Genomic DNA, 56,607 nt, shown 5'->3' with positions numbered 1-56,607 from the left:
GTGCCCCGCGCGGGCGAGCTCCGCCGCGATGGAGCCGCCCTCGACGGGCAGGTCGAACGAGGCCCGCCCCGGCACCCGCGCGCCGTGCAGGAGGATGAGCGGCGGCAGGTTGGCCACCTGCATGCCCGTGTCCTTCACCTCGCGCACGGACACCTCGATGCCCTCCTCCGACGGCACCAGGAACTCCGCGCGCGTCACCTCCGCCCGCGCGCCGGCCCCGAACAGCGCGCCCAGCACCACCAGCGTCCGGACCACGGCCGCGCCTTCGCGATGCATGACCAACGTGCCCTCCCCGCTCCGTAGACTGATGGCGCGATCCTGCCAGGAGCCCCGCGCGGACACACCTCCCGGCCGCCCCGGTCGTGCAACTCTTGCCGTCCGTGCAAGCCTTGCCGGCCCGCACGCGTCGTGGACACGCAAGGATTGCCGTTCCCCACGCCCTCCCTCGACACGCTCCCCAGGGACGCGGCGCTGGCATCCCCGTTGCTCATGTCCCGCCACGTTCCCCGCTGGCGACCCGGCCGGGACGAACCCCGGCCAGCGGACGCATCGCTGGCATTTCCAAACGACGAACGGAGAAGCGACATGCACACGAATCACTTCGCGCGGAAGCTGTTCCTGGCGGCCCCCCTTTGCCTCTTCGCGGTGGGCTGTGGCGGCGACCCCATGATGGACGAGACCCTGGCGGGTGAGGCCCCCACGGGCGAGGCCGTCACCGAGACCGCCGCCCCGGCCGCGCCCGACGACGCGGCCCTCGCGACGGCCGAGCAGGGTGTCAACCTGGGCGGAACCTACTGGTGGGGCACCTCCAACAACGGCCTGACCTCCACCGCCATCGGAACCTCCACGGGCCGGACCTGCTTCCTGACCGGCGTCCAGGGCAACCTGAAGGGCACCAGCTGGGCCGGCGCGGGTGTGTTCCAGTACGCCGGCAACTGGCAGATCTTCGTCAACCACACCAACAGCAAGGCGCTGGGCACGGGCGTCCAGTGCCTCGACACCGCCACCAACCGCACCCCTGAGATGGCCTGGTACGACGGCCAGGCGGCGAAGCTCCTGGGCGCGGTCACCGCGTCGCGCCGCTGCTTCCTCACGCAGGTGGAGGCCGCGGGCGGCTTCACGGCCAACTCCGACTACGCCCGCGTCTGGAACGACGGCTACAACTGGTACCTGGGCGGCAGCCTGGGCGGCTCCGGCGGCGCCCGCGCCATCTGCGTGGACGTCCCCACGGCCCAGGGCGGCTGGCTGTGGATCGCGGGCAACCCGGGCACCTTCACGCACAACCTGGACTACAACCCGGGCGGCGTGGCCTGCCTGCTGTCCGGCATCGGCGGCAACTTCAACACCAGCGACTTCAACGACGGCGTCTCCATCGACTACAACAGCGGCACCCGCTACTGGGAGATGACGGTCAGCAACAGCAAGCGCGGCTGGAGCAACTGCGTCAAGTAGCGCAAGCAAGTGTCCGTTTCGCGCGGGGAGGAGGGGGCCCGTCGCGAAACGGATGGCGCATCGCTCGCGCGTGTGGTGTCACCCTCCTGCCGGGCGCATGCACCGCCCGCGCGGGAGGTCACCCACGCCATGCAGGACGTCGACATCAAGACCGCGGATGGAGTGATGGACGCGAAGCTGTTCCAGCCGGAGGGCTCGGGACCGTGGCCGGCGGTCATCATGATTCCGGATGCCTTTGGCATCCGGCCCGTCTTCGAGGACATGGCCCGGCGTCTGTCGAAGTCCGGCTACGTCGTGCTGATGCCCAACGTGTTCTACCGGGACGGACACACCTCGAAGCTGGACCTCCAGGGCTCCTTCGCGGACGAGGCGTTCCGCAAGCGCCTCTACGGCCTCATCGGCGCGCTGACGCCGGAGCGCCTGAAGCTGGACGCGGGTGCTGAGCTGGACTTCCTCTCCCGGCAGCCCTTCGTGAAGGGCCCGAAGGCGGGCGTGGCCGGCTACTGCTTCAGCGGCGGCATCGCCGTGCGCATGGGCGCGGACTTCCCGGACCGCATCGGCGCGGTGGCGTCCTCCCATGGCGGCCGCCTGGCCACGGACTCGCCCGACAGCCCCCACCGCCTGGTGAACCAGGTGAAGGGCGAGCTGTACTTCGGCCACGCGGACCAGGACAACTCCATGCCCGCGGACGCCATCCACACGCTGGAGGCGGCGCTGAAGGACGCGGGCGTGAAGTACCGCTCGGAGCTCTACCCTGGCGCGCAGCACGGCTATTCGGTTGCGGGCTCGGCCGCGTTCAACGCGGAGGTCGCGGAGACGCACTGGAAGAGGCTCGAGGACCTGTTCGGCCGCACGCTGAAGGCCTGAGCCCTGAGCCCGATGTCCCCTGTGCGGCAGCGGCTGCTCTCCATCTTCGGCGGCTCGGTGGGCAACCTCATCGAGTGGTACGACTTCTACGTCTACTCCGCGTTCTCGCTGTACTTCGCGCAGGCGTTCTTCCCGGACGCGGATCCACTGGTGCAGCAGCTCAACACCGCCGGGGTGTTCGCGCTGGGCTTCCTCATCCGGCCGGTGGGCGGCTGGTGGATGGGGCTCTACGCGGACCTCCGGGGCCGCAGGTCCGCGCTGACGTTGTCCGTCACGCTGATGTGCCTGGGCTCGCTGGTCATCGCCGTGTGTCCCACCTACGCGCGCATCGGCGTGGCGGCGCCCGTGGTGCTGATACTCGCGAGGCTGCTCCAGGGCCTCTCCCTGGGCGGCGAGTACGGCACCAGCGCCACCTACCTGAGCGAGGTGGCCACCTCCCGCCACCGCGGCTTCTACAGCTCCTTCCAGTACGTCACGCTCATCATGGGACAGCTCTTGGCCACGCTGACGCTGCTGGTGTTGCAGCGGTTGGTGTTGACGGGCCCGCAGCTGGAGGCGTGGGGCTGGCGCATCCCGTTTGGCATTGGCGCGGCGCTGGCCGTCTTCGGCTTCTACATGCGCCGCAACATGGTGGAGACGGAGGCCTTCACCCGAGAGGCCGCGAAGAAGTCCGAGCACCACCCCATGCGGGAGCTCTTGCGCCACCCGAAGGAGATCGCCGTCGTGGTGGGGCTCACCATGGGCGGGACGCTGGCCTTCTACACATACACCGTCTACATGCAGAAGTTCCTGGTGAACTCCGTGGGGCTGACCCGGGATGAGGCCACGCTCATCTCCGCGGGCTCGCTGTTCCTCTACATGTTCCTCCAGCCGGTGCTGGGGTTCGTCTCCGACCACGTGGGACGCAGGCCGGTGCTGATGGGGTTCGGAGTGCTGGGCACGCTGTGCACGGTGCCGCTGCTCACGGCGCTGACGCGGACGCGGGACGCCTTCACCGCGTTCCTGCTGGTGCTCGCCGCGCTGGTCATCCTCTCCGGCTACACGTCCATCAACGCCGTGGTGAAGGCAGAGTTGTTCCCCGCGCGCATCCGCGCCCTGGGCGTGGGGCTGCCCTACGCGCTGACGGTGTCCCTCTTCGGAGGCACCGCGGAGTACGTGGGCACGCGCCTGAAGCTGGCCGGGCGCGAGGAGTGGTTCTTCTGGTACGTCACGGCCTGCATCTTCTGCTCGCTGCTCGTCTACACGGTGATGCCGGACACGCGGCGCCACAGCCGCATCGACGCGTCGTCCTGAAGCGCTTGGTGGGAATGCCTGTCCCGGGCGGGACGTGCTAGACGCGCGCGCCCATGACGTCTCCACTCCTGACGCTTCCCCTGCTGCTCCTGCTGGGGCAGTCCTCCGCGCCCACGTCCACCGAGCCGTCCTTCCAGGCGCGGCTGTCCTTCTACGCCACCGACGAGGACATCGACACCCTGGGCGCCCCCACCGCCACCTCCTTCCACGCGGCGCTGGAAGGACATACACCGGAGCTCGCGTCGGGCCTGCGCGCGGAGGCCGCGCTGTCGTTCTTCCTCACCACGGGTGGCTCGCAGGGCATGGGCTTCGCGGACAACGGCAGCACCGTCCGGCTGCGCTACCGGCCCTCCGGATGGGAAGCCGGAGAGGGGCTCTCCGCCGTGGTCCACCCCATGTCCACGTCCCGGCTCTACATGGGCTTCGCCTACCCGGTGACGTGGGAGCGGCAGGCCTTCCCGCGCCGCTCGGCCGCCGAGTCCGCGCTGGAGCTGCGCCTGTCCCGGCAGCGGTGGGACGCCTTCGTGGCGCTCAAGTCCGCCCCCGTACTCGACGACCTGGAGCTGGAGTTCGGGCGCCGCTACGCCCTGCTGGCGGGCGGCTTCCTGGACGTCACGCCCGAAGTGCGGCTGGCCGTGAAGGGCACCGTGCTCGACCGGGGACAGATTCCCGGCGCCGCGATCCAGGGCATCGAGATGCACGTCCCCATGCGCGGCGCCTCGCTGGGCGCGGTCTGGCACCGGGGCGCCCCCATCGGGAACAACGTCGACCTGAAGCTCTACCAGGGCGACCCGACCTTCTTCGAGCGCTTCTTCCAGCCCGAGACCTACCCCGGAGGCTTCGCGGCGTCGGTGTCGCTGGAGGGCAGCATCGTGTCCCAGGGGCTGCTGGATCCGGACGCCTTCCTCCAACGGACCACGCAGACGGGAGGCGCGGGGGCCCTGGAGGCGCGGGTGAAACAGGGCTTCTGGCGCGCGCACGCGTTGGCCTACGTCCGCACGCTGTCCTTCATCCAGCTCGACGCGCCCGGGATCCCTCCGTACATCGCCTTCATGAACGACGCGGAGACCCGCGCGGAGGTCTCCGGGACGCTGAGCAGTGACTACCACCTCCAGGACTGGGGGCTGACGCCCGGGCTGCTCGTGCGCGTCACCCGCCCCGCCTCGCTCCGGAACGCGCCGGTGGGCATCCCGGGCCGCAACTACACCGCCGTGTTCCAGGGCCCCAACCTCCTCAGCCTGCTGCCCGAAGGCGAGGCCCCGGGGCTGGTGGTGACGGCGAAGGCCACGGTGCGCTGGGACCTGGGAAAGGTGGCTGGCGTACTGGCGGAGATCTCCTACACGCACGACCCGAACCGGACCCGCTTCGAGGATGACGTCACGGGCGTCGGAACGCCGGTCTTCCAACCCGCGAATGCCGTGGGCTTCAGCGTGCTGCTCCAGGCGCGCTTCTGACGCTGGGAGTCAGGAGGCGGTGATTGGCGTCCCTGCGCGGCCGGGTGCGAGGATGCCGTTCCGCCCACCATGCGCAACGCATCCGCCCGTCCCCTCTCCGAGGCCGCAGTCCCCGAGTCCCCCGTCGTCCCGCTCGTCCAGCCCGCGGCCCGGCTGATGGCCCACGCCGCGGCGTGGCTGATGCTGGTGGGCCTGCTCACCGGCGGCTACGTCTCCGCGGCGATGACGGGCAAGGTGCCAGCGGATCCGCAGATGGCGCTCGCCGCGCACCTGAACGCGCTGATGGGCACGTTCTTCCTCCTGGGCGTCGCGTGGACGCTGCCCATGCTGCGCTACGGCCCCGTGGGACAGCGGCGGCTGGCCTGGGCGGTCATCGTCGCCAACTGGGCCAACTGGGGCATCACCTGCGTGAAGGCGTGGCTGCGCGTATCCGGCGTGGACTTCATCGGGCAGCCCGCCAACGACGCCGTGTTCGGCGCGCTCACGGTGTCGGTGGTGCTGCCCGCGCTTATCGCCGCGGGCGCGTGGGTGTACGGCTTCCGGCGCTCAGAAGCCCGCTGACGTCAGAAGGCCGTGCGGGTGAGCGCGAAGTCGGAGCCCGCCCAGGCCGTCTTGAAGCGTTGATTCACGGCGTTGGCTTCCGCCGTGCGCCCCTGCCCCTTCAGCGACCAGGCGAGTCCGAAGAGGGCCCAGCCATTGCCGGGGTTGCGGCGCAGGTCCTCCCGGTAGACAGCCTCCGCGGCCTTGTATTGCTTCGCGTCCAGCAGCGCCGCGCCCTGGAAGTGACGCACGGGGTAATACCAGTCACTGGGCTCTGAATAGGCCAGCTGATCCGCGGCGCGCACCGCGTCCTCCCAGCGCGTCAGCGCGTCGGCGCAGCCCTGGCGCTCGGAGATGGATGCGTCGAGCACGCGGGCCGCCACGTCCAGCACGTCCTTCGCCGAATTGTTTCCAGCGGTCATCGTGTCGGGAACGTTCGCGGCCAGCTTCACCAGCTCCGCGTGCTCCGAGCGGGCCTCCTTGAACTCCCCATTCGCCGCGAGCGCCAGCCCGTGCGCGTGCAACCACAGCCCCGTCAGCACCGGGTACTTCGGGTCCGGCCGGGGCTCCGTGAGCAGCGCGTCGTAGCGCCCGAAGCGCACCATCGCGAGCAGGGGTTCCGAGGCGAAGAAGTCCATGCCCGGCATCTCCTTCAGCATCTCAGGCGGCAGGACATTCGCGGACTCGCGCGCGGCGCGGATGGACTCCCCCGCGCGTCCCTCCATGGAGGAGGAGAACGACAGGAAGCCCCAGTTGTGGGCCAGGTACATCGGGTAGTAGCCAATGGGCTCCACCTGGCGCAGATAGTCATTGTCCGCCTGGACAGCGCGGCGGTTGCTCTCCGAGGCATCCGCGTACCGGCCCACCCGCTGGTAGATGTGCGCCGGCATGTGCACCAGGTGGCCCGCGCCGGGCATCAGCCCTGGCAGCCGCTCCGCGGAGGGCAATGCGCGCTCGGGGTACTCCGAGGCCTCGATGGTGTGGATGTAATAGTGATTGGCGCCCGGGTGGTTCGGCGCGCGCGCGAGCACCGTCTCCAGCCGCGAGACAATCTCTCCGGTCCCCGGCTCCGGCTTGCCCTCCAGCGTCCACAGCTTCCACGGGTTGAGGTTCATCAGGGACTCGGCGAAGAGCACCTGCACGTCGTTGTCATCCGGGAAGCGCTTCGCCACGTCGCGCATGGCGTTGGCGTAGGACTGGGAGAAGGGCTTCATCTCTTCGGGCGTGCGGGGCTCCGGCCCGCCGTAGCGCCGGGACAGCGCGCCAATGAGCGCCTGCTCCGTGGGAGTCGCCGTGGGGGCGAGCGCCTGGGCCTTTTGCAGGGCCGTCCACGCGGTCGCTGCCCGGTCCGGCAGCATGGGCACGTTGTAGTTGGGACCGAGCACCAGGGCGACACCCCAGAAGCAGCTGGCGCAGGAGGGATCCAACTGCGCGGCGCGGGCGAACGAGCGCGCGGCCTCGTCGTGGTTGAAGGCATACGTGAGCCGCATGCCCTGGTCGAAGAAAGCCTGCGCCTCGGGCGACCGGGTCGTCACCTTCCGCTGGAAGGTCCCCAGGTCATCGAAGAGCACCGCGCCCTGGGCGAGCGAGGTCAGGCTCGACAGCGCGGAAGGCTTGCCATGCGCCCCGTGCGCGGCCGCGCCAGCATCCGGCGGGCTGGCGTCCTGCGCTCCGGCATACGTCCCCGGAACAATCAAAGACGGGACGAGGATGAACAGGAGTTGCGCGCGCATGAGGTCCCCCCGGGCCTGCGATCTCCCAGGAACGGTGGGGGGACCTGGCGCATGCGGCAATCGGCTCCAGGCGGGGTGTCAATCCAACCGATGAACCCCTTGCCCGGGATGCGTCCGGCGGCACCGGCGCCAGTCAGGACAGCCATGCTAATTTGGTGCTCCCAGGAATCCCCCATGCAGTGCCGCATGGCTTCCTTGGGAGGAAAGAGCCCGCCGCCATGTCGTCCCGTCGAAGCCTGTCCTGGAGCGTCGCCGTCCTGCTGTCCTTCGCGGCCACCGCGGCCTTCGCGGAGCCGTCCGCGCCGGCCCTGGAGATGGCCACGCAGGCGGTGTGCGCCGCCGCCGAGGTCATGTCATCCGAGCCCACGCCCGAGGAGGCCGCGAGCCTGGTCTGTGTCTCCGTCCGGTGCTCCTCCGAGGATGACTGCTGGAACGCGTGTCCCAACGCGCGGTCCGTGACGTGCGCGCGCAACGCCTGCTCCTACCAACTCCCCGGCGGTGGCGGCGGTGGCGGCCCGACGTGCCCGTCCAGCCGCTGCATCGACGACTCGGATTGCGTCTGCGGCACGCGTCAGGGGTATTGCAACAACCGCGCTTGCACCTACTGACCCGGTCAGAAGTTCACGGCGATGAGGGGGACGGAGGGGCGGGGCTGCCACTGCCGCGAGCGCAGGCCATCGCGGCGGGCCCGCAGGTCCCGCAACTCCGCCTCCACCTGGGTCTTCTCTTCGACGAGCGCTTCGCGGCGGGCCTTGTTCTCCCGCGCGATGCGCCCTCCCCGGCTGAAGCCTACGACGACCAGGACCACGCCCACGACGCCCACGGCCGTGATGGGCAGACCCACGAGCAGCTTCGTCGTCTGATCCAAGCCTGAGTCCATCAAGCCGTCGATCATCACCGGCACGCCAATGAGCAGCGCCGCCGCGAGGATGAAGCCGATAAGTCGTCATGACCTTCGAGCTGCGAGGGCGCCCCAGACGGATGCCCTCAATCCGGGGACGGATGGGCGCGCGACACCAGCACCGCCCCCCCAAGCGAGCCGTGGCACCCGGGCCACGCTCGCTATAGTCGGACGCCCGATGAAGAAAGCACGCACCGCGAGCCTCACCCTCGATGAGTTCCTCCCCTATCGCCTGTCGGTCGCGGACAACGTCGTGAGCCAGCGCATCGCCCGCGTGTACGCGGCCGAGGACGGCCTCTCCACGCAGGAGTGGCGGCTCATCGCCGTCCTGGGCGAGGACGGGGAGCGCTCACAGCTGGAGCTCGTCCGGCGCACGCGCATGGAGAAGGTCCCGGTGAGCCGCGCCGCGCGCTCGCTGGAGGAGCGCGGATTGGTGCGGCGCGCCACGAGCCAGAGCGACGCCCGCTCACGGCGCCTGACGCTGACCGCCTCGGGACGCAGGCTCTACCAGCGGGTGGCCCCCGCCGCGCTCGAAGCGGAGGCGGAGGTGCTCGCGGAGCTGTCGCCCTCTGAACGCGAGGTGCTTCGCTCCCTGCTGGAGCGCGTGGAGCGCGCCGCCATCCGCGCCCTCAAGCCCGGCCCCTGAGCCTTGCCGGATTGGTTACATCTGTTACTATTTCGGGCGCCATGGAAAACGTCCGCCATCTGACAGGCTTTGGAAACGAGCACGCATCGGAGGCTGTCGCCGGTGCGCTTCCCGTAGGCCAGAACACGCCCCAGCGCGTCGCGTTCGGCCTCTACGCCGAGCAGCTCTCCGGCACCGCGTTCACAGCGCCTCGCGGCGTGAACCGGCGCACGTGGATGTACCGGCTGCGGCCCAGCGCGGGCCACCCGGCGTACCGGCCCGTGGAGGCCCGCACGCTCAAGAGCGGCCCCTTCCGGGAGGTGCCTCCCTCGCCCAACCGGCTGCGCTGGAGCCCGGCGCCCATGCCCACCACGCCCACCACCTTCCTGGAGGGCCTCTTCACGCTGGGCGGCAATGGTTCCCCGGCCGAGAACGCGGGCGCGGCGGTGCACCTCTACGCGGCGACGGCGTCCATGACGGACACGGCGTTCTTCAACGCCGACGGTGAGATGCTCATCGTCCCCCAGTCCGGGACACTGCGCATCGTCACGGAGCTGGGCGTGCTGGAGGTCCCTCCCGGCCACGTCGCGCTCATCCCGCGCGGCATGCGCATGCGGGTGGAGCTGCCCGGCGGTTCCGCGCGCGGCTACATCTGTGAGAACTACGGCGCGCAGTTCCGGCTCCCGGAGCTGGGGCCCATCGGCTCCAACGGACTGGCGAACCCTCGCGACTTCGTGGCGCCTCATGCGGCGTATGAAGACGTGGAGCGCCCCACGCGCGTGGTGCAGAAGTTCCAGGGGAACCTCTGGGAGACAACGCTGGACCACTCGCCGTTCGACGTCGTGGCGTGGCACGGCAACAACGTGCCGTACACGTACGACCTGGCGCGCTTCAACACCATCAACACGGTGAGCTACGACCACCCGGATCCGTCCATCTTCACGGTGCTCACGTCGCCCAGTGACACGCCGGGAACCGCGAACTGCGACTTCGTCATCTTCCCGCCCCGGTGGATGGTGGCGGAGAACACCTTCCGGCCGCCCTGGTTCCACCGCAACGTGATGAGCGAGCTGATGGGCCTGGTCCACGGCGTCTACGACGCCAAGGCGGACGCGTTCCTGCCCGGCGGCGCGTCGCTCCACAACTGCATGAGCGCCCACGGCCCGGACCGCAAGACGTACGAAGCCGCCGTCGCCGCGGAGCTGACGCCGAAGAAGATCGACAACACGCTCGCCTTCATGTTCGAGACCCGCTGGGTCATCGCGCCCACGCGCCAGGCCATGGAGAGCCCCGTCCTCCAGAAGGACTACGACGCCTGCTGGGCGGACCTGCCCAAGGCGAAGCTGCAGTCCTCGGGAGGCGGCCAGTCGTGAAGCTCGCCTCGGTCGACGCAGGACGGGACGGACGGCTCGTCGTCGTGACGAAGGACCTGTCCCGGCAGGCGGATGCGTCCGCCATCGCGCCCACGCTCCAGGCCGCCCTGGATGACTGGGACCGCCACGCGCCAGCCCTGCGCGCGCTGTCGGAGCGGATGGAGCGAGGAGAGGTTCCGGGAGCACCCTTCGACCCCGCCCGGTGCGCGGCGCCCCTGCCCCGCGCCTACCAGTGGGCGGACGGCTCCGCGTACGTGAACCACGTGGAGCTGGTGCGCAAGGCGCGCGGCGCGGAGCTTCCGCCCTCCTTCTGGACCGACCCCTTGATGTACCAGGGCGGCTCCGACGGCTTCCTCGGGCCGCGCCAGCCCATCCCGCTCGCCGACGAGGCGTGGGGCTGCGACATGGAGGGTGAGGTCGTGGTGGTGACGCGCGACGTGCCGCTGGGCGCCACGCGCGAGCAGGCCCTGGGCGCCGTCGTGCTGGTGGGCCTGGTCAACGACGTGTCGCTGCGCAACCTGATTCCGAACGAGCTGGCGAAGGGCTTCGGCTTCTTCCAGTCCAAGCCCGCGTCGGCGTTTTCTCCGGTGTTCGTCACGCCAGACGAGCTGGGCACCGCGTGGCGGGAAGGCAAGCTGCACCGCCGCCTGGAGGTCTTCCTCGACGGCGAGCCCTTCGGCCGAGCGGACGCGGGCGTGGACATGACGTTCGACTTCGGCACGCTGGTGGCCCACGCGGCGAAGACGCGCTCGCTGTGCGCGGGCAGCATCGTGGGCTCCGGCACGGTGTCCAACCGGGGCCCGGACGGCGGTCCTGGTAAGCCGGTGAGTGCGGGTGGGGCGGGCTACTCGTGCATCGCGGAGGTGCGCGTGGTGGAGACGCTCCGGGACGGCGCGCCGAAGACGCCGTTCCTGAAGCGCGGCAACCAGGTGCGCATCGAGATGCGGGACGACTCGGGCGCCAGCATCTTCGGCGCCATCGACCAGTCAGTCGGCGGGTAGGCGGAGAAGAAGGGGCCGCTTTCGTCAGGGCCCCTTGTTCCACCCGTCCGGCGCGCAGCAGGATTCACGCGCGCCCCCATGCTCCTGACCCTATCGACGACCCATTCGCCCGCGACGGACCTGGGCTACCTGCTGCACAAGAACCCGGAACGGCCCCAGTCCTTCGAGCTTCCCTTCGGACTGGCGCACGTCTTCTACCCGGAGGCCTCCGCCGGCCGCACCACGGCGGCACTCCTCCTGGAGGTGGACCCCGTCGCCCTGGTGCGCGGCCGTCCGTCGTCCGGAGGCCAGGGCGGCACGTTGGACCAGTACGTCAACGACCGGCCCTACGTGGCGTCGTCCTTCATGAGCGTGGCGCTGTCCCGCGTCTTCGGCACCGCGCTGTCGGGGCGCAGCAAGGACCGGCCAGAGCTGGCCGCACAACCCCTGCCCTTCTCCGCCCGCCTGTCGGTGCTGCCCTGCCGGGGCGGTGAAACCTTCCTGCGCCGCCTCTTCGAGCCGCTCGGCTACACCGTCACCGCGACCCGCCACGCGCTGGACGAGACGGTGCCCGCGTGGGGGGACAGCCGCTACTTCACCGTGACGCTGGAGGGACACGTGCGCCTGGGCGACCTGCTCTCGCATCTGTACGTCCTCATCCCGGTGCTCGACGACGACAAGCACTACTGGGTCGGCGACGAGGAGGTGGAGAAGCTGGTGCGCCACGGTGAGGGCTGGCTCGCCACGCACCCGGAGCGCGAACAGATTGCCCGCCGCTACCTGCGCCACCGCCACAGCCTGGCGCGCGAAGCCCTGGAGCGGCTCGCGGGCGACGAGGCCCCCGAGCCCGAGGAACGCCAGGAGGCGCGCAACGCCGAGGAGGCCGTGCTCGAGTCGCGCCTGAGTCTCAACGAGCAGCGGCTCCAGACGGTGATGACCGTCCTCCAGGAGCACGGCGCCGCGCGCGTGGTGGACCTGGGCTGCGGCGAGGGCCGGCTGCTCAAGGCCCTGCTGAAGGACCGCCGCTTCACCGAGCTCGTCGGCATGGACGTGTCCTACCGCACGCTGGAGATTGCCCACGACCGGCTCGGCATCGAACGGATGCCGGACCTGCAACGGCAGCGCGTGAAGCTGCTGCACGGCTCGCTCCTGTACCGCGACCAGCGGCTCGCGGGCTTCGACGCCGCCACCGTCATCGAGGTCATCGAACACCTGGACATGCCGCGCCTCGCGGCCTTCGAGCGCGTGCTCTTCGAGTACACGCGGCCGGGCCTCATCCTCCTCACCACCCCCAACGCCGAGTACAACGTGCGCTTCACCTCGCTCCCCACCGGTACCTTCCGCCACCGCGACCACCGCTTCGAGTGGACCCGCGCCGAGTTCGAGGCGTGGGCGGCGAGCATGTGCGAGCGCTACGGCTACACCGTGAGCTTCCGGCCGGTGGGCGAGAACGACGCGGAGGTCGGCGCGCCGACGCAGATGGCGGTATTCACGCGATGAACATCCACATTCCAGAGCTGTCACTCGTCGTGCTGATTGGCCCGTCCGGCTCGGGGAAGTCGACCTTCGCGCGTCGGCACTTCAAGCCCACGGAGGTGCTCTCCTCGGACACCTACCGGGGCGTCGTGTCCGACGACGAGAACAACCAGGAGGCGACGAAGGACGCCTTCGAGACGCTGCGCTTCGTCGCGGCGAAGCGGCTGGCGCGGGGCCTGCTCACAGTGGTGGACGCCACCAACGTGCAGCCGGAGTCCCGCAAGGCCTTCGTCGAACTGGCGCGCGAGTACCACGTGCTGCCCGTGGCACTGGTGCTGGACGTGCCGGAGCGCACCTGCATCGAGCGCAACCAGCAGCGGCCGGACCGCGCCGCCAGCTTCCGCTTCGTGCGCAACCAGGTCTCGCAGATGCACCGCTCCATGCGCGGCCTGGAGCGCGAGGGCTTCCGCCACCTCCACGTCCTCAAGCCGGACGCCATCGAACGCGTGGTGCTGGAGCGCCAGCCGCTCTGGTGCAACCTCAAGCGCGAGCGCGGGCCCTTCGACATCATCGGAGACATCCACGGCTGCCGTGAGGAGCTGGAGGCGCTGCTCGCGAAGCTGGGCTACCAGGTGCGTCCGCGCGCGGACGGCACGCCGGGTGTCGAAGTGCGCCCGCCGGAGGGCCGCAAGGCCGTCTTCCTGGGCGACCTGGTGGACCGCGGCCCGGACATCCCGGGCGTGCTGCGGCTGGTGATGGACATGGTGGAGGCCGGCACCGCGCTGTGCGTGCCGGGCAACCACGAGATGAAGCTGCTGCGCAAGCTGCGCGGCAGCAAGGTCAACGTGTCCCACGGCATGGCCCAGACGCTGGAGCAGCTGGAGAAGGAACCGCCGGAGTTCCACCAGCGCGTGGCGAAGTTCATCGACGACCGGGTGTCCCACTACGTGCTGGACGACGGGCGCCTGGTGGTGGCGCACGCGGGCATGAAGGAGAGCATGCAGGGCCGGGGCTCTGGCCGCGTGCGCACCTTCGCGCTCTACGGCGAGACGACGGGCGAGACGGACGAGTACGGCTTTCCGGTGCGCTTCAACTGGGCGGCGGAGTACCGGGGCCGCGCGTCGGTGGTGTACGGCCACCAGGCCGTGCTGGAGGCCGAGTGGGTCAACAACACGCTGTGCGTGGACACCGGCTGCGTCTACGGCGGCCAGCTCACCGCCCTGCGCTACCCGGAGCGTGAGCTGGTCTCCGTCCCCGCGCAGCGCGTGTACTGCGAGCCGGTGAAGCCCCTGGCCGCTCCGGCTCCGTCCGGCCTGAGCGCGCAGCAACAGGCGGATGACGTGCTGGACCTGGAGGACGTGCGGGGCAAGCGCGTCATCTCCACGCGGCTGGCCGCGCACGTCACCCTGCGCGAGGAGAACACCACCGCGGCGCTGGAGGCGATGAGCCGCTTCGCCATCGATCCGCGCTGGCTCATCTACCTGCCGCCCACCATGTCGCCGTCGGAGACGAGCACCGAGCCCGGCTTCCTGGAGCATCCCCAGCAGGCGTTCGACTACTACCGCAAGGAGGGCGTGGCGCAGGTCGTCTGCGAGGAGAAGCACATGGGCTCGCGCGCCGTCGTCGTCATCGCGCGCGACGCGGACGCCGCCCGCCGCCGCTTCGGCGTCACCTCCGGCGAGACGGGCGTCTGCTACACGCGCACCGGCCGGCGCTTCTTCACCGACGAAGCCATGGAGGCCGCGTTCCTCGCGCGCGTCCGTACAGCGCTGGACGCGTCCGGCTTCTGGGAGGAATTGAAGACGGACTGGGCCTGCCTGGACTGCGAGCTGATGCCCTGGTCGCTCAAGGCCCAGGAGCTGTTGCGTGACCCGTACGCCGCCGTGGGGGCTGCCTCCCGCGCGGCGCTGACGGACGTGGTGTCCGTGCTGGGGCAGGCCACCGCCCGGGGGCTGCCGCTGGGCGAGCTGTCCGCGCGCTTCACGGACAAGGCCACCGACGTCCAGCGTTACGTGGAGGCGTACCGGCGCTACTGCTGGCCGGTGACGTCGCTGGACGACGTGCGGCTGGCGCCGTTCCACCTGCTGGCCACGGAGGGCTCGACCCACGTGGACAAGGACCACGTCTGGCACATGGAGACGCTGGCCCGCGTGTGCCGCGCGGACCCGTCGTTCCTGGTGGCCACGCCCTACCGCGTCGTGGCGCTGGAGGACGCGGACGCGGTGGCCGGCGGCGTGCGGTGGTGGGAGGAGCTCACCGCGCGCGGCGGCGAGGGCATGGTGGTGAAGCCCTTCGGCTTCGCGGTGCGCGGACGCAAGGGCGTGGTGCAGCCCGCCATCAAGTCCCGGGGCACGGAGTACCTGCGCATCATCTACGGCCCGGAGTACACCACGCCCGCGAACCTGGACCGGCTGCGCCAGCGCGGCCTGGGCACCAAGCGTTCACTCGCGCTGCGCGAGTTCTCGCTGGGCGTGGAGGGACTGGAGCGCTTCACGAAGAAGGAGTCCCTGCGCCGCGTGCACGAGTGCGTCTTCGGCGTGCTCGCCCTGGAGAGCGAGCCCGTCGACCCGCGACTCTGACTCAGTAATTGAACTGGAGCTGGAGGCGCGTCACGTGCCCCTGCTCCTGTTCATACGGGTAGCGCGACGAGGTGCGGTCCGCGATGACGTAGGCGGCCGTCAGCTCCAGCGCCTTCCAGATCTGCCACTCCGCGCCCAGCTCCAGCTCGCGCACGTCGTAGAGGGGGGCGTTGGTCTCGAACTTCTTGCCGCCCTTGTAGAGCGTGCCGCGCACGTAGGGGATGAGTGACACGCCCACCACGCCGTCCAGCTTGTACATGAGCTGCGCGTAGCCGCCATGCAGGTTGCGGCTGTCGATGAGCAGCGCCTCGTCCGGGAACGAGCCCAGCGACGGCCCACGCCCGATGTTGTATTCGGCCTGGAAGCCCAGGGGCTGCGGGTAGATCATCAGGCTGACGATGGCGCGGGCATCCACCATGTTGGGGCCACGCGCCAGCGCATAGGCCGCGTCATCGCGCGGGGCCGCGCTGAGGTTGAAGCGGCCGTAGTAGGCGCCGGTGCCGACCTCCACGTACTGGGAACCGAAGAGGAAGGGATAGCTGACGCGCGCGACGGCGTGGGGGCTGTTGTTGCGCTCGGCGCGGTTGGCCGTCTGGCCGTTGTAGACGCCCAGGCCCACCACGCCGTAGTCGCCGGAGCCCTTGAGGCCGCTGTCGACGAGGTACTTGAAGCGCTCGCGGATGTGCGAGGGCGCCCAGTAGAAGAACACGCCCACGTCGCGCTCGTCCTTCAGCGCGCTGTTGATGGCGTCGTTGCGGTCCAGCGCGAGGCGGTTCTGGCTGGACTGGAGGTTCTCGAAGCCGAACGGCACCTTCGACTGGCCCACGCGGAAGCGGAACTCCTTCTTCGCGTCCACGAAGATGTCCGCGTACCAGTCCCGCATGACGGCGACGTTGTACTGGTCACCGATGACGGAGGCGAAGTCCGGCTGCAGGTAGATGGACACGTGAGGGTGCACGTCCCCGAAGATGACGAGCCGCGCGCGGCGGATGCCAAAGCCGGTGTCCTTGCCCAGGAAGCGGTCGCCCTGGTCGTTGATGAGCGAGTCGTTCACCCGGAAGCTGGGCAGCCGGTTGTAGCGGACCTGCGTGTAGCCCCGGAGGCGGATGCTCTCGTACCAGGGCTTGCTCTTCTCCTTCTCCTTTTCCTTCTCCTCCGCGGGGGGCGGCAGGGCCGCGGGAGGCACGACCTCGCCCTGGGGAGCGGGCTCGGGCGGAGTCTCCTGGGCCTGGGCCAGGGTGGAGGAGGAGAAGAAGAGCGCGGTACCAGCCAGCAGGGCCTGAAGGACGGAGCGGTGGGACGAGGCGAGGGTCATGGGTTCGTAGGAGACGGGCGGGGAGCAGGGAGGGACCCGCCCGGTCCCGTTGTGGCGCTCCCGTTACCGAAGAGAGCGGCCCTCCGCCATGCACCGACCCCTGTTGTTGCCACACCGTTACCGGCGACGCGGTCCTGTCACACGAACGAGCGGCTCGTGTCACACGCCCGTGACATGGCCCTGCCCCCGCCCCTGAACGAGTCATTCCCAGGGGTTGGCCTGGAAACAGCGGTCCGAGGCAACCGGCGTCACGCTTTCGCGACAATCCCCTTCGGGCGGCATTCATCCGCTCCCCGGCAGCCGTCCGCCGGACCCGCACCGGGTGTCTCCGTCACCCGCGAGAAGCGACATGACCTCGATTGGCAAGCCCGGTTCGCGCCCCACCTCGTCCCCCGTGAGCACGCAGCCGGTGAAGGCTCCCGTCACGGCGAAGCCCAACGCGGTGAAGGCCGCTGTCGCGCAGCGGATGAAGGACGGCTTCGACTCGGCCCCGCGCTCGGGCGCCGCCTCCCGGCCGGTGCTGTCCGCGGAGATCCGCTCCGGTGAGGGCGCTGGGGGCATCGGGGGCGCCCTGGGCAAGGCCGCGGGCAAGGCGGCCGGCGGCATCGGCGAGGCGCTGGGCAAGATCGCGGGCCGCGTGGGCAGCGCCCTTGCCGGGCCCCAGGTGAGCACGAACGCGGATGGGCGCACGGTGGTGGACCTGGGCGCGGGCAACAACACCGCGACGGTGTCGCAGAACAAGGACGGCGGGCTGACCATCAAGTCCGGCAGCGACACGGTCACGCTGACCGCGGAGCAGGCCAAGGGCGCCATCATCAACGGCGGTGACGGCAACGACTCCATCACCGTGGACGCGAGCGTCACGCAGGACATCACCCTGGACGGCGGCGCGGGCGACGACAAGCTCACCGGTGGCAAGGGCAACGACACGCTCATCGGCGGCGCGGGCAACGACACCCTCATCGGTGGCGAGGGCAAGGACACGCTGAAGGGCCAGGACGGCGACGACTACCTGGAGGGCGGCGCGGGCGATGACCGCATCATGGGTGGCGAGGGCCGCGACGTGATGTACGGCCTGGACGGCAACGACTACCTGTCCGGCGGCAAGGGCCGGGACTACATCGACGCGGGCGCGGGCAACGACCGGGCCTACGGCGGCGAGGGCGACGACCAGGTCATCGGCGGGCGCGGCGACGACACGCTGAGCGGCGGCGCCGGCAACGACGCGGTGGCGGGTGGCGCGGGCAAGGACACGGTCCGTGGCGGCACGGGCACGGACAAGCTCTACGTCGAAGAGAACGAGAAGACCGCCGACGCGGCCGAGGGCGAGCGCGAAATCGTCGACATGACGAACGCCGACCAGCGCGGCCGCTCGGTGACGGTGTCGGGCAGCGCGGACTTCCAGGCGCGCGTGCAGTCGGACCTGGACGCGATGCGCTCGCTGCCTTCGGGCCAGGACCTGCTGCGCACGCTGGATGACAGCGGCCACACCACGACCATCAAGGAGACGTCCAGCGGCAACTCCGCGTCCGCGCAGAACAAGGACGACGCCTGGTTCAACGCGGACGGCACGCCGGGCAAGGGCACCAACGGCACGGTGAACTACAACACCACGCGCATCTCGCTGGGCAGCGAGGACTGGATGAACCGCCCGCCCGTCGTCGCGCTGTTCCACGAGATGGTGCACGCCTCGGACTACGCCAATGGCACGCTGGCGGTCGGTGAGAAGGACGGCGTGAACAACCGCGAGACGTCCGCGGTGGGCCTGCCCATCGACCTGGACCAGGACCCGTCCACGCCGGACGTGGTGCAGGGCGGCCGCCCCGGAGAGAACGTCCTCCGCGACGACCTGAACCTGCCCACCCGTCCGCGCTACTAGCGCGTGTCCCGAGCCGCCTTCTGGATGAGCTCCAGCAGGGAGCGCAGGTGCGGCTCCGTCACGGGCTCCAGCATCTGGACCGAATGCCTCCGCCCGCCATCGTCCTCGATGGTGACGGTGTAGCGCGTCCGGTCCGCCCCCCGCTGGGGCGAAGCCCCCACGGTGGCCGGCTGTTCGAAGAAGCGGGCCTCCCGCACCTCCTTCTGGAGCGCCTCCGCCGTGGCGGGAGGCAGGGCCGCCAGGTCCACGGTGCGGGGCCTGGCGAGGCCCGGGAAGAAGGCGACGCCTCCCTCCCGTTTGAGCTCGATTCGCATTCCGTCGACCCCAGGGCCTAGTGCTTGCGCTGCACCGGCTGCGCGGCCTGCTTCGGCACCTGCGGCGTCCAGGCCGGCGCGCCCGCCCGCTCCTTGGAGACCTTGATGCCCACCTGGTTCCAGGCGTCGCGCACGATCTGCTCCTCGTCACCGCTGCCGTAGAGGCGGACGGCCGCCGTCACGGTGAGCCGGGCGAAGGAGAGGAACGAGGCGTTGGGCTTCAGCCGGGGGTCGCGCAGCGTCTCCAGCCAGATGAGGCCGGCCTTCTCCCACGCGTAGCCCTTCAGGTTGGTGGCCGCGACGCAGAAGGCCTTGTTGGGGATGCCAGAGTTGATGTGCACGCCGCCGTTGTCCTCCCACGTGTTCACGAAGTCCTTCATGAGGGCCGGCTGCGGATCCTTGCCGAGCACCGGATCATCGAACGCGGTGCCGGGGTCCTTCATGGAGCGCAGCGACTTGCCCTGGACCTTGTCCGTGAGGAGCCCCGCGCCGATGAGCCAGTCGGCCTGCTCCGCCGTCTGGTTCAACAGGCGCTGCTTCACGAGCGAGCCGAAGCAGTCCGACATGTGCTCGTTGAGCGCGCCCGCCTGGGAGAAGTAGGCAAGAGGGCCCTCGTGTTCCGTCACGCCGTGGGCCAGTTCGTGCCCGATGACGTCCACCGAGATGGTGAAGCGGTTGAACAGCTCCCCGTCGCCGTCGCCGAACACCATGCGCTCGCCGTCCCAGAAGGCGTTGTCGTAGCCACTGCCATAGTGGACGTGACCGTTCAGCGGCATGCCGTTGCCATCAATGGAGTTGCGCCCGTAGACGTCCCAGTAGAGGTCGTAGGTCGCGCCCAGGCCGACATAGGCTTCGTCGACCGCCTGGTCGCTGACGTCGGCATCACCCTCCTTGCGGGCCACCGTTCCCGGAAGGGCTTCGGTGTTCTTCACGTCGTAGATGGTGCGGAGCTTCTGGCTCTCCACGACCATGGGGGCGGGGATGAGGCGCTTCGCCGCCTGGGGCGCACCGCTGCTCGACAGGCGGATGGCGCGCAGGGTGTTGTCGATGGAGAGCGTCCGCAGGGCCCTCGCGCGCTGCTGCGGTGAGCCGTTCTGCGCAATCTGCCGGCTGACGTACGGCGGCAGGATGCAGTGGTGGGAATGCCAGATTCGGGTGTTGCAGCACATCACCGATCTCCTTCTGAAGTGGGTACCAGAAGACGATGGTGATGACGGCATGCCGTGCTCGGGACACGGCGCGGCATGGGCTCCCCGGTCGCAAGGGAACCCATGCGGCGCCTCGCGCTCAAGCCTGCTCGCGTGGCGTCAAGGCTTGTGAAGGACGGCCGTGTCCCCCACCAGCCACAGCTCCGACGAAGACGGCGCCCACACGCCCCGGAGGACGCGGCGGGTGCCGGTGGTCTCCGCGTTCCACTTGCCGCCATCGAAGCGAAGCAGCGTGCCGTTGTCGCCCACCGCCCAGACCTCGTTGGCGGAGCGCCCCATCAGCCCGTTGAGCTGGGACGAGGTGCCGCTGGCCACGGGGAGCCAGAGGGCGCCGTTGTAGCGCAGCAGCGTGCCTTCCGCGCCCGCCGCCCAGACGTCCGCCGGCCCGCTGCCCCACACGGCTTTCAGGGCCTTGTTGGTTCCGGAGGTCATCGTGCTCCAGGCGGTGCCGTCCCAGCGCAGGATGGTGCCGGCGTCGCCTACCGCGAGGGCCAGCGAGGGCCCCTGCACCCAGACAGCGTTGAGCGTCGCCTGAACCTCCGTGGGCTTCCGCGTCCAGGTGGTGCCGTCGAAATGGACGGCCTGGCCGGACGCGCCCACCGCCCAGATGTCCGCCGCGGATACGCCGTGAATGGCGTTCAGCGCCAGCGACGACTCCGCGGTGTACTGCGTGATGAAGCGGGCTCCGTCGAACCGGTAGATGCGGTCATGGAAGGAGGACGTCACCCAGACGTCTGTCGAGGAGGCCGCGTAGACGCCCGTCACGTCGTCGACGGGGGAGAAGTCCAGCTGCGGCTCGATCCAGCCGCCGCCGTTCCAGTGCAGCACGCGGCCCGGGTCTCCCACCGCCCACACGTCCGACGGCCCCGTGCCATGGACGGCCCGCGCCACCCTCAGCGTGCGCAGCGGAGTCTGGGAGATCCACGCCTGCCCGCTCCACTTCTGCATCTGCCCGCCCGAACCGAAGGACCACACGTTGTCAGGCCCGCTGCCGGTGATGGGCCCCACGGCGTCCTCGTCCGTGTCCGTCCACTTCGTGCCGTTGTAGATGTAGCCGAAGTCCTCTCCACCCGACAGCACCAGCGAGGGCGACGCGGCGTACACGTAGAACAGCTGATCCGACGAGCGCAGGGACTGCTCGATGCCCGCGGGCGTGGTGCGGAACACCTGGCCGTAGTCGTCACAGAAGATGCAGGGGTCATCCGAGGCGACGGTCCAGACGTCGTTCGGACCGGTGCCCGTCACCTGATGGAAGTCGATGTCCGTGGTGCCCGCGTCGATGCCGGAGACCGCATTGCCGTCGTACCGGCGCAGCGTCCCGGACTGCCCCACCATCCAGACATCCGAAGGCCCGCTGCCCCACACGCCATTGAGGTTCTTCGTCGTGGACACGTCCACGCCCTGGAAGCCGCTGCCCTGGTCGCGCCGCACGGTGCCGTTGGCGCCCACGGCCCAGATGTCGCCCGGACCGGAGGCCCACACGGAGTTCAGGTCGCGCGTCGTCCCGGAGCTCACGGCAGAGAAAGCACTGCCCGTCGTGGAGTGGAGCACGGTGCCGCCCGCGCCCACCATCCACACGTTCGTCGCGGAGAGGGCGTGCACGTCGCTCAGCGACGTCAGCGTCCCGCTGGCCACGCGCGTCCAGCGCGTTCCGTCCCAGTGCTGGATGAAGCCGTCCTCGCCCACGGCCCAGCCGTCATTGGCCGCGCTGAAGTGCGCGCCCTTGAAGCTGTAGCCATGGGGCAGTGGATACTCCCAGCACCAGCCATCACTGCACTCGCGGTTCGCGGCGGGGATGCCACACGTCTGCTCCACGCCGCGTCCGCCGCACACCTCCGGCGCCGCGCACGTCCCGCAGGAGACGGTGCCACCGCAGCCATCCGGCTCGGTGCCGCACTCGACCCCGGGGCTGCACGCCGTCTTGATGTCGGGGCAACCACAGACATTGGCCTCGCCACCGCCGCCACAGGTAGCGGGCGTCGCGCAGGTGCCGCAGTCGAGATCGTGGCCACAGCCATCCGTCGTGTCGCCACAGTTGAAGCCCCGCGACTCGCACGTCCTGGGAACGCAGTTGTCATCATCGTCCCCACAGCCGGCGGCGAAGGTCGCCACGCAGAGGAGCACGAAGGGGAGGGTCACCCTCCCCCACCGATGGGAGCTTGAACGCGGCGCATCCTGCAGGCGCGAAGTCCGCACCGCACCTACCGCGAAGGAGTCGTCACGGGACATGGGCATCTCCAGACCGGAGGCGGGACTGAACCCCGCGAAACCACGTGAAACGTGGCTCCGGTGCGGAAGTAAGGTTGCAAACGGCGGTCCGGTTGGATCGTCCGGACGTCCAAGCACCCTCCTTTCGCGGCTGCGTCATGCTCGACGTGTGGCGTCAATCAATCCAAGGTCGTGCGTGACCTCGCGAGTGCCGCGCCGGCCACCGCGAGCACGAACAGGCCCAGCGCCAGCAGGTCGTTCCCCATGTCCGCGAGCACCTGATCCTTGAGCAGCGCGCCCCGGACGATGCGCAGGAAGTGCGTGACGGGGATGATTTCGCCCAGCACCCGGGCCCACGGCGGCAGGCCCAGGAAGGGGAAGGCGAAGCCGGAGAGGAAGATGGACGGCAGCATGTAGAACATGGACATCTGCATCGCCTGCAGCTGGCTGCGCGCCACGGTGGAGATGAGGTAGCCCAGCGACAGGTTGCCCACGATGAACAGCACGATGCCGCACGCCAATGCCAGCCATCCCGCGGGCGTGCGCGCCATGGGCACCGAGAACAATCCTCGCGCCATGCCCAGCACGACGACGGTCTGCACCAACCCCACGACGACGTACGGCGTGAGCTTGCCCACCATGATCTCCGCCGGGGTGGCGGGCGTGGACAGCAGCGTCTCCATGGTGCCGCGCTCTCGCTCGCGGGTGACGGCCATGGCGGTCATCATCACCAGCGTCATGGACAGGATGATGCCCAGCAGACCCGGCACGATGTGGAACGGGGAGCGGCTCTCCGGGTTGTAGCGCCGGTGCACCACCACCTCGAAGGCGGGCGCGGGGGACCGGGGAGCCCCCAGCCCCACCCGTTCGTTCCGCAGCGCCTCCGTGGGCAGCACGCTCACCGCGGCGAGCGCCCCCGCCGCTGCCTGCGGATCGGACGCGTCCGCCTCCGCGAGGATTTGAGCGCGCTCGCCCTTGAGCACCCGCCTGCTGAAGTCCGGGGGGATGGTGATGCCGAGCATCACCTGTCCCCTGCGGATGAGCTGATCCAACTCCTCGTCGGAGCGCGGCAGGTAGCGCACGTCCACGTAGCCGGTGCGCTCCAGCGCGGCGACGACGGAGTTCGCCAGGGTGCTGGTGTCGTGGGACAGCACCGCGGCGGGCAGGTGCCGGGGGTCCATGTTGATGGCGTAGCCGAAGATGAGCAGTTGCATCACCGGCATGACGAGGATCATCGCGTAGGTGATGCGGTCGCGCCGCAGCTGCGTGAACTCCTTGAGCAGCACGGCCAGGATGCGCGGAAGCGAACCCGTCATGACGTGTACCGTTCGTCGCGCTCGCGACCCATGAGTTGGATGAAGACGTCCTCCAGGGAGGGCGTCACCTCGCTCCACCGGAAGGGTTCCTTGCGCCAGGGGACGAGCGCGGCCTCCAGGGCTTCTCGCTTCAGCCCGCTGACGTGCACGGCGGCGCCGAACGCGGAGGCGCTGAGCACGCCGTCCGCCTGGGCCAGCAGGTGCGCCGCGCGGTCGATGCCCGGCCCTTCCCCCAGGAACGTCACCAGCCCGGAGTCGCGGATGAGCGCGTCCGCCGTGCCCCGCGCGATGAGGCGCCCATACAGGATGTAGCCGATGTCGTGGCAGCGCTCCGCCTCGTCCATGTAGTGCGTGGACACCAGCACCGTGAGCCCGCCCGCGGCGAGCGTGTGGATTTCGTCCCAGAACTCACGGCGGGCCTTGGGGTCCACGCCCGCGGTGGGCTCGTCCAGGAGCAGCAGGCGGGGCTCGTGCAGCGTCGCGGCGGCCAGGGCCAGGCGCTGCTTCCAGCCGCCGGAGAGCGCGCCCGCCAGCTGGTCTCTCCGGTCGAAGAGGCCCAGCCGGTGGAGCGTGTCCTCCACCCGCTCGCGCCGTTGGTCCAGACCGTGGACGCGCGCGACGAAGGCCAGGTTCTCCTCCAGCGTCATGTCTTCGTAGAGGGAGAACTTCTGCGTCATGTAGCCCGTCTGGCGCTTGATGGCGTCGCCCCGGGCACGGAAGTCCAGGCCCAGCACGGTGCCCTCGCCGCTGTCGGGCGTGAGCAGTCCGCACAGCAGCCGCAGCGTCGTCGTCTTGCCGGAGCCGTTGGGGCCCAGGAAGCCGGTGATGCGTCCGGCGTCCACGGCGATGGAGACGTCCCGCACGACGTGCCGGTCGCCAAAGGACTTGTTGAGCCCGCGCACGTCGATGGCCCGCTCGTTCATCGGTCCGCCTCCACGGGTGCCTGCTTCAGGGGTGTCACGTCGATGGGTTGCCCGGGCAAGAGGCGCGTGGGCGCGGAGGGCACCGCCTCCAGCAGGAACACCAGCTTCTGCCGCGTCTCCAGGCTGTAGATGATGGGCGGCGTGTACTCAGGGCGCGGCGCGACGTAGTCCACGCGCGCCGTCATCCCGGTGTCGCAGCCGTCGCAGGCGATGGCCACCGTGGTGCCTGGCGGAAAGGACGCCACCCTCCCCTGCGGCACGTAGAATCGCACCTTCAGCTGCGCGTCCGGGATGATGCTGACGACGGGGGCGTTGGGCATGGCCCACTCGCCCTGCTGGAAGAGGACGTCCTCCACCCGGCCCACGACGGGAGACACAGGCGCCAGCTCCACGACCTGCTGCTCCGCTGCGGTGACGCCCGCGCGTCCGCTGGTGAGTTGTGCGCGGACGACCTCCAGCTGCGCGCCCGCCGCCGCCACGTCCGTGCGGGCCGCGTCTCGCTGGGCATGAGCGCGCGTCGCCGTCGCGCGCAGCAGGTCCAGTTGCTGGGGCGTCACTGCGCCCTCCACGGTCTTCTCGACGGCGACGAGCCGGGCCAGGTCCGCGTCCGCGCGGTCCGCTTCCGCCTGCGCGGCGGCGAGCGAGGCACGCGCCCGGGCCACGTCCGACTGGCGTGCGAGCAACTGAGCTTCGATCTGCCCCACCTGCGCCCGCGCCTGGTCGGCCCGCGCCGTAAGCGACGTGGGCTCCATGCGGAACAGCGGCGTGCCCACCTCCACGCGCTGTCCGCGCACCACCGCCACGGACGCCACCATGCCGGCCACCGGCGAGGACAGGTAGACGTTGTCGCTGACGACGAAGCCGGTGAAGCGTGGCGGCGGCTCCTGGGCCGGCCGCCGCAGCCACAGGATGCCGCTGACGATGACGGCGACCAGCACCGCCCCCGCGACGATGCCCCGCTTCGAGTGTTTCCTCTTCCTGCCCGGTCCCGACACCCGTGCCTCCTGGCGCGGCCTCGCCGCGATTGGAGCGCCCCCCGAGCGCGGCGGGTCCACGCTACGCCTGCCTCGCCCGGGGGTCCGCGTCCAGCTCACGGGCAGGTCCTGAACCCGTGTCCTGGCGTCACCTTGAGCACCCGGCGTGCCAACACTGAACGACAGGGGAGCCCCCGGGGGCAGGGCCTTCACCTGTTCGGAGTTCCGGCGCCGGACGCCGGGTCGCCGGAATGCCAGACGCACAGCGCGTCAAAACATACCATGCGGATTGTCCATGATTTACAGGAGAGTCGTGTAAAGAGCCTTTTCATCCACTGCACATGTTTCGCGGTGTCATGCGGCCATTGGCTGCGAGGGAGAGGTATGCGGAAGCTGTCCATGATGGGCGTGATGCTGTTCGGCGCACTGGTGTCAGGGTGTCAGGGTGAGGACTGGGAGCCGCCCGCGCACGAACAGCCCGGCGGGGCGACCACCCGGCAGGCGGTCGTCTCCCCGGAGCTCGCGGCGTCGCTCGCGTGCGTCGAGACGTATGTCGGCGCGGGGACCTGCGACTGGGCACACTGGAGCGAGCTGTGGGAGACGTGCCAGACCTACGAGCACGCGGAGCTCGAGGACGGCCTCTTCCTGGATGAGGTGCAGGCCGAGAACTGCACGGCGGCCAACTGGACCGTGCTGCGCGAGCAGCTCATCGCCCCGCGCGCGCCGCTCGTCCGCGTGCGTGAAAGCTGTAACGGTGTCTCCCAGGTGATTCAGGAAGCCGCATCCAACGGCTGCCACACCCTCCCGCAGGCCGCGGGCGCCTCCTTCGTCGACGTGCCCATCGGCAAGGCCGTGACGCTCCATGCCGCTGGGGACTGCACCGGCGACTCGGTCACGGTCGACACCGACACGAACCTCTGTGAGACCTCGTTCGGGAGCGGCGCGAGCGCGAACGACCAGGTGCGTTCGTTCCGCGTCCAGGACGTCGAGGTGCTCCCTTCGGCGCACCGCTATGACTGCGCTGGCAATGAGTCGACCTGCGTCAGGAACTACAACGGCGTCAGCAGACTGGGCGCCATCAACACGAAGCACACCGTCAAGGTCGTCCGCATCACCCTGGATGGCAGGACGACGCCCGCCCTCAGCACCATCCAGAACACCATCCGGGGTGTGTACCGCGACTTCGCCGTCGCGTCTCGCGGCCAGGTGAGCCTGGAGTTCACTGGCTCCCAGACCGTGCAGGTGACGAGCAGCAACTGCACCACCGCGAAGAACCAGGCCCGCCAGAAGGCCAACTCGAGCGCGTTCCTCACGGTCTTCGTGCTGCCCGGCGGGATGTGCTCCACCTCGAACGCCGGCTCGCGCAGCGTCTTCCTCAAGGGCACCCTGGCGCGGGACTATGCCCACGAGATCGGGCACGTCCTCGGCCTCGCGCACAGCAACGTGCGAGACCCCTCCACCGGCCAGGTCCGCTCGTCCGCGGACTCGAGCAGCTTCATGAGCACCTTCGCGTCGGACAACTACAACCTCCCGCAGCTTCACTGGCTGGGGTGGACGAAGAAGGAGGAGCTCGTCGGCATCAACCCGGCCATCGACAGCAGTGGCTCCACCGAGGTGACCCTCCGTCCGGTGGGCACCAACGCGGACAGCACCAGCAGCCTCCCGCTGGGCGCGGTCTGGGAGATTCCTGGCACCGATCAGCGGCTGTTCATCGCCGTCCCGAAGCCGCGCCTCAATGGCACGAATCAAATCGAGGGCGGCACGGTGTTCGCGTACCGGGCCCCCAAGTGCGTGGGCTGCACGGGCATGGCCATGGGCACGATGCAGATGGCGCGGTTCGGTCCCAAATCCGTCAATGAGCACGAAGCGAGCGGCCTCTTCCTCAAGCCGGTGGGCTACACGAGCAGCTTCGTCCAGGAGGGCGGGAAGAGCGTCGAGGTGTTCACCTCCGTCACGCTGCGCATCCGGAAGTAGAGGCCGTCCTCGGCACCGGGAGTGTTCGGATTTCCGACGCCCGGTGCCGGGTCTCCGAACACGAAGGGGGCGGAGAGGAGGAGGCCCCAGGGCACACGGGCTGGGGCATCCGCCTTGCTTGGGCATAGGGTAGCGCCCACGGTCCAGGAGGACGCGCCTTGCATTCCCTACCCCCGCCCACGTCCGCCGGAGTCGAGCAGGTCCAACGCGAGGCGTTCTCGCGGATGTTCCGGCAGGTGACGAAGGTGCTGTCGTTCCTGAGTCCCCTGCCGGTGGTGATGGTGTCGCTGGGGCTCATCGGGGACACGGCCGCATGGCGCCGTTGGTGTGTGGCGTTGGCGTTGACGCTCGTGGTGGCGGGGGTGGGGGCCATCGTGGTGTGGCGGCGTCAAGCAGTGGTGTCGCATGAGCCGGGCAGGCTGCTGCCGACCGTGGCGTTCCCCCTCTTCACGGTGATGAACCTGTCGCTGGGAGGACTGGAGAGCCCGCTCATTCCCCTGGTGCTGCCGGCGTCCCTGGCCACGGCCATCCTCTTCACGCCCGCGCGGGCTCGCAGGTGGGCGGGCTACCTGCTCGCGCTGGTGGGCGTGCAGGCGGCGGTGACGTTGACGGGCGCGGTAGATGACCTGGTGCCCGTGCTTTTCGGTGGAGGCCCGCGCGCGGGACACAACAATGCGCTGCTCCTGACGATGCTCGCGGTGACGGTGTTCCTCGTCATGTGGACGAACTTCATCGGCATCCATCTGCGGCGCACGTACCGCGGCATGGTCCGCACGGCGCTGGATGCGCGGGATGAGGCACTGAGCGCGCACGAGGAACGGGTGCGCTCGCTCACCACGCTGTCGGGAGAGATTGCCCACGAATTGAAGAACCCGCTGGCGAGCGTGAAGGGCCTGGCCGCGATGATTGCCCGCGAGGTGGAGGGCCGGCCCGCGGAGCGGCTCGCGGTGCTGCGCCGGGAGGTGGACCGGATGCAGGAGATCCTCGAAGGGTTCCTCAACTTCTCCCGGCCGCTGCTCCCGCTCAATGAAGCGCACGTGCAGCTGGATGGCCTGTGCCGGCAGGTGGCGGAGCTGCACGAGGGCATGGCGGGAGAACGAGGCGTGGCATTGAGGGTCGCGGAAGGGCCGCCGGTGGAGGCTTGGTGCGACGCACGCAAGGTGCGCCAGGTGTTGATCGACGTGGTGCAGAACGCGCTGGACGCCGCGCCTCGGGGCACCACGGTGGAGCTCCAGGCCTGGACGGCCCCGGAAGGTGGCGGCCGCGTGGAGGTGAGGGACCGGGGTCCCGGGCTGGCGGCGGAGGTGCGCGAGCGCGTCTTCGAGCCGGGCATCACCACGAAGCCCCACGGCTCCGGCCTGGGCCTGGCCCTGTCGCGAGCCCTGATGCGCCAGCACGGCGGAGAGTTGAGCCTGCGCGCCCGTGAGGGCGGAGGCTGCGTGGCGGAGCTGAGCCTCCCGGCCACGCCCAAGCCGGTCGAAACACAGCGACAGGAGGCCCTGCCATGAAGGCCCGCGTGCTGGTGGCGGATGACGACGCGGGCGTGCGCTACACGCTGCGCGGCTTGCTGGAGGATGACGGGCTCACCGTGGAAGAAGCGGTGGACGGCGAGGCCGCGCTCGCGCGCCTGCAGCAGGAGCCGCCCGTGGACCTGGTGCTCAGCGACCTGCGCATGCCACGCGTGGATGGCATGGAGCTGCTCCGCCGCGTCGCCGCGCGACCGAGTGCGCCCCGCGTCATCCTCATCACCGCGCACGGCTCGGAACGCCACGCCGTGGAGGCCATGAAGCTGGGCGCGCTGGACTACTTCCGCAAACCCTTCGACGTGGACGACGTGCTGGCCGTCGTGCGCCGGGCGCTCGGGATGGTCCGGCTGGAGGCGGAGAACGAGCGGCTGTCCGGAGAAGTGAACCTGCTGCGCTCGCTGGTCTTCGTGTCACCGTCGATGGCGCGGCTGGCCCTGCTCATCCAGCGCGTGGGCCCTCGAGACGTCACCGTGCTCATCACGGGAGAGAGCGGCACCGGCAAGGAGCGCGTCGCCGAGGCACTGGTGCGAGCCTCTCCGCGCGCGGACAAGTCCTACGTGCGCTTCAACTGCGCCGCCCTCACGCCGGAGCTCGCGGAGGCGGAGCTCTTCGGACATGCGAGGGGCGCGTTCACCGGCGCCGTGCGAGCCCGGCCCGGTCTCTTCCGCGAGGCCTCCGGAGGAACCCTGCTCCTGGACGAAGTGGGAGAGCTCGCCCTGCCCCTCCAGGCGAAGCTCCTGCGCGTCTTGCAGGAGGGCGAAGTCCGGCCCGTGGGAGAAGACCGCTCCTTCCCGGTGGATGTCCGCGTCCTGGCCGCCACCCACCGCGACCTGCCCCAGCGCGTGGCGGAGGGCCGCTTCCGCGAGGACCTCTACTATCGCCTCAAGGTCGTGACGCTCCAGGTGCCCCCGCTGCGAAGCCGCCCGGAGGACATCGCCGCGCTCGCAAGACACTTCCTCGCCCGCCACACCGAGCGCTTCCACATGCCACCGGTGCCCCTGACGCCCGCCCTCCTGGAGCGTCTCACGGCCCACCCCTGGCCCGGCAACGTGCGCGAGTTGGAGAACGCCCTGGAGAGCGCCGTGGTGCTGTCCGCCGACGGGACCCTGGACCTGGAGTTGTTGCCCGGAGGCACCAGCACGCCCACGTCCCAGGCCAACACCGGCACCACCCTGCGCGAGAAACTGGATGCACACGAGCGTGAGCTCATCCTCGCGGCGCTCTCTGCGTCCAAGGGCCAGCGCACGGAGGCCGCGAAGGCGCTGGGCATCGGCCGTGCGACGCTGCACGACAAGCTCCGCAAGCATGGCCTCCTCAACGAAGGCGAGGAGCCCGAGCAATGAAGGCTCACGGCTCTGGCGGTACGGGCTCCGGCGCCGTCTTCACCTCACAGGAGTAGCTGCCGGAGCGGGCTCCTGGTGTCCAGGGATGGCAGGCGAGGACAGGCAACGGCGGGGCCCCTGACGGAAAGGGGAAGCGGCCTTCGGCCAACTCACACGAGGGAGCGGAGGGATTGAACCAAATGCACGCCCTGGCCGGCAGGCACTCCATCGGAAACCACTCCGACTTCCGGCTCCGACGCTCGTCGCAAGCCTCCTGTGGCTCGCCAGGGTCGACACAGTGGAAGGCAGAAAACCGTGGCGTCCTCTGACGGAGTTCCAATCGCTTGCACCAGCGGAGTTCGACCCGCCGCTCGCAAGCCGTCTGCACTCCGAACGATCCAGAGACTTCGGTCAACTCGAACGCGCGGCCCTCCCGCGACACCCCGAACATCATCAGATGCTCCGCGTATTCGGCCGTGAAGAACGGTTGGCCCTTCTTCCATAGCGCCTCCGCTTCCGCATGAGCAGCAGGTGTGGCGGGAGGCATCTGCGGAGGAGCCAACAGACGCCCTCCAACCGCCTCGATGTTACACGCCTCGCAGCTCACGGTCTCACGCTGGAGCGACACGGGCACCGGCGGAAGGACGCCCGTGCGGAGCCAGGTCAGTTCGCTGTCATCCGACGAAAGAACCCTGCGGCTCCGCGTGCACATCCAGACCGCCTCCGGGCTGCTCTTGTCGGCATAGAGCAACCATGTCTGGCCCCCAGGCAGGTTCAGGACGCAGTCACCGCTCCACCCGTAAGGCAGCTGCAACACATCACCCGCCTTGACGCTGCCCTTGAACGCCTCCAGGACGTCCACGGTGGCGAAGCGTTCGGACCGGCCCTCTGAGTCACGGACCCGCCCCAGGTAGATGAACCCGGCCTGATCCCGAGCCCCCTCTAGCGAACCGGGAAGTCCCTGCGTGATAAAAGTACATGAACAGGCCCACCCGGTTGCCGGCACCGCCAGCCAGCCCACCAGCACCGCGATCCACCACGCGTTCCTGACCATGGAAGAGATTCTAGCCACACATTGACCTGCGAGGCTGGAATGACAGTGAATACGCAAGGAGTGTGACGCAGGGAGGGGCGGAGAATGAAGCTCGACAGGTCCGACCACGAGTGCCTGGCCCGTTGGGCCGCCGACTGCGCCGAGCGCGTCCTCCCCTTCTTCGAACAGGAGTTCCCGGAGGACCACCGTCCCCGCCAGGCCATCGAAGCAGTACGCGCGTGGCAGCAGGGACACCTGATGATCACCGACGCAATCGTCGCCGGCTTCGCCGCGCACGCCGCTGCCTCGGATGCCACCTCACACGCCGCTGCATGCGCCGCGGCCCGCGCCGCTGGACACGCCGCCGCCACCGCCCACGTCGCCAGCCACGCGGCACAGGCCGCCACCTTCGCGGCCACCGCCGCGGCCCATGACGCGGCCGAAGTCTCGGACGCCGCCGAAGCCACCGCCCGGGAACGCGCCTGGCAGCGCCAGCAGCTGCCGGAGCACCTCCACGCCCTGGCGCTTCCTGCCCGGAACAATCGCTGAACGCACTGCGCGTGCGCGACGCATCCCGCCCATGCCGCCCACCCGGCATTGGCTCGGCTGCGTCATTTGACAAAACCAGCAAAATCCGTTTTCCATTTTTACCATGAACTTCAGAAAGCCAATGTTGTGCACGGTGGTGCTGGCCTCCGTCGCCTGTGGCGGCGAGGCCTTCGAGGGTGAATCAGTCGCGGCGGAGGACCTGTCCACCACGCGGCAGGCGGCCTTCTCCGGCGTGAACGGGACGGTGTGCGAGGAGAGCCCGTACAACTGCAAGCTGCGGCCCTCCGGCGGCAACCGCGTGCAGACCAATGACCCGGACGACAATGACGCCTGGGGCATCACCACGGGCGTGCCCATCCGCGACGGCAACGGCACCGTGGTGGGCACGTCCACCCGGACGAGCTCCCTCTTCAACTACGGCCAGACGCGCACGTTCGCCGGCGAGCTGCACGCGTTCGCGACGTCAACGTCCAACTCCAGCTCCGGCTGGCTGCCCATGTCCGCCATCCTCGGCCGCACCTCCTTCGAGGACAAGGTCGGCCACGTCTCCGCCCTGAGCTCCGGGCTGAGCAAGATGGCGTGCTACGCCGTGCGCAACTCGCACGACCCGGCGCTCGAAGTGAAGAAGGTGGTCTACGACACGACGTCGTCCAACGAGCGCGCGGGAGACTATCTGCCGCTCGTGCGCGCCAATGGTCTGCGCTCGGCGAACCTCACCTTCAACGTGCCGGGCTTCGGCCTGGGCGGCGTCGCGGTGGACCACTTCCCCGCCGGCACGAAGTTCCAGCGCCTGGACGTGCCGACGAACTCGGGCGCCCCCTCCATCGACATCCCGCTCTGGGTGTTGGACAGCGCGGGGCGCTACCGTCAGCAGTCCGGCACCATGAAGTTCATCTACGGCTACGTCATCGCCGCCACCAGCACCCGCCGCAACGGCTGGATGGCCTATGACGCGCTCGAGGTCAGCTCCGGCTGTCCTTGAGTCACGGCGCCGTTCAGCGAGGGTACGCCTCCAACCATGCGACGCCCCGGCGCAGCAGCCCGCGGGCGTCGAAGAGATGTGACACGGCCTGGGCAATGCTTCCGGAGCGGCCGATTCCCTCCGCGAGGCATTGCTCTCCAATGCGCGTGAAGGGGTCCACGCTGGACGCGCGAAGTGCGTCGGTCACCGGCTCGCTGGTATCGAACTCCTCGAAGTCCACCCAGCGCCGCTCGCCGTCGACCTGGAGCGGCCGCTGGTAGCGGACCACGCGCTTGCCCGGGAGGTCCGCCAGGTGCTCCGCGTGGTGCAGAATCGTGAGCGTCTCCAGCGGAGCCCCGAGCATCAGCACCTTGCCCTCCGCCTCCACCAGCCGGGCCAGCGGCGATTCGAGGCCATAGCCATAGAGGAAGGAGTGGTCCGCGCAGAGCCACTCCGCCCGCGGGCCGATGGCGACCATGCCCGCGTCCGGATGGTCACTGCGGACCGCGCCGGGCCAGGTCCTGAGCGTCTCCGCGAGGATGCCGTGGTCGCGGCTGGCTCTCGCGGTGCGCTTGTCGAAGGTGGGGATTTCGTCGCGCAGGCGCGCGTCCTCGAAGTCCTCCGGCTCCACGCCCATCTCCCAGTCCAGGTAGGCCATGAGCGTGCCCCGGCGGCCCACTGCGTCTTGCAGCGCCTGCACCGCGGTGTTCACCCCACCCAACACGGGACCGAGGCTCCGGAGACCGGCATGGACCATCACGACGTCGCCCTCCTCCACGCCCAACCGCCGCAATGAATCCCTCAAGCCGGTCCGGGTGGCAGGGGTCGTCATGGCTCCATCCTTCCTGTCGCAGGGCTCTGGAGGATAGCAACCGCCCCGCCCCGTGGGGCGCTGTAGGTCTGTGCGTCTCCGCGCAATCGCCTGACACCGACAGACGGACTGGGGGGCATGAGGTGGTGTGAGCAGCCTCCCCGCTCGGGGGCGGATGGCCTCCGGCGAGGGGGAAGCAGCATGGGAAGAATTCGGGATGGGATGGTGACGTGGCCCCTGGCGCTGCTGCTCCTCGCGGCCACCACCGCGAAGGCCAGCACCCAGGAGAAGTCGGAGGCCTTCGAGGCCCGCGCCGTCCGCTGCGGAGAAGTCCTGACGAGGAACACGCGGCTCACGCGCGACCTCATCTGTGCGGGCACGCCCATTCCCGCCCTGCGGATCGCCGCGCCGGGCGTCGTGCTCGACCTGGGAGGCCACACCGTGCGCCGGGCCGGGAGCGAGCCGGGCGACACGGTGGGCATCTCGGCCGAAAGCGACAGCACCGTGCGCAACGGCACCATCCGAGGCTTCAACCGGGGCTACGAGTACAACGCCACCGTGCACCTGCATCAGGTCGCGCTCGTCGACAACAGGATCGCCATCTTCCACACGAACGGCGGTGGAGGGTTCCTGCTGACGGATTCGAGGGTGAGTGGGAGCGTGGTGGGGTTCAGCAGTGAGTTCGACGCGACGTCCGGCTCCATCGACATCCGAGGCTCCCTGTTCACTGGAAACGGGCTCGTGTTGTTCGTGGACTTTCACGACACCCGCATCTCCGGTTCGACCTTCACGGCGAACCAGACCGCCCTGTTCTGCTACTCCGGCAATGTCCTCATCCGGTCGAGCACGTTCACGGAGAACGCTTCCGTGGCGGAACTGACGTGGAGCAACGGCCGCTTCGACAACTGCTACGAATTGGTGTTCGAAAACTCCATCCTCGCGAACAACACCGCGTTCGGGACGCCCGAGAGTCCCGACTGGCAGGCGTTCGACTTCCAGATGCGCAACACGTGGGTCATGAACAATGGCGAGGGACTGCGCCTGGCGGCCCAGACGCTCGACGTGCGCGGCAACCTCTGGTGGGACAACGCAGGAGGGCTGACGCTGTCCAACCTGCCGGACTTCGAACCCGTCCCGCAGGAGGGCCCGGTGCGCAACAACCGCTTCCTGTCGAACCGCGGGGACGGCCTGCGCGTGCTCCCGGGCAGCACGCCCACCCTCTCCAACAACGTCTGCCAGGGCAACACGGGCTGGGGCATCCACGCGCCCACGGCCATTGACGGAGGAGGCAACGTCGCGCGCGGCAACGGAGCGGGCGGCTGCGTAGGGGTCGCCTGCACCCCGTAAGGCATTGAAGGGGTCTCCGGGGACCGCGAGGCTTTCCCGGAGACGCCTGCCCATTGTCCTGATTTGAAAGGCAGCGCTATCCTGGCGGAGCAGCACCCATTCCCCAAAGACCAGGAGATGCGAATGCGCGTGGCAATCATTGCCGGACTGATGGCCGTTGGACTGCTTGCGGGTTGCGGCGGCGCCGAGGAGATGGAGCCCATGAGCACCGAGGAGGCCAACCGCGTTGTCGAGATGGCGGTCCCGAGCGCCTGTACCGACGCGTGCGACCAGAAGTACTACCAGTGTTACTTTGGCGGCGGCGACCCCTACTACTGCAACAGCTACCGCGCGTTCTGCATCTCGCAGTGCCCGTGATGGCGTGAGCCGAAGCGGCGTGCCGGAGTCGGGGCACGCCGCACGACGGCGGAGCTCATGCGAAAGACCCTCCTTGGCGGACTCCTGGCCGCCGGACTCCTGATGGGCTGTGGCGGAACCGACGTCGAGGCGCAGGAGGTGTCCTGTTACGACGCCTGCAGGCAGCTCTACGGCCTCTGCATGCGCGCGGCGCAGGGAGACCTGGAGGAGCAGCAGCAGTGCGCGAGGGAGTACGTCACCTGTAACGAGTTCTGCCCGTCCCCGGGCGTGAGCCGATAGCGGCCCCTGGACGGAGTGGGAAAACGACCGCTCACCCGTGACGTGGAGCCGCTCGGCAACGGGAAGGACTTCCAGACGGGGCCCGCGGCGATGCTCGCTGCATGAACACATCGAGGCATCCGCGCGCGAGGGCGGCCTTCGTCCTCGGGCTCTTCGTGGGCCCTCTCGCTGTCGGTCTCTTCGTATTGGCGGCCTGCATCGGCGCGTCGGCGTCAGGCTGGGGTTATGCGCTGGGGGGCGTGGTGCTTTCGCTGGGGCTCCTCACGAAGCCCTGGCGGACGCGGGGTGGCCTGACACGCGCGGGCTTGGGGCTCCTCGTCACGGTCGCGGCGGTCCGGCTCGCGGGGGCGGATGGTCCGAGAATGCGCACCGAGCGGCTGCCTGCGCCGGGAACGCGCTACCTGAACCGGCTGGTGGACGAGCGCGACGGCACGCTCCTCGCGGCCCACGTCCTCTGGCGTACGGGGAGGATTCCCGCCTCGGACGCAGCGGAGTTCATTCCCTCGCTGGAGTCCGCGTTCGACCGGCTTGCCCAAGAGGAGGGGCTGGTGGCGACGCCCGCCATCTCCACGTGGCTGGGACTCCAGTCACCGGAGGCCTTCGACACGGTGGTCATCACGCCCGAGAAGCCGAGCCCCGACACGGCCGTGGTGATGCTCCATGGCTACGCCGGCAACTTCACCGTGTATTGCTGGCAGCTGGCCCGGGCGGCACGGGCCATCTCCGCGAGGACCGTCTGTCCCTCCGTCGGTCCTGCGGGAGACTGGTGGAGCGCTGACGGAGCGAGGACGCTCGAACGCACCCTGGTCTGGCTCCGGAGCCAGGGCATCCGCCGCGTGTACCTGGCGGGGCTGTCCAACGGCGCGGTGGGAGCGCATGTGCTCGGCGGACGGGCCATGCCTGCTGGCATCGAGTTGCGGGGGCTGGTGTTGATCTCCGGCGCCGAAGCGCGGGCATCAGCGCCACGGGTCCCCATCCTGCTCGTGCAGGGCACCCGCGACACGATGATGCCCGCGCGCATCGCCAGAAACGTGGCCACGCGCCTGGGAAGGCGCGCGACCTGGTTCGAGGTGGACAGCGGGCACTTCGCCTTCCTGGACCACCATGAGGCCTGTGAGCAGGCCATCGCCACCTGGCTCCTCATGCAGGAGGAGCACCCACGCGAGCGGACCTCACGGTGAGGGCTGCGCCGTCACGCGGTCCTTCGACGCCACCAGCTCCTCGCGCCGCAACAACAGACGCGCGTTCGTGTTGGGCAGGATGCGCACCTGGAAGCGCCGCTGGGCCATGTCGTCGGCCGTGAAGACGTTCCGGTCGCTCACGAGCAGCAGCGCGGTGGGCACCACGTACCGCGACGAGCGGTTGCCGTAGTAGTGCACCAGCACGTGGTAGGGCCCCGGCGCCGCCTTCCGTGCGTGGTACAGCTCCGGCCCCAGGCCGTCCGTGATGTCCCAGTACAGCTGCCCGCCCAGCGACGTCTCCTTGTGCTGGTAGAAGCACTTCTCCCCGTCCGGCTCGATGACCCACAGGTCGATGTCCGTGCTGTCCGAGTTCCAGTGCGTGGTGAGCTGGTAGTCGATGGGCCGGGCATCCGCGAACATCCCCTCGCCGTCAGGCCCCCGCAGCCCGGCACGGCGCGCCCTGAGCACGGAGGCCACCTCCGCGAGCCGGGGCTGCCGCTCCAGTCCCGCCAGCATCCGGGCGTAGTGGAAGCTCGCCACCGTCCGCATCTCCTCGGCATGCCGCTTCCAGGGACGCGCCAGGACGATCTCGTAGTTCCGGGCGGCCTCCGAATAGCGTCCGGCCGCGTCCAGCGCGAGCGCCTCCTCCAGGAAGGCCTGCGCCTCGAAGGGACGGCTGAGCCGCACGTGCTCGAAGAGCTCCGCCGCCGCCGGGTACTGCCCCAGCGCCAGCAGGCCGTACCCCACCAGCCGCAGCGCCTCCGCGTCGCGAGGCCGCAGCTCCACGGGCGACGACAGCGCACGCACCGCGCCCCAGGTGTCCCCGGAGAAGGCACGCCTGCGCGCCACGGCCTCGTAGATCATCACGTCGTCCCGGTTCTCCTGCCGCGCCTTGCGATAGGCCACCTCGGCCTGGAGCCGCTCGTCACCGCCCGCGTAGGGCGCGTCCTTCAGTGGCTGGCGCCGCAGGAGCGCGGGCAGCCCCTTCTGCTCGGCGAGCCGGGCCACGACCGCGCGGCCTTCGGCGGGCACTTCGTCCAGCGCGATGCCCAGGAGCTTGTCGCGGCGCTGGTCCTCTTCCCTGCGCCGCAGCGACTCCAGGTTCGCCAGGTCCACCTGCTCGTCGCGGACGGCGTAGCGCGTGTAGTCGCCCTCGGACTCCAGGACGAGCATGGACGCGCGGGCGTTGGCCAACCGGTAGTGCTGGCTGAGCGCCACGATCATCCGGTCCAATCGCTCATCATCCAGGGACACCAGCTGGGACACGAAGAGCTCCGCCCACGCCCGGGGCGCGAACGCGCTGTCCGCATCCACCGGCAGGGGAATGCGCAGCGTACGCTCGGACCCGGTGCCGGCCTGGGTCACCACCTCCAGCGCCGCTTCGCCCTTGCCCGGCAGCCGCCCCGCCACCTGCAACTCCTGCCCGGGGAAGACGAGCCGGGGCCGGCCCGCCACCACCAGGTCCTTCACGTCCGCGCCCACCACCGACACGCGGGACAGCACCACGGACGCCGCGCGGTGCGCCTTCGCGGCGGCATCCACCTCCGTCGCGGACAGGACGGTCACGACACGTCCGCCGCTGGAGCGAGCCAGCGCGTCGAAGAGCTCCGTGTTCACCGCGGCCTCGCCGAAGCGGTACGTCACCCAGCGCAGGGACTCCACGCACGGGTGCCGGGAGAGGAGCGCGTCCACGCGGCTCTGCCCCCACGTGATGTTGCCGTCGGACAGCAGGAAGGCCGTCACGCGCTCTCCGGCGGCGGAGGGCTTGAGCCACTCACGCCCGGCCCTGTCCAGTTCGTCCAACGCGCCGTCCACGTGGGACGCGCCCTCCAGGAAGACGCGCTCCAGCTCCGCGAAGCTGGCCTGGCGGTTCGCCGCATCGTTCGGGCGGAAGCCCGGCCCGTGCAGCCAGCGCGGGCGCACGTCGAAGAGGAGCACCGCGTACTCCTTCAACGTCGCGTCCTTCTCCAGGAGGGCGCGCAGCGTGGCCGCCTGGATGGCCCAGGCGTTGCCGTCCTCGGCGGACAGCGAGGTGTCCACCACCAGCACCGCGCGGCCCGTGGGAGGCCCCTCCGCGCCGGAGGTGAGCCGCTCCGGCAGCCGCACCCGCGCGTGGAAGGCACGGCCCGGAAGTCCCGCGTCGTCCGCGCCCACCAGCACGTCCGCGTCCTCTCCGCGAGGCGTCAGTGCCACGCCCAGCGCGCCGTCCCCGGCGAGCTTGGGGAAGTCGTAGACCTGCCAGGCCTCTACCTTGCGGCCCTTCGCGCCCGGCTCCGGCTGCACGGTGATCTCCGACGCCTGACGGGGATCCACGTGGACGCGAGCGGTGACGCGCAACTCCTTGCCCGCGTCCGGAGGCAGCGGCCACGTGTAGCGCAGGCGGGTTCCGTCGAAGAGGAGCGTCTGCTCATACGCGATGACGACGCGCTTGAGGGACTTCGGAGGCAGGGGGAAGACGCGGGCGCTGAAGGTGGACGCGCCCGACCATTCGAGCAGCGCGGGGTCCACGTTGCGGCGCACAACGTCCTCGTACACCTCCCGCGCGCGCTTCTGCTCCACGACGCGGGCCTCCTGGATGTCGCCCCAGGAGCGCTTCGCGCCACGGGCCGAGGGCGGCGCGGAGGCCACGAGCCGCTCCGACTCCGTCGAGTCATCGCCCAGGGGAGGCAGCAGGTCCGACGACTGGAACAGCGAGGGCGAATCCACCGCCACCGCCCCCGAGTACAGCGCGAAGCCCGCCACCGTCGCGCCGCCGGGCAGCGGGTAATAGAACGTGCCTTCGAGGCTGCGGCCGGAGTCGTTTTCGAAGAGGTGATCGACCACGGTCCGCGCGCGGGAGCCCTGGATGTACGTGACGACGCGAACGGAGCGGGTCTTGAGGGGCTGATAGCGGCCGTCATCGCCCATCACCAGCACCTTGGCGGCGCGAGGCGCGGCCTCCACACGAGGCAGCACGGGCTTCGGAGCCTCCTCCTTGGCGACCTGCTTCTTCGCGGGCATCGCTCCAGAGCCGGAGCCGAAGAGTCCACCGATGACCCGGCCACCGCCACCGCCACTACCGCTGCCCTTGATGATCTGGATGATCTCACGGCGGCGCTGCTCCGAAGGAGGGGGCGCGCCCGAGGGCGCTGGCGCCGCGAACCGATCACCCACGACGCCTCCGATGACACCCCCGGCCACACCGCCCTCGACTCCATCCGCTTCCGGCTCGGAGGGAGCCCGCGCGGAGGGCGCGGCGGCGGGCCGTGAAGGCTCCGCGCGTGGCCTCATCTCGCGACGTTCCGCGTCCCCGCTCGTCGCGACATCCAACACCTCCGCCTCCCCCAGCCCGGGGGCCTCGAGGGCGTGCGAGCTCGGCGGAGCAGCGGCGCGCGCGCGAGCAAGGTCCCTCGGTGAACGGGCGGCGGTTGGCGAGAGCGCCGCGACCTCCTCTTCGGAGAGCACCTTCGGATCCGCCACGGAGTCGCGCAGCGCCGCGAGGTCCACCTCGCCCGTGTCCGGTTGTCCCGCGACGGTGGCGGGAGCCACCAGTCCCGCCTGGAGGAAGGGCGCTGGCGTTTCAGCCGGGGCGGCGGCCTTGGGAGGAGAAGGAACGTCCGCGTCCCGTTTGCATCCCGAGGCGAGGACCCCCATCAGCAACACGACAGCGGAAACACGATAAATGCGCATGATTGAACGCTAACCCATCCGCGAGTGGCGAGCTCATGCCCGCCAAGACATGGCCAGCCCATGACACCGCCATGACGCGGTAGGTTCCCCAAAAAAGGGGATGCCCATGGATTGGTCAGCGGCGCAGTACACGCGATTCGAGGACGAACGGAACCGCCCCATCCAAGACCTGCTCGCGCGGGTTCCCACGGCCGACGTGAAGCGCGCGGCGGACATCGGCTGCGGCCCCGGCAACTCCACGGAGCTGCTGCGCACCCGCTTCTCCAAGGCCGCCGTCACCGGAATGGACAGCTCCCCGGACATGCTCGCCGCGGCGCGCAAGCGCTTGCCGGACGTGCGGTTCGACCTGGGAGACGTCGCGACCTGGAGCGACCCGGGCCCCTACGACGTCATCCTGGCGAATGCGGTGCTGCAGTGGGTGCCGGACCACGCCACCCTGATGCCGGCGCTCCTCCATAAGCTGGCGTCGGGTGGAAGCCTCGCCGTGCAGATGCCGGACAACCTGGACGAGCCGTCCCACCGGTTGATGCGGGAGACCGCCAGCGCGGGTCCCTGGGCGGACACGCTGAAGGGAGCCTCGAGCGCCCGGACGGAGCGCCACGATGCCGACTGGTACTTCCGCACGCTGCGCGACGCCGGAGCCACGGTGGACGTCTGGCGCACGACCTACTTCCACCCGCTGACCGGAGGCGCTGGCGCGGTGGTGGAGTGGTTCAAGGGCTCAGGACTCCGGCCCTTCCTCGACCCGCTCGACGCGGAGGAGAAGACCGACTTCCTTGGCCGATATCAGGAAGGGATTGAACGGGCCTACCCGACCCTGCCCGACGGGACGGTCCTGCTGCCCTTCCCCCGGCTGTTCATCGTCGCGACGCGCTAGCAAGTCCGCAGGCGATGCTCCCCAGCGTGGCGACAGCGGCCTCGATGCGCGGCGTCCAGGGTTGGCCACAGCTCAGCCGGATGAAGTTCCGGTAGGAGTCCGGCCGCGCGGAGAAGATGGAGCCGGGCGCGATGCTGATGCCCGTCTCCAGGGCTCGCGCGTTGAGCACGTGGGCATCCACCGAAGGAGGCAACTGCACCCAGAGCAGCAGCCCTCCCGAGGGCAGGGCCACGCGCGTGCCTGGGGGAAAATGCTCGGCGACGGCGCGGGCCACGTGCTCCACCTGCGACGCCAGGTTGCGGCGCAGGGCGCGCAGGTGTCTGTCATAGCCGCCGTTCTCCAGGAAGCGCGCGACCGCCTCCTGGGTCAGCAGTGGCGACGCCACGGTGTGCGCGAACTTGAGCAGTTCCACGCGCTCCCGGAACCGGCCTGGGGCCACGTAGCCCACGCGGAAGCCCGGGGCGATCGTCTTGGAGAACGAACCGCACAGCAGCACCTGCCCGCGCGTATCGAAGGCCTTGCAGGGACGGGGACGCTCCGGACCGAAGTGCAGGTCGCCGTAGATGTCGTCTTCGATGAGCGGCACGTCGTGCGCGGTCACCAGGTCCACCAGCCGGCGCCGGTGTGCTTCCGGCATGCAGCTGCCCACCGGGTTGCTGAAGCTGGGGACCACCAGCACCGCGGCCACGCGCCGCCGCTCCAGCGCGGACTCCAGTGCGTCCAGCTCCATGCCATGGCGTGGGTGGCAGGAAATCTCCAGGGCCTTGAGGCCCAGCGACTCGATGGCGAGCAGCGTGCCGTAGTAGGCGGGTGACTCGATGGCGATGGTGTCGCCCTTGCGCGCGGCCGCGACGAGACACAGGTGCACCGCTTCGGAGGCACCGCTGGTGGTGACGAAGTCATCGGCGCCCAGCGCGCAGCCCCACTCCAGCGAGCGTTTCGCCAACTGCTGTCGCAGCAGCTTCGAACCGGGAGGCACGTCGTACATCACGCCCTCTGCCTGCCGCTCCCGCGCGAGCAATCCCAGCTCCCGGGACAGGCGCCGGGTCGGAAGCAGCTCCGGCGCCGGCCACGCGGTGCCCAGCTGCACGACGCGCGGTTCGCGTGACGACCGGTACAGATGCGACACCAGGTCGCTGACGGTGACAGGCGTCGCGGAAGCGGGCGGCCGGGACACCGGAGGCTCGGCGAGGCGCAGCCGCTCCCGTTCGCGCACGTAGTGGCCGGACTGGGGCCGCGTCTCGATGAGCCCCTGGGACTCCAGATGCAGGTAGGCCTGGAGCACGGTGGAGACGCTCACCCGCTCACGGGCGCTCAGTTGCCGCACGGAGGGCAGCCGCTCACCAGGGCGGAGCGTGCCCGCGGCGATGGCGTCCTTCAGCCGCTCCGCCACGCGCTCGTAGAGCTTCAGTGAATGCGCACGTGCGCCCATGCAGGGTCCTCCTTCGGTCCTCAACGGATAGCGCCCGGCGCTCCCACTGCCCAGATACAGCTTCGCGGCGCCGTGACCAGCACAGTTCTCCGTCCTGGAACTGTACCGGTCACAATTCACATTTCCTGCATCTGTTCTGGTCGAGCCTCCGGACGCATGGTGGGTCCATCACGGAGGACCGAGATGGTGGACCCTTTCACGTTGCTGAATCCCCCCTGGCTGCGCTCGCTGGCCCTGCGTCTGCGAGGAGGCCCGGCATCCGACTCCTGCCAGGAGCGGGTGAGCCTGCCGGAAGGCAGCCTGTGGAGCAGGCGCCTGCGCGGCCCGTCCCGCAAGCTCGTCTGCGAAGAGGGACAGGTGTGGCTCACGTTCGAAGGCGACCCGCACGACCACGTGCTCGGCGCGGGCGACACGTTGGAGGTACACGCGGGGCACGTGGTGGTGCAGGCCCTGCGCGCGTCACGCTTCAACTTGTCCGACTGCCGGGCAGGTTCGGCGCGGGAAGCGGGAACGCCGTCGCCCAAGCCCTGGGTTGACAGCACTCGCGAAGGCGCTCCAATCCGACGAGGTGCGCCGCTACATCGACGCCACCTACAGCGGCGCGGTCATCCCCGCATTCTGAGATGCGGAGTGCGCTGAGCAAGATTCTCCAAGTCTTCTTGTCCCCCTCCTGCTAGCCAGCGCGGATGCGCACCACCGTCCTGCACCGTTCGCGCTCCCTCTCCGTCGTGGACTGCCGGTGCGACGCGAAGCCGGGCGAACGCCAGTTCGAGGAGCGGCATGGGGCCTTCTCGGTGTCGTACGTCCGGTGGAGGAGCTTTGGCTACCACTCCCGCGGCGCGGAGCATGAGCTCGTGGCCGGAGCAACGCTCGTCGGGTACGCGGGAGACGCCTTCCACTGCACCCACGAGCACCATCTCGCGGGCGATGAGTGCCTGTCGTTCCAGCTCTCCGACGCGCTCGTGGATTCGCTCGGAGCCTCCCTGGACGTGTGGCGCGTCGGCGCCCTGCCCCCGGTCCCCTCCCTGGTGATGCTCGGTGAGCTCGCGCAGCAGACGGCCGAGGGAAGGACGAACCTGGGCCTGGATGAGGTGGCGCTCGCGTTCGCGGCGCGCTTCGTGGGCACCGTCTCCGGGAAACGCGAGACACCCTTGAGGATGCATGCGCGGGATCGTCGGAGGGCCGTCGAGGCCGCGCTCCTCCTCGATGCACAGGCGGAGGAGCCGCTGACGCTCGAGGAGCTCGCGGCGAAGGTCGGCTTGAGCCCGTTCCACTTCCTCCGCGTCTTCCGCGGAGTGCTGGGCGTCACGCCGCACCAATACCTGGTGCGCATGCGCCTTCGTCAGGCGGCGCGCCTGCTCGCGACGGATGCCCCCATCGCTCGCATCGCGTACGACGTGGGCTTCGGGGACCTGTCGAACTTCGTGCGCACGTTCGGCCGCGCGGCGGGCGTTTCACCACGCGCGTTCCGGAAGGCATCGCGCGGGGACCGCAAGATTCTCCAAGAGAAGATGGCGGCCAACTCCTAGAAGTGAGTCTCACTTCAGGAGGCATTCGTGTTCGACCACATCGGTCTACGTGTGAAGGATCTCCCCCGCGGCATCCAGTTCTACCAGTCGGTGCTCGCCCCCCTGGGCTACGTGCTCTGCCACCAGGACGCGACGAGCGCGGGCTTCGGCCCCAAGGGTCAGCCAGCGCTGTGGCTCTATCCCGCGAGCGACGCCCGGAGCACCGGACATGTCGCCTTCCGGGCCAGCGAGCGCGCCGCCGTGGACCGGTTCCACGCAGCGGGCATCACGGCGGGCGGGAGCGACCATGGCGCGCCGGGCATTCGCGCGGACTACGCGGACAACTACTACGCCGCGTTCCTCATCGACCCGGATGGGAACAACGTCGAGGCCGTTTGCCTCACGTAGAAGCCTCCAGCCGCATGCACACGCATTCAACCCTGGCGCCAACACAACACGAGCACACACACCATGGCTTCAATTCGCAAGGACATCACGACGAGCGCCACGCCCGAGTGGGTATGGGATGCAATCCGCGACATTGGCGCGCTTCACACGCGACTGGTTCCTGGCTTCGTTGTCGACACACGTCTTGAGCCAGGAGGCCGCGTGGTCACCTTCGGCAACGGGATGGTGGTCAGGGAGCCCATCGTGACGGTCGATGACGAGGGACGGCGTCTCGTCTGGGGCGCGGAAGGCGGACCGATGACCCACTACAACGGAGCGGTCCAGGTCCACGCGGAGGGCACGGGGAGCCGGGTCGTCTGGACCGCCGATTTCCTTCCTCACGAGGCGAGCGCCATCGTCGGACCGATGATCGACGAAGGCCTGGTCGCGATGAAGAAGGCACTGGACGGAGGCGCGTAGAACAGCCGCCCGGCAGGTCCGGCTCCCGAGTCAGACGATGTCGAGCCCGTACTGCGCGGCGGTCAGGTACTGAAGCATGACGAAGTAGACACTGGAGGAGGCCTTGTGGCCCGAGGCCCCCTGGTAGGACTTGATCATCTCGTTGCGCAGGGCCCGCAGCTGCGTCTTGTTCTGTGAGCGGTTGTCCGTGAAGGGATTGCTCAACTCCGCCACCAGGCCACACGCATCAGCGAAGGCGTCGAACGAGGCCCCATCCGTGTCGTCCACGACCTCGTAGTCGCCTTTCTTCTTCCCGCTGCCCTTGACCACGTCCGCCCAGAGCTGCGCGCGCACCCGCGCCCGCGACTCCGAGACACTGGTGACGAGCGCGACCTTCAGATGCTCCGCGAGCGCATCCGCGGCCCAATCCCCACCCGGCCGCACCGACGCTCCCCACGTGCCGGTGGGGTTGAAGGAGAACGTGGGCCAGAAGCCCAGATCCGCGGGCAGCCCCATCCTGCTCTCCTTCCGGATGAGCCCGACGAGCCCCTTGCGCACCTCCTCGGGCTCATGCGCGTCCGGGAAGGACAGTGTGCAATCCTTCAGGGGAATCTCCTCGCCCAGGTGGACCGGTGACGTGAGCGGATGCGTGAACACGCCCACGACCGAGTTCAGGGCCGTCACCCCGGAGGTCTTCACCTTCTTGCTGTTGTGCACGGCGTCGTACGGCGAGAAGTGGTGGAACACCTGCGCGGGCCCGCCGATGTGCAGCTCCAGCTTCTCCTTCGACGACTCCCCCAGCACGACGGGCGGCGCGGAGATGGCGTAGCAGCAGACGCTCACCCGGCTCTTTATCTTCGCGTAGACCTTCTCCAGGAGCTCGCCGCCCGCCAGGTCCAGATACGCGCACTGCGCGAGCGCGCCGCCCAGGCTGTGGCCGGTGAAGATGATCTCCCGGGGAACACGGCCGTGCATCGCCTCCAGGCAGGCCGCCGCCAGGGACTCCTGACAGCTCTCGTAGGCGTACCAGAAGCCGGCGGACAGCTTCGCGTTGCTGAACCGGCCGACCTTCACCTCCTTCAGGTGATTCATGTCGGTGACCCAGTCCGGGCTCCCCGCGCTGCTGACCAGCGCCTGCCCCAGCGCGCGTCCGCCGCTCCCGCTCCGGCTGCCGCGAAAGACCACCGTCAGCCGCTCGAGGTCGGGGTCGTAGATGGCGGCGCCCATCCAGCTGGCCCAGCCGGCCTTCGGGTGCGTCTGCGTCATCCCCGTCTTGCCCTGGAAGTAGCAGCACCGCTTCGTACCGGTCGCACCGGAGTGCTCCAGGCCCAGCAGCGTCCTCTGCCCGAAGAGGTCCGGGACCTTGATGGTGATGTCCTCCCCTTCCAGGTCCACGCCCTTCGAGAAGGAGATGGAGCGGTCCAGGTCCCGGGGTTGGAACAGGATGTACGGAGCGTCTCCCGTGCCGCCCCGGTACACGACCCCGTTATGGGGGTTCGGCGGAGTCCTCAGGTCGTATTCGATGGGGTCGAACTTGTGGCTGTCCGCTTCGCTGCCGAGCAGCCTGTGCACCTGCGCCAGGACCCGGTCCCTCGCGCCCTGCCACATCCCAGCCCCGTGGGACTCGTAGAACGGATCCATCGGGTAGACACAGCCCTGGGCGTACGCCTTGTAGGCGAAGCGGCAGTACTCCAGCATGTCCAGGGCCGTCTGGGCATTGGGATGAGGCACGGGGTGACTCCTGGGGAGCAGCAGCGAACGTCGAGAATCAAACGGGCGCTGGCGACATAGAGTCAATGGAGCGGGGCTGACCCACACGGGCCAGTTGCTCCATGAGCGCGGCACCCACCGCGTCAGGCGCTTCGAGTTGCGGGAAGTGGCCCACGTCCTCCAGCTCCAGCACCCGTGCCCGGGGCAGCGCCTGCTTCCACCGCGACAGGTGCTCGGGCTTCACGAGCTTGTCCGCCTTGCCCCAGACGACCAGCGCCGGAATGTCCGCGAGCCGGCCCAGGCCCGGCCCCTGTTCGTCCATCCACGGGCCTTCATGGGAGATGGAGCGCGCGAAGCCCCAGGTGCCCATCCGGGACGCCCGGTCCGGGAACTGCGACAGGAAGGACTGGTGCAACTCCCGCGTCAGCTTCGTGCGGCGCCCCCAGGACATCTTCACCAGCGTCCGCGCGGAGAAGTTCCAGGACAGGTAGAGCCACCGCATCAGCGCGTTGTCCACGTTGGGGCCCTTCAAGTCCCACAACCAGCTCTGCACCACGGTGAGGCTCAGCACCCGCTCCGGCGCAGCGATGGCGAGCGGCAGCGCGATGGGCCCCCCGAAGTCATGCACCACCAGGTGGAACGGCCCCAGGGACATCTGGTCGAACCACGCGCGCAGGTTCTCCACATGCCAGGGCAGTGAATACGTGCGCCAGTCCCCGGGCCTTTCGCTGTCACCGAAACCCAGGTGCTCAGGCGCGAGCACGCGGTACGACGGAGAGAGACGCCGGGCCACGTCCCTCCACTCACGCGAGGACGACGGCGTCCCGTGCACCAGCACCACCGGCGTGCCCTGCCCTTCCTCATGCCACGCCATCTCACCGCCTGGGACCTTCAGCCGCTTCATGTGCTGTCTGCCTTTCGCTTGCGTGAGGGAGTCGCGGGCCACCTTCGGGCCGCGGCACGAATCACCTCGGCGGCGGGGTAGCCGCCTTCATGCTGCAAGTACTGTTGGGAAATGCCTTCCACCATGGCGAAGAGCACCCGCGCTTCAATGCCAGACTCGGGCACCCCGCGCGCCGCCAATGCCTGCGACAACCGCTGGTGCGTGGCACCCAGGAAGTGCTCCAGCGGCAGCTTCAGCCGCGCCAACACCTCCGGCTGGTGGCGCAGGCCATGGCTCAGCCGCCAGAGGTCCCGGTGCGCGTCCATCATCTCCACGGCGGACGTGAGCAGGACCGTGACGAAACCCCGCGCGGAGGGTTCGCGGTCCGCGGCCTCCAGCGTGTGCGCGACGTCCAGCATCGACGACTGCATCAGCGCCGCGAGCACCGCCTCCTTCGACTCGAAGTGCGAATAGAGCAGCCCCACGGCGATGTCCGCCTCCTGCGCGAGCGCGCGGACACTGCTCCCGTCGAAGCCGTGACGGGAGAAGAGCCGCACCGCGGCCTGGAGCACGCGCTCCCGCGTCTTCTCCCGGAGGACTGCATTGGCGTCAGCCGTACGAGGCATGCCCCGAATCATTGAGTGAACGTTCGCTCAATGTAAAGAACTTCAGGCAGGCACGCCGCCCCACCCACCTACGCCAGGGGCATCAGGTCCGGCTCGACGAACCGGGTCCGCGCCTCGGCGCCGAAGAGGACCTCTCGGGAGTAGTAGTCCTCGAGGAGGTCCTTGCGCTGGAATCGTGGGTTGTCATTGACGAACGCCGTGAAGTCGCGCCCTGGCCCCGCCGCCGCCCGCGCACTGACGAGCTGGACCCACGCGACCGTCATGGTCTCGTGGTACTTCTCCGGAACTCCGAGTCGGCCCGTCAGCGCCCGCAGACCCGCGCGGGTGAGCTCGACGGCCGCATCACGCCCCGCCCTGAGCGTGTAGAGGTAGACCACCCGCACATGGTCGAGATGGGCGAACCCGCTCAGCTCCCCCCGTGAGAATCCTTCAAGAAACACGTCGTCATCCATGGCCATGCCTCCTCCATCTACTACGAAAACGTACTACGATTTCGTAGTAGGCGAAAGATTCAGGGGAGGCCAGAGAGCCGCTTCATCAGCGCGGTGTGTCCCCGGACAGCGTCACGGCCCGCTTCCACGAGTTTCGCGTCGACCTTCGTGAAGGCCTCCTCCGCCGCCTCGCACTGAACAGCTCCTGCGTCGGTGATCGCGACCAGCAGGGAGCGTCCATCCTCGGGGTTGCGGGAGCGCCGCACGTAGCCGTGCTTCTCCAACCGCGACACCAGGCTGGTCGCCGTGGACGCGCCGATGTGCAGCGCGGACATGACACCGGTCATCGTCATGGCGCCAGACGCCAGCACGGACAGCAGGACCGCTTCACCGGCGCTGAGACCGGTGGCTTCCAGCTCGGCCTCCAACAGCCTGGCCGCCTTGTGCCCACCCACCAGGAGCCCCGCGGTCAATCCCACCATCGACTTCGATGCAGCCACCGTTCATCCACCTCCGTCCGGATGACAGTGTGTCAGCTTGTGCTCCCATGCGGGGCACCACGGGATTGACCGCTTATTCACGAAAATATAATTTCACTGCTTGTGCGAGGGCTTCCGTCCCGGTGCCCGCACGTTCCCTGAGAGGCCGAATGAAACTGAAACTGACCCAGGCGGTGAGCGCCATCTCCCTTCTGGCCGCGGCGTGCGGCCCGATGCCGGAGGGCCCGGAGTCCGACAGCGAGCAGATCGGTCAGACGGCTCAGATGATCCGCCGCGAGCGGGCCATCCCGAACGAGTACATCGTGGTCCTGCGCGATTCGACGCAGGAGGTCCGGCAGCAGGGAGCGGCGAACATCGCCCGGGAGATGGTGTCCCTCACCAGCGGCCGCGTGCTGCGGACCTATGAGCACTCCATCCACGGCTTCCTGGCGAACATGAGCGAGGCCGAGGCCCGCCGCCTCCTGTCCGACCCGCGCGTGGCGTACGTGCAGGAGAACGGCCTCATCCACGTGTCCGCGACGCAGACCGGCGCGACCTGGGGCATCGACCGCATCGACCAGCGGGACCTGCCGCGCAACAGCTCCTACACGTACAACGTCGACGGCACCGGCGTGCACGCGTACGTCATCGACACCGGCATCCGGCAGACCCACACCGAGTTCACCGGCCGCATCGGCAACGGCTACGACTTCATCGACAACGACAGCGACCCCTCCGACTGCCATGGCCACGGCACGCACGTGTCGGGCACGGTGGGCGGCACGACCTGGGGCGTGGCGAAGAAGGTCACCCTCCACGGCGTGCGCGTGCTGGACTGCACGGGCTACGGCAACGACGCGCAGGTCATCGGCGGTATCGACTGGGTGGCGGCCAACCACGTCAAGCCGGCGGTCGCCAACATGAGCCTGGGCGATGTCGGCATCCAGGCCATCGATGATGCGACGGAGCGGCTGATCGCCGCGGGCGTCACCACGGTGGTCGCCGCCGGCAACGACAGCGCCAACGCCTGCAACTACTCGCCGGCCCGTACGCCCAACGCCATCACCGTGGGCTCCACCACCAGCACGGACGCCCGCTCGTCGTTCTCCAACTACGGGACGTGCGTGGACATCTTCGCGCCGGGCTCGAGCATCACCTCGGCGTCCAACTCCGGCAACTCGTCCAGCACGTCCATGAGCGGCACGTCCATGGCGTCGCCGCACGTGGCTGGCGCCGCGGCGCTCTACCTGAGCGCGAACCCCACCGCGACGCCCGCGCAGGTGCGCGACGCGCTGGTGAACAACTCCACGCCGAACAAGGTCACCAGCCCGGGGACCGGCTCGCCCAACAAGCTGCTGTACACGCTCTTCATCACCGGCGGCGGCGGCAGCGACACCACCCCGCCCACCACGTCCATCACCTCGCCCGCGGGCGGCGCCACGCTGAGCGGCACCGCGAGCCTGAGCGCCAGCGCCACCGACAACGTGGGCGTGTCTCGCGTGGAGTTCTTCGCGGGCACCACGCTGCTGGGCACGGCGACGGCCTCGCCGTACAGCTTCTCGTGGAACACGGCGACGGTGGCCAACGGCACCTACGCGCTGACCACGAAGGCGTATGACGCGGCGAACAACGTGGGCACGTCCGCCACGGTGTCCGTGACGGTGAACAACGGCACGGGCAGCTGCTCCATCACCGAGCAACTCCTCGCCAACGCGGGCTTCGAGAGCGGCAACACGGGCTGGACCACCTCGTCCGGCGTCATCGACGGCACCACGTCCGGCAGCGCGCCGCGCACGGGCACGTACAAGGCCTACATGAACGGCTACGGCAGCACGCGTACCGAGTTCGCCTACCAGGACGTCACCATCCCCGCCACGGCGTGCAGCGCCACGTTCACCTTCTGGGCGCGCATCACCACGGCGGAGACGACGACCACCACGGCCTACGACAAGCTGGCCGTCCAGGTCCGCAACAGCGCGGGCACGGTGCTGGCGACGCTGGCCACGTACAGCAACCTGGACAAGGGCACGGCCTACGTTCAGCGGACGTTCAGCCTGGACGCGTACAAGGGCCAGACCGTCCGCATCTACTTCAACGGCACGGAGGACTCGTCGCTGCAGACGAGCTTCTTCATCGATGACACGGCGCTGACCGTCGTCCGGTAGTCCGCCAGCGGGAAGTCGATGTCCAGAGGCCCAGCAACCCCACCGGGTTGCTGGGCTTCTCTTTTCGGTGTCAGGTGCCGGCGGACGTTCGGTGTCAGGGCCATGCGACCGCCCTGGGAGTCACGCACATGACGTGGTGGATCTACGCTCTGGCTTCCGCGGGTTTCGCCGCGCTGACCGCCATTCTTGGGAAGGTGGGGGTGGAGGGCGTGCCTTCCACGCTCGCCACCGCCCTGCGCACCGTGGTGGTGCTCGTCTTCGCCTGGACCATCGCGCTGGCCCGGGGAGAAGGCGCCGCCCTTCCCACCCTCAGCCGCCGCACGCTCCTCTTCCTCGCGCTCTCCGGCGTGGCCACGGGCCTGTCGTGGCTGGCCTACTTCCGGGCGCTCCAGCTCGCTCCCGCCTCGCGCGTGGCGCCCATCGACAAGCTCAGCCTGGCCCTCACGCTCGTCCTGGCGTGGGGCCTGCTGGGCGAGCCCATGTCGTGGAAGCTCGTCGTGGGCGTGGGGCTGATGGTCTGCGGCGCGCTGTTGACGCTGGGCTGACGGCCAGCCTCAGGCACCGGGGGCGCTTCGCCGCGAGGGGCGCAGGTGCACCGGGGGGCCTTCCGGCGCGGGGAGGATCCACGCCTTGGGTCCCAGGCTGTCCTCCTCCTTCGCCAGGTCCACGTGCGGATCCACCAGCGGCTCCGACATCCGGCCGTTCAGGGACACCCGCACGTCGGCCCGGACCTCCATGGGGTGGTGCGTGTTCGCCTCGAAGTCCCGGGCAATCCTGTGGGCCAGTTGCAGGATGAGGTCCGGCTGCACCGCCATCTCCCGCTCCTGCAACCGCGTGAGGTACTGGCTGGGCGGAACGTGCCACTCCCGGCCGGTGACGCTGTCACGCACCAGGAACGTCGCGCTGCCGTTCTTCTCCCGCGTCATCACCCGCCACGAGAAGCGCATCCCCTGCTCGTGCCAGAGCACGTTGCCGCCATACGCGTGCGTGCGCAGCGGCAGCGCCACCTGGAGGACCGCGTAGGTCAACGCCGCTCCCAGCGCCAGGCGGCCCTTCCAACCCGGCACCACCAGGGTCGCGCCTTCGCCCACCCCGGAAGGACGCACGGCCAAAGGAAGGCGCCGCACCCGGGCCGCGAGCACGCGCGGCCACGACGGGTCGAAGAACACCAGCGCCGCCGTCACCATGATGAAGGGGAACATCCCGATGGGGAACAGCACGAACGTCACCGCGTGGAAGCCCAGCACCACGACGTACGCGAACGGCCGCGTGCGGCGCCACATGAGGAACAGCACGATGGTGGTGTCGAACAGCATCCCGCCCCAGGCCGCCGCGTACGCCATCCAGCGCTGTTCCAGGAGCGGCCCCACCCACGGCAGCCCCGTGCGGGCGGCCAGCCAGATGTTCAGAGGCTGCGCGTGCACCAGCCAGTCCGTGGTGACCTTCGCCAGCCCCGCGAACACGTAGACGACGGACACCTGGAAGCGCAGCAGCACCGTGCACCACGCCGGCAGCCAGTCCCGCCGCAGCGCCGGCTTGCGCCACGCGTCCACGGAGAAGGCCCGGTGCGCGGGCACGAAGCACATCAGCCCCAGCAGCAGGCTCACCAGGTAGTAGTGGTTGAGGTAGTTCGTCACGTCGAGCAACTGCACGTAGGCGAACACCCCGAACAGCAGCACCACCGTCACCCGGTAGAACAACCCCACCATCAACAGCGCGCCCAGCACGCCCATCACCATGAAGAGCGCGGGCATCCAGTCACCCGGGAGGACCGGCACCCAGCCGAACCCCCAATAGGTGAAGCGGAAGCGGGGCTGCGCGAACAACACGCCCACCCAGCCGTAGGCCAGGAAGCGCACTGCCGATACGGTGATGAGCAGCCCCAGCGCCACCCGGAACGCCGCCAGCGCGGCGATGTCCCGGGGCGCCAGCAGCCACGCCCACTCCCGTGCCAGCGGCCTGCTCCCGCCGACAGCCACGTCAGTCATTATCTCCCTCGAGGCCCGCGGGCGGCTCCAGGTCCAGCGTGGTGATGAAGTCCGTCTTGAGCGTGTCCGTGATGCCCTTGAAGTCGTTGTAGACCGTCATCACCGACGGCTTGTCCTGCACCAGCGCCTGAGCGAGGTCTGCTTCTTCCACCGCGACCAGCGCCGCGTCGGCCTCCACCACCTCCTGGCGCATCCGCGTGGCCACGCCTTCCGCGCCCACCGCCGCCAGCACGTCGTCGAAGCCCGGGCCCGTGAAGTCCGGGCCGCAGCCGTCCATGAGGCGGCGGAAGCCCACCAGGTTCTGCCGCAGGTTCTGTTTCGAGCGGCCCGCGAACTGCGACTCCAAGAGCTCCGGGCAGATGGACGACGAGCAGTCGCGCAGCGCCAGCGGCCGCGCCAGCTTCTGGTCCTTGCCCTCGCGCTCCACGTAGAAGAGCGCGTCGCTCATCGCGTTGAGCGCCACCTGCGTCGAGGGGAACACCGCGTTGCCGGAGCCCGCCGTCGCCAGCGTCTTCAGGAAGTTGCCGCCCTCCGGCGCCCACGCGGTCACCAGCGCCTGCGCGTGCTTGTGCACGTCCGCCGCCACCACCGCCGCGTAGGCCCGCTTGCGCGCCGCCCGCTCGTCCGCGGACAGCGCCGCCCACGTCCCCTGCGCCACGATGACGGAGTTGGGCCCACACGCCGTCTCCGCGCCCTCGTAGAAGAGCAGGTACTCCAGCGCCAGGAACCCGCGCCGCGTCACCAGGCTGGAGGAGAAGCTGGCCGACTCGTAGCCCTTGGACACGAGCTGCTCCTCGATGGAGCACCGGTTGTAGAGCGGGAACGAGTGGATGTTGTCGCGGATCTCCGCGCCGCCCGGGCTGCTGCGCGGCGCCGCGGGCCCCACCTGCATGGGCTCCATCACCTGCCAGACGTCCATCGCCTCGTGGAACGCCGTGCGCGCCGCCGTCCGCGCCGCCGCGTCCGGCGCGTCCCGCAACGCCGCCGTCGCGGTCTGGAGCGCCGTGGCCTTGGGCAGGAACTCCCGCGCCGTCCCCAGGATGCACTCGCCCGCGGCGCTCAGCAGCTGCGCGCGCACGTCCGTGCCGCCGTCCCCGGGGCCAGGCTCCACCGGCTTGGGCTTGTTGTCGCTGCACGCCACACACAGCACCGCGGTGAATGCCAGGGCCCTCACTCCCAGCCGGGAGGGCGCATCAGGACGGGCTTTGAAGACAGTCATGGGATCCGCGAGTATCAAACCCAAGTTGCGAATGACAATTATTATCGAAACCGGGATGTCGTCTTGACTTCGAAGGACTCGCAGTCTACTCACCGCCCCGAAACGCGTATGAAAATGAGAATCGTTCTCAGATTCGCCACCACAAATGAGACGTCTCTCATTTACGGCCAGCCAAAATGAGAATCCCTCTCATATTTCACTCATCCCCTACCCGAGGGTCGAAAATGACTAATCAGAGGAAGCACCGGAGCATCACGAAGCTGCTGCCCAGCATGCTGGTTCTGGGCCTGACCGCGACCTACATGGGTGGGTGCGGTGACGACGAAGAGCCCACCCCGACGCCGGACGCGGGCACCAACACGGACGCGGGCACCAACACCGACGCGGGTACCAACACCGACGCGGGCACGAACACCGACGCGGGCACGGACGCCGGCACGGTCACGCCGGACACGGACCTGGCGTTCGTGCGGCTGAACACCAATGGCTCTGTGGACACCAGCTACGCCTCGAACGGCATCTCGCGCGTGAGCCTGGGCACGGGCGCCGGCACGGTGCGCGACGCCATGTGGAGCGTCAGCCGCGACGCGCAGGACCGGCTGGTGGTGTTCGCCACCAAGAAGGCGGAAGGCACGCGCACGGACACCGACCGCGTGGTCGCCCGCATCACCACCAATGGTGCGCTGGACGAGACCTTCAACGCGAACCCCACGGCGACGAAAGAGCGCAAGGGCTTCTACGCGCTGGACATCGGCGGCCTGGGTGACTCCGCCCGCCACGGTCTGGTGCAGCCGGACGGGAAGATCATGTCCGCCGGCTACCTGTCGCAGCCCACGGGCGTGGGCGCGCAGTCCGCCAACCGCATCGTGATGCTGCGCCTGGATGAGGCGGGCACGGTGGACAACACCTTCGGCTCCAAGGGCGTGGTGAACTCGGCGCCGTTCGCCACGAACGACCCGACCAAGGAGTGGGGGCTGTCCGAGGCCTACGCCGCGGTGCGCCTGTCCAATGGCTCCTACGTCACCACCGGCTACGGCCGGGCGGCGGGCGTGGCTCGCACCACGGTGGACCTCATCTCGTTCCGCTACACCGCGACGGGCGCGCTGGACACCACGTTCGGTACGAACGGCGCGTTCATCCTCGACCTGACCGGCGACAACGACCGCGGCCGTGACGCGGTGGCGCTGAAGGACGACCGCGTGTTCATGGTGGGCAGCGGCACCCGGACCGCCGGCAACATCGATGCCCTGGCGGTGGTGCTGACGGCGGACGGCCAGCCGGCCACGGTGGACGGCTTCACCGAGGGCTACAAGCTCTACTCCTTCGACCGTCCGGACGAGGCCTTCTTCGACGTGGAGAAGAAGGACGTGGGGGACGAGGAGTACGTGGCCGCCGCGGGCTACCGCGCCGGTGGCAGCCAGGACGACGACGCCATCCTGCTCATCCGCAACATGACGACGGGCACGGAGTTCGTGGGCGCGGTGCCCTTCTCCGAGACGGAGAACGACCGCTTCTGGGGCGTGACGTTCGGCCCGGACAACAAGGTGTACGCGGCGGGCTTCGTCACCGAGGGCGGTGACAACCGCTTCGCCGTCGCGCGCTTCAACCTGGACGGCACGCGCGACACCACCTTCGGCACGGGTGGCATCGTCACGGTGAACGTCATCGCCGGCAAGCTGGACGAGGCCGCTCGCGCCATCGCCGTGCAGGCCGACGGGAAGATCGTCATCGCGGGCGCCGCCGAGGCGCAGGAGTAGGCGTTCACGCAGTCGCGGTCGGCGGCGGTCTTCCGGGCCGGCGGGGAGGTTCCACTCCCCCGCTGGCATGGTCGACCGCCGCACCTCTTCGCACGTTCCTCCGGGAGTCTTCGTCCTCATGGGTGCACCGACCTGGGCAGTCGCCGTCGTTTCCTTCGTTGTCTCCTCGTCGGCCCCGGCCCAGACGCCGCCGCCCCCACCAGAGTCTCCGCGGGCTCCGGCCGAGGCTCCGCTGGCACCTCCGCCGGCCGCGTCCGAGCCCCCTGC

48 protein-coding genes and 1 pseudogene (1 of these 49 only partly in view) are annotated in these 56,607 nt (G+C 69.5%); 29 read left to right on the top strand and 20 right to left on the bottom strand.

Annotated features, from left to right (window positions below; all coding sequences use genetic code 11):
• The coding region annotated (locus D7V77_RS05855; RefSeq protein WP_147451994.1) for an alpha/beta hydrolase crosses the window boundary (this coding region is incomplete at its 3' end): on the bottom strand, positions 1–276 show 276 of its 405 nt. Its footprint begins 129 nt before the window's first position.
• Positions 277–585: 309 nt separating this feature from the next.
• Here D7V77_RS05855 and D7V77_RS43610 point away from each other — a divergent pair.
• The 5 genes from D7V77_RS43610 to D7V77_RS05830 all read left to right on the top strand — a co-directional run bounded on the left by D7V77_RS43610 (position 586) and on the right by D7V77_RS05830 (position 5,627).
• The gene (locus tag D7V77_RS43610; RefSeq protein WP_158624341.1) at positions 586–1,452 is read left to right on the top strand and encodes a hypothetical protein; all 867 of its coding nucleotides are present in this window, start codon (positions 586–588) and stop codon (positions 1,450–1,452) included.
• A gap of 129 nt (positions 1,453–1,581) precedes the next feature.
• Entirely contained in the window at positions 1,582–2,319 is a 738-nt protein-coding gene (locus D7V77_RS05845; protein WP_120575277.1) for a dienelactone hydrolase family protein, read from the top strand.
• A gap of 12 nt (positions 2,320–2,331) precedes the next feature.
• Entirely contained in the window at positions 2,332–3,612 is a 1,281-nt protein-coding gene (locus D7V77_RS05840; protein ID WP_120575276.1) for an MFS transporter, read from the top strand.
• Positions 3,613–3,665: 53 nt separating this feature from the next.
• Complete coding sequence (locus tag D7V77_RS05835; protein WP_120575275.1) at positions 3,666–5,066, top strand: hypothetical protein; 1,401 nt, start codon at positions 3,666–3,668, stop codon at positions 5,064–5,066.
• Between the two features lie 69 nt (positions 5,067–5,135).
• Positions 5,136–5,627 (top strand): hypothetical protein, encoded by a 492-nt coding sequence (locus D7V77_RS05830; RefSeq protein WP_120575274.1) that lies wholly within the window; start codon positions 5,136–5,138, stop codon positions 5,625–5,627.
• A gap of 2 nt (positions 5,628–5,629) precedes the next feature.
• Here the strand turns inward: D7V77_RS05830 and D7V77_RS05825 are convergent, their stop codons facing one another.
• The gene (locus tag D7V77_RS05825) at positions 5,630–7,339 is read right to left on the bottom strand and encodes a hypothetical protein (protein WP_120575273.1); all 1,710 of its coding nucleotides are present in this window, start codon (positions 7,337–7,339) and stop codon (positions 5,630–5,632) included.
• A 218-nt stretch (positions 7,340–7,557) separates the two neighbouring features.
• On the opposite strand from D7V77_RS05825, the gene D7V77_RS05820 reads away from it, so the two are divergent.
• Positions 7,558–7,947: a hypothetical protein gene (locus D7V77_RS05820; protein WP_120575272.1), complete on the top strand. Its 390-nt coding sequence runs from the start codon at positions 7,558–7,560 to the stop codon at positions 7,945–7,947.
• A gap of 5 nt (positions 7,948–7,952) precedes the next feature.
• On the opposite strand, the gene D7V77_RS05815 is transcribed toward D7V77_RS05820, so the two are convergent.
• On the bottom strand, positions 7,953–8,234 hold the full coding sequence (locus D7V77_RS05815; protein WP_120575271.1) for a hypothetical protein: 282 nt from the start codon (positions 8,232–8,234) through the stop codon (positions 7,953–7,955).
• A gap of 184 nt (positions 8,235–8,418) precedes the next feature.
• On the opposite strand from D7V77_RS05815, the gene D7V77_RS05810 reads away from it, so the two are divergent.
• The 5 genes from D7V77_RS05810 (at position 8,419) to D7V77_RS05790 (ending at position 15,273) form a co-directional block, all read left to right on the top strand.
• On the top strand, positions 8,419–8,886 hold the full coding sequence (locus D7V77_RS05810) for a MarR family winged helix-turn-helix transcriptional regulator (protein ID WP_120575270.1): 468 nt from the start codon (positions 8,419–8,421) through the stop codon (positions 8,884–8,886).
• Positions 8,887–8,927: 41 nt separating this feature from the next.
• Positions 8,928–10,238 (top strand): homogentisate 1,2-dioxygenase, encoded by a 1,311-nt coding sequence (gene hmgA / locus D7V77_RS05805; protein WP_120575269.1) that lies wholly within the window; start codon positions 8,928–8,930, stop codon positions 10,236–10,238.
• A complete protein-coding gene (locus D7V77_RS05800; protein WP_120575268.1) occupies positions 10,235–11,239 on the top strand; it encodes a fumarylacetoacetate hydrolase family protein in 1,005 nt (334 codons plus the stop codon). The genes hmgA and D7V77_RS05800 overlap by 4 nt, the downstream gene beginning before the upstream one ends.
• Before the next feature lie 78 nt (positions 11,240–11,317).
• On the top strand, positions 11,318–12,718 hold the full coding sequence (locus tag D7V77_RS05795; protein ID WP_120575267.1) for a 3' terminal RNA ribose 2'-O-methyltransferase Hen1: 1,401 nt from the start codon (positions 11,318–11,320) through the stop codon (positions 12,716–12,718).
• Entirely contained in the window at positions 12,715–15,273 is a 2,559-nt protein-coding gene (locus D7V77_RS05790) for a polynucleotide kinase-phosphatase (RefSeq protein ID WP_120575266.1), read from the top strand. Before D7V77_RS05795 ends, D7V77_RS05790 begins: the two co-directional genes overlap by 4 nt.
• A 1-nt stretch (position 15,274) precedes the next feature.
• Here the strand turns inward: D7V77_RS05790 and D7V77_RS05785 are convergent, their stop codons facing one another.
• Positions 15,275–16,588, bottom strand: coding sequence for a porin (locus D7V77_RS05785; protein ID WP_120575265.1), 1,314 nt, complete (start codon positions 16,586–16,588; stop codon positions 15,275–15,277).
• Positions 16,589–16,937: 349 nt separating this feature from the next.
• On the opposite strand from D7V77_RS05785, the gene D7V77_RS05780 reads away from it, so the two are divergent.
• Positions 16,938–18,467 (top strand): M91 family zinc metallopeptidase, encoded by a 1,530-nt coding sequence (locus tag D7V77_RS05780; RefSeq protein ID WP_120575264.1) that lies wholly within the window; start codon positions 16,938–16,940, stop codon positions 18,465–18,467.
• On the opposite strand, the gene D7V77_RS05775 is transcribed toward D7V77_RS05780, so the two are convergent.
• From D7V77_RS05775 to D7V77_RS05750, 6 genes are all read right to left on the bottom strand, one after another.
• Complete coding sequence (locus tag D7V77_RS05775) at positions 18,464–18,781, bottom strand: protealysin inhibitor emfourin (protein WP_120575263.1); 318 nt, start codon at positions 18,779–18,781, stop codon at positions 18,464–18,466. The two genes, D7V77_RS05780 and D7V77_RS05775, sit on opposite strands and share 4 nt — an antisense overlap.
• Positions 18,782–18,798: 17 nt before the next feature.
• Positions 18,799–19,950, bottom strand: coding sequence for a M4 family metallopeptidase (locus D7V77_RS05770; RefSeq protein ID WP_120575262.1), 1,152 nt, complete (start codon positions 19,948–19,950; stop codon positions 18,799–18,801).
• A 138-nt stretch (positions 19,951–20,088) separates the two neighbouring features.
• Positions 20,089–22,128: a hypothetical protein gene (locus D7V77_RS05765; protein ID WP_120575261.1), complete on the bottom strand. Its 2,040-nt coding sequence runs from the start codon at positions 22,126–22,128 to the stop codon at positions 20,089–20,091.
• Positions 22,129–22,376: 248 nt separating this feature from the next.
• The gene (locus tag D7V77_RS05760) at positions 22,377–23,513 is read right to left on the bottom strand and encodes an ABC transporter permease (protein WP_120575260.1); all 1,137 of its coding nucleotides are present in this window, start codon (positions 23,511–23,513) and stop codon (positions 22,377–22,379) included.
• Positions 23,510–24,436: an ABC transporter ATP-binding protein gene (locus D7V77_RS05755; RefSeq protein ID WP_120575259.1), complete on the bottom strand. Its 927-nt coding sequence runs from the start codon at positions 24,434–24,436 to the stop codon at positions 23,510–23,512. Before D7V77_RS05755 ends, D7V77_RS05760 begins: the two co-directional genes overlap by 4 nt.
• The gene (locus tag D7V77_RS05750; RefSeq protein ID WP_147451993.1) at positions 24,433–25,431 is read right to left on the bottom strand and encodes an HlyD family secretion protein; all 999 of its coding nucleotides are present in this window, start codon (positions 25,429–25,431) and stop codon (positions 24,433–24,435) included. Before D7V77_RS05750 ends, D7V77_RS05755 begins: the two co-directional genes overlap by 4 nt.
• A 363-nt stretch (positions 25,432–25,794) precedes the next feature.
• Between D7V77_RS05750 and D7V77_RS05740 the strand changes: the two genes are divergently transcribed.
• From D7V77_RS05740 to D7V77_RS05715, 5 genes are all read left to right on the top strand, one after another.
• Positions 25,795–27,384: a hypothetical protein gene (locus D7V77_RS05740; RefSeq protein WP_233596711.1), complete on the top strand. Its 1,590-nt coding sequence runs from the start codon at positions 25,795–25,797 to the stop codon at positions 27,382–27,384.
• Positions 27,385–27,542: 158 nt separating this feature from the next.
• Positions 27,543–28,892 carry a PAS domain-containing sensor histidine kinase gene (locus D7V77_RS05735; RefSeq protein ID WP_147451992.1) on the top strand — a complete coding sequence of 450 codons (1,350 nt, stop codon included), beginning with the start codon at positions 27,543–27,545 and terminating at the stop codon, positions 28,890–28,892.
• Positions 28,889–30,253 carry a sigma-54 dependent transcriptional regulator gene (locus D7V77_RS05730; RefSeq protein ID WP_120575255.1) on the top strand — a complete coding sequence of 455 codons (1,365 nt, stop codon included), beginning with the start codon at positions 28,889–28,891 and terminating at the stop codon, positions 30,251–30,253. Before D7V77_RS05735 ends, D7V77_RS05730 begins: the two co-directional genes overlap by 4 nt.
• 1,117 nt (positions 30,254–31,370) lie before the next feature.
• Entirely contained in the window at positions 31,371–31,814 is a 444-nt protein-coding gene (locus tag D7V77_RS05720; RefSeq protein ID WP_120575253.1) for a putative immunity protein, read from the top strand.
• Between the two features lie 103 nt (positions 31,815–31,917).
• Positions 31,918–32,796: a hypothetical protein gene (locus tag D7V77_RS05715; protein ID WP_120575252.1), complete on the top strand. Its 879-nt coding sequence runs from the start codon at positions 31,918–31,920 to the stop codon at positions 32,794–32,796.
• 13 nt (positions 32,797–32,809) lie between these two features.
• Here D7V77_RS05715 and aac(3) read toward each other — a convergent pair whose 3' ends face one another.
• Positions 32,810–33,607 (bottom strand): aminoglycoside 3-N-acetyltransferase, encoded by a 798-nt coding sequence (aac(3), locus tag D7V77_RS05710; RefSeq protein ID WP_120575251.1) that lies wholly within the window; start codon positions 33,605–33,607, stop codon positions 32,810–32,812.
• A gap of 180 nt (positions 33,608–33,787) precedes the next feature.
• On the opposite strand from aac(3), the gene D7V77_RS05705 reads away from it, so the two are divergent.
• From D7V77_RS05705 to D7V77_RS05690, 4 genes are all read left to right on the top strand, one after another.
• Entirely contained in the window at positions 33,788–34,933 is a 1,146-nt protein-coding gene (locus D7V77_RS05705; protein WP_126933773.1) for a NosD domain-containing protein, read from the top strand.
• Between the two features lie 150 nt (positions 34,934–35,083).
• Positions 35,084–35,290: a hypothetical protein gene (locus D7V77_RS05700; RefSeq protein ID WP_126933772.1), complete on the top strand. Its 207-nt coding sequence runs from the start codon at positions 35,084–35,086 to the stop codon at positions 35,288–35,290.
• A 57-nt stretch (positions 35,291–35,347) separates the two neighbouring features.
• Entirely contained in the window at positions 35,348–35,569 is a 222-nt protein-coding gene (locus D7V77_RS05695) for a hypothetical protein (protein WP_120575248.1), read from the top strand.
• A 101-nt stretch (positions 35,570–35,670) separates the two neighbouring features.
• On the top strand, positions 35,671–36,750 hold the full coding sequence (locus D7V77_RS05690) for an alpha/beta fold hydrolase (RefSeq protein ID WP_120575247.1): 1,080 nt from the start codon (positions 35,671–35,673) through the stop codon (positions 36,748–36,750).
• On the opposite strand, the gene D7V77_RS05685 is transcribed toward D7V77_RS05690, so the two are convergent.
• Positions 36,742–40,278 carry a VIT domain-containing protein gene (locus D7V77_RS05685; protein WP_233596710.1) on the bottom strand — a complete coding sequence of 1,179 codons (3,537 nt, stop codon included), beginning with the start codon at positions 40,276–40,278 and terminating at the stop codon, positions 36,742–36,744. The two genes, D7V77_RS05690 and D7V77_RS05685, sit on opposite strands and share 9 nt — an antisense overlap.
• Before the next feature lie 247 nt (positions 40,279–40,525).
• On the opposite strand from D7V77_RS05685, the gene tam reads away from it, so the two are divergent.
• Complete coding sequence (gene tam, locus D7V77_RS05680; RefSeq protein WP_120575280.1) at positions 40,526–41,296, top strand: trans-aconitate 2-methyltransferase; 771 nt, start codon at positions 40,526–40,528, stop codon at positions 41,294–41,296.
• On the opposite strand, the gene D7V77_RS05675 is transcribed toward tam, so the two are convergent.
• Positions 41,277–42,728: a PLP-dependent aminotransferase family protein gene (locus D7V77_RS05675; protein WP_120575245.1), complete on the bottom strand. Its 1,452-nt coding sequence runs from the start codon at positions 42,726–42,728 to the stop codon at positions 41,277–41,279. The genes tam and D7V77_RS05675 overlap by 20 nt on opposite strands.
• Between D7V77_RS05675 and D7V77_RS45920 the strand changes: the two are divergent.
• The 4 genes and pseudogenes from D7V77_RS45920 to D7V77_RS05650 form a co-directional block, all read left to right on the top strand.
• Positions 42,711–43,166: pseudogene (locus D7V77_RS45920) on the top strand (DUF2917 domain-containing protein); the annotation flags it as partial. The gene D7V77_RS05675 and the pseudogene D7V77_RS45920 sit on opposite strands and share 18 nt — an antisense overlap.
• A gap of 248 nt (positions 43,167–43,414) precedes the next feature.
• Positions 43,415–44,257, top strand: a complete 843-nt coding sequence (locus tag D7V77_RS05660) for a helix-turn-helix domain-containing protein (RefSeq protein WP_120575244.1) — start codon at positions 43,415–43,417, stop codon at positions 44,255–44,257.
• A 27-nt stretch (positions 44,258–44,284) separates the two neighbouring features.
• Complete coding sequence (locus tag D7V77_RS05655) at positions 44,285–44,644, top strand: VOC family protein (RefSeq protein ID WP_120575243.1); 360 nt, start codon at positions 44,285–44,287, stop codon at positions 44,642–44,644.
• A 63-nt stretch (positions 44,645–44,707) separates the two neighbouring features.
• Positions 44,708–45,103, top strand: a complete 396-nt coding sequence (locus tag D7V77_RS05650; protein WP_120575242.1) for an SRPBCC family protein — start codon at positions 44,708–44,710, stop codon at positions 45,101–45,103.
• Positions 45,104–45,133: 30 nt separating this feature from the next.
• Here the strand turns inward: D7V77_RS05650 and D7V77_RS05645 are convergent, their stop codons facing one another.
• The 5 genes from D7V77_RS05645 to D7V77_RS05625 all read right to left on the bottom strand — a co-directional run bounded on the left by D7V77_RS05645 (position 45,134) and on the right by D7V77_RS05625 (position 49,232).
• Complete coding sequence (locus tag D7V77_RS05645; protein WP_120575241.1) at positions 45,134–46,813, bottom strand: hypothetical protein; 1,680 nt, start codon at positions 46,811–46,813, stop codon at positions 45,134–45,136.
• A 37-nt stretch (positions 46,814–46,850) separates the two neighbouring features.
• Positions 46,851–47,696: an alpha/beta fold hydrolase gene (locus tag D7V77_RS05640; RefSeq protein ID WP_120575240.1), complete on the bottom strand. Its 846-nt coding sequence runs from the start codon at positions 47,694–47,696 to the stop codon at positions 46,851–46,853.
• Positions 47,693–48,301, bottom strand: coding sequence for a TetR/AcrR family transcriptional regulator (locus D7V77_RS05635; RefSeq protein ID WP_158624340.1), 609 nt, complete (start codon positions 48,299–48,301; stop codon positions 47,693–47,695). Before D7V77_RS05635 ends, D7V77_RS05640 begins: the two co-directional genes overlap by 4 nt.
• Before the next feature lie 68 nt (positions 48,302–48,369).
• Positions 48,370–48,753, bottom strand: coding sequence for a hypothetical protein (locus tag D7V77_RS05630; protein ID WP_126933769.1), 384 nt, complete (start codon positions 48,751–48,753; stop codon positions 48,370–48,372).
• A gap of 59 nt (positions 48,754–48,812) precedes the next feature.
• On the bottom strand, positions 48,813–49,232 hold the full coding sequence (locus D7V77_RS05625) for a MarR family transcriptional regulator (protein ID WP_126933768.1): 420 nt from the start codon (positions 49,230–49,232) through the stop codon (positions 48,813–48,815).
• Between the two features lie 149 nt (positions 49,233–49,381).
• Between D7V77_RS05625 and D7V77_RS05620 the strand changes: the two genes are divergently transcribed.
• Positions 49,382–51,376, top strand: a complete 1,995-nt coding sequence (locus D7V77_RS05620; RefSeq protein WP_120575236.1) for a S8 family serine peptidase — start codon at positions 49,382–49,384, stop codon at positions 51,374–51,376.
• 128 nt (positions 51,377–51,504) lie between these two features.
• Complete coding sequence (locus D7V77_RS05615) at positions 51,505–51,921, top strand: EamA family transporter (protein ID WP_120575235.1); 417 nt, start codon at positions 51,505–51,507, stop codon at positions 51,919–51,921.
• Between the two features lie 9 nt (positions 51,922–51,930).
• Here the strand turns inward: D7V77_RS05615 and D7V77_RS05610 are convergent, their stop codons facing one another.
• Together D7V77_RS05610 and D7V77_RS05605 are read right to left on the bottom strand one after the other, a co-directional pair.
• A complete protein-coding gene (locus tag D7V77_RS05610; RefSeq protein WP_120575234.1) occupies positions 51,931–53,364 on the bottom strand; it encodes an HTTM domain-containing protein in 1,434 nt (477 codons plus the stop codon).
• Entirely contained in the window at positions 53,357–54,583 is a 1,227-nt protein-coding gene (locus D7V77_RS05605) for an imelysin family protein (RefSeq protein WP_120575233.1), read from the bottom strand. Before D7V77_RS05605 ends, D7V77_RS05610 begins: the two co-directional genes overlap by 8 nt.
• A 224-nt stretch (positions 54,584–54,807) precedes the next feature.
• Between D7V77_RS05605 and D7V77_RS05600 the strand changes: the two genes are divergently transcribed.
• Positions 54,808–56,340: a hypothetical protein gene (locus D7V77_RS05600; protein ID WP_233596709.1), complete on the top strand. Its 1,533-nt coding sequence runs from the start codon at positions 54,808–54,810 to the stop codon at positions 56,338–56,340.
• Positions 56,341–56,607: the final 267 nt, after the last annotated feature.

It is taken from the genome of Corallococcus sp. CA041A (assembly GCF_003612075.1).
GTDB classification, from domain to species: domain Bacteria; phylum Myxococcota; class Myxococcia; order Myxococcales; family Myxococcaceae; genus Corallococcus; species Corallococcus exiguus.
This window is presented reverse-complemented; position numbering and strand designations above follow the sequence as displayed.

What these genes read in the sequence shown, in the direction of transcription:
- D7V77_RS43610 (WP_158624341.1), top strand. Translation starts at nt 586, where the DNA reads ATGCACACGAATCACTTCGCGCGGAAGCTGTTCCTGGCGGCCCCCCTT.
- D7V77_RS05845 (WP_120575277.1), top strand. Translation starts at nt 1,582, where the DNA reads ATGCAGGACGTCGACATCAAGACCGCGGATGGAGTGATGGACGCGAAG.
- D7V77_RS05840 (WP_120575276.1), top strand. Translation starts at nt 2,332, where the DNA reads ATGTCCCCTGTGCGGCAGCGGCTGCTCTCCATCTTCGGCGGCTCGGTG.
- D7V77_RS05835 (WP_120575275.1), top strand. Translation starts at nt 3,666, where the DNA reads ATGACGTCTCCACTCCTGACGCTTCCCCTGCTGCTCCTGCTGGGGCAG.
- D7V77_RS05830 (WP_120575274.1), top strand. Translation starts at nt 5,136, where the DNA reads ATGCGCAACGCATCCGCCCGTCCCCTCTCCGAGGCCGCAGTCCCCGAG.
- D7V77_RS05825 (WP_120575273.1), bottom strand. Translation starts at nt 7,339, where the DNA reads ATGCGCGCGCAACTCCTGTTCATCCTCGTCCCGTCTTTGATTGTTCCG.
- D7V77_RS05820 (WP_120575272.1), top strand. Translation starts at nt 7,558, where the DNA reads ATGTCGTCCCGTCGAAGCCTGTCCTGGAGCGTCGCCGTCCTGCTGTCC.
- D7V77_RS05815 (WP_120575271.1), bottom strand. Translation starts at nt 8,234, where the DNA reads ATGATCGACGGCTTGATGGACTCAGGCTTGGATCAGACGACGAAGCTG.
- D7V77_RS05810 (WP_120575270.1), top strand. Translation starts at nt 8,419, where the DNA reads ATGAAGAAAGCACGCACCGCGAGCCTCACCCTCGATGAGTTCCTCCCC.
- hmgA (WP_120575269.1), top strand. Translation starts at nt 8,928, where the DNA reads ATGGAAAACGTCCGCCATCTGACAGGCTTTGGAAACGAGCACGCATCG.
- D7V77_RS05795 (WP_120575267.1), top strand. Translation starts at nt 11,318, where the DNA reads ATGCTCCTGACCCTATCGACGACCCATTCGCCCGCGACGGACCTGGGC.
- D7V77_RS05790 (WP_120575266.1), top strand. Translation starts at nt 12,715, where the DNA reads ATGAACATCCACATTCCAGAGCTGTCACTCGTCGTGCTGATTGGCCCG.
- D7V77_RS05785 (WP_120575265.1), bottom strand. Translation starts at nt 16,588, where the DNA reads ATGACCCTCGCCTCGTCCCACCGCTCCGTCCTTCAGGCCCTGCTGGCT.
- D7V77_RS05780 (WP_120575264.1), top strand. Translation starts at nt 16,938, where the DNA reads ATGACCTCGATTGGCAAGCCCGGTTCGCGCCCCACCTCGTCCCCCGTG.
- D7V77_RS05775 (WP_120575263.1), bottom strand. Translation starts at nt 18,781, where the DNA reads ATGCGAATCGAGCTCAAACGGGAGGGAGGCGTCGCCTTCTTCCCGGGC.
- D7V77_RS05770 (WP_120575262.1), bottom strand. Translation starts at nt 19,950, where the DNA reads ATGTGCTGCAACACCCGAATCTGGCATTCCCACCACTGCATCCTGCCG.
- D7V77_RS05760 (WP_120575260.1), bottom strand. Translation starts at nt 23,513, where the DNA reads ATGACGGGTTCGCTTCCGCGCATCCTGGCCGTGCTGCTCAAGGAGTTC.
- D7V77_RS05755 (WP_120575259.1), bottom strand. Translation starts at nt 24,436, where the DNA reads ATGAACGAGCGGGCCATCGACGTGCGCGGGCTCAACAAGTCCTTTGGC.
- D7V77_RS05740 (WP_233596711.1), top strand. Translation starts at nt 25,795, where the DNA reads ATGCGGAAGCTGTCCATGATGGGCGTGATGCTGTTCGGCGCACTGGTG.
- D7V77_RS05730 (WP_120575255.1), top strand. Translation starts at nt 28,889, where the DNA reads ATGAAGGCCCGCGTGCTGGTGGCGGATGACGACGCGGGCGTGCGCTAC.
- D7V77_RS05720 (WP_120575253.1), top strand. Translation starts at nt 31,371, where the DNA reads ATGAAGCTCGACAGGTCCGACCACGAGTGCCTGGCCCGTTGGGCCGCC.
- D7V77_RS05715 (WP_120575252.1), top strand. Translation starts at nt 31,918, where the DNA reads ATGAACTTCAGAAAGCCAATGTTGTGCACGGTGGTGCTGGCCTCCGTC.
- D7V77_RS05705 (WP_126933773.1), top strand. Translation starts at nt 33,788, where the DNA reads ATGGGAAGAATTCGGGATGGGATGGTGACGTGGCCCCTGGCGCTGCTG.
- D7V77_RS05700 (WP_126933772.1), top strand. Translation starts at nt 35,084, where the DNA reads ATGGCCGTTGGACTGCTTGCGGGTTGCGGCGGCGCCGAGGAGATGGAG.
- D7V77_RS05695 (WP_120575248.1), top strand. Translation starts at nt 35,348, where the DNA reads ATGCGAAAGACCCTCCTTGGCGGACTCCTGGCCGCCGGACTCCTGATG.
- D7V77_RS05690 (WP_120575247.1), top strand. Translation starts at nt 35,671, where the DNA reads ATGAACACATCGAGGCATCCGCGCGCGAGGGCGGCCTTCGTCCTCGGG.
- tam (WP_120575280.1), top strand. Translation starts at nt 40,526, where the DNA reads ATGGATTGGTCAGCGGCGCAGTACACGCGATTCGAGGACGAACGGAAC.
- D7V77_RS05675 (WP_120575245.1), bottom strand. Translation starts at nt 42,728, where the DNA reads ATGGGCGCACGTGCGCATTCACTGAAGCTCTACGAGCGCGTGGCGGAG.
- D7V77_RS05660 (WP_120575244.1), top strand. Translation starts at nt 43,415, where the DNA reads ATGCGCACCACCGTCCTGCACCGTTCGCGCTCCCTCTCCGTCGTGGAC.
- D7V77_RS05650 (WP_120575242.1), top strand. Translation starts at nt 44,708, where the DNA reads ATGGCTTCAATTCGCAAGGACATCACGACGAGCGCCACGCCCGAGTGG.
- D7V77_RS05640 (WP_120575240.1), bottom strand. Translation starts at nt 47,696, where the DNA reads ATGAAGCGGCTGAAGGTCCCAGGCGGTGAGATGGCGTGGCATGAGGAA.
- D7V77_RS05635 (WP_158624340.1), bottom strand. Translation starts at nt 48,301, where the DNA reads ATGCCTCGTACGGCTGACGCCAATGCAGTCCTCCGGGAGAAGACGCGG.
- D7V77_RS05630 (WP_126933769.1), bottom strand. Translation starts at nt 48,753, where the DNA reads ATGGATGACGACGTGTTTCTTGAAGGATTCTCACGGGGGGAGCTGAGC.
- D7V77_RS05620 (WP_120575236.1), top strand. Translation starts at nt 49,382, where the DNA reads ATGAAACTGAAACTGACCCAGGCGGTGAGCGCCATCTCCCTTCTGGCC.
- D7V77_RS05615 (WP_120575235.1), top strand. Translation starts at nt 51,505, where the DNA reads ATGACGTGGTGGATCTACGCTCTGGCTTCCGCGGGTTTCGCCGCGCTG.
- D7V77_RS05610 (WP_120575234.1), bottom strand. Translation starts at nt 53,364, where the DNA reads ATGACTGACGTGGCTGTCGGCGGGAGCAGGCCGCTGGCACGGGAGTGG.
- D7V77_RS05605 (WP_120575233.1), bottom strand. Translation starts at nt 54,583, where the DNA reads ATGACTGTCTTCAAAGCCCGTCCTGATGCGCCCTCCCGGCTGGGAGTG.
- D7V77_RS05600 (WP_233596709.1), top strand. Translation starts at nt 54,808, where the DNA reads ATGACTAATCAGAGGAAGCACCGGAGCATCACGAAGCTGCTGCCCAGC.